Raw genomic sequence first — 57444 nt, forward strand, 5'->3', positions numbered from 1 at the left:
CGCCGTTGCCTGCTCGGGCTGTGCGTAACCGATATCACGCATCACCAGCGTCTCGGCGCGGAGCACACTGTGCGTATGTAAATTGAGTTTAAAGCGCAGGGAGATCAGGAAGCCGCAGGCCAGCACCACTAAAGTACCGACGCTAAGGATCAACAGAATGGTGTGACTAACGCCTTCCGGCTGAATTTTTTGCCCGGAAACAAAGCCCGATAATTGCATGATGATACCAACCAGCATCACCGCCCCCGCCTGGGATGCTTTGCGGGTCAGCGTCATAATACCGGCGAAAATGCCCTCCCGACGCTGGCCGGTAATGACTTCGTCGACGTCGGCAATATAGGTGTAGGTATTCCACGGCACGTAATTAATGCCGCCGCGCCCCAGGCCCGCGATCGCGGAAATGAGCAGTAATAATGAATAGACGTCGCTCAGCCCCGCGTAATAGAGCACGGCATAAGAGAGAGAGCTCAAACCAAACAGCACCACTACCATGCGGTATGAAGGCGCCGGGCCAAAGCGGATGCAGAGCGGGATCATGGCGATAACCGCGATGAACTGGAAGATAGCCATCGTGCCGAGCAGGTTAGAGGCGACAGAGGCGTCCTGCATCAGCACAAAGACCACGTAATAGGTAAACACGGCGTTGAACACGTCCTGCGCGATATAGCCGCCCAGATACATACCAAGATGCTGGCGGAAGATTTTAATGCGCAGCGTAGAGCTGAGTTCAATAAACAGGCGATTAAGACTCTGCGCGAGGGTTAAGTTGCGCTTTTCTTCTTCCGCGCGTAGCGCCGCTTCAGACCACGCTTCCCGCGGGCGTTCCCAGGTGAAAAACCAGACGAAGGTCAGCATTAGCGCGCACAGCACCGAAAAGACCAGGCTTGCGTAAAAAAATGAGCTGGCGTTATCTTTACCCAGTTGGGTGAGCAGGATCCCCGGTAAAAACGAGGCTAATATCGCCGACATTTGCGCCATGGAAATACGCGCGCCGGAAAATTTGGTCTTCTGTTTGAAATCATCGGTCATCTCCGGCACCAGCGTCTCGTAAGGCACCAGAATCATGGTATAGACAATATCAAACAGCAGATAAGTTGCGAGGTAGTACCAGAATCCCATATCGCCTACCCACATCATTGAGTAGCTAAAAACGCAGGGAATCCCGAGCAAAATAAAAAATTTGCGTCTGCCGAACCGCTTACCCAGCCAGGTAGAGCCAAAGTTATCGGTTAAGAAGCCCATCAGCGGGCTGACGACCGCGTCGAGCACGCGCGCGGTGGCGAAAATGAGCGTCGCCTCAATGGGCGATAGCCCGCAGAAGGTGGTGTAAAAATAGAGTAGCCATGCTGCGGTTAGCGCGGTGGTTCCCGCGCCGAGAAAATCGCCGGAACCATAGGCGAGATAATTAGCCAAACCGATTTTTCGTGTTTTCATCGCCGTAAATCCTGTCTCTTTTTTATTAGATAACTTCGGTCTTACCACGGGCTATACCGAAGTTTTGCGGATACATGGCTACAGTAAGATCATGAAAACCGGCTTACCTTTGCATTTTTGCCAGTACCAATCATTCAGTGGCAAAAAAACAAAGGGCCGGGCAACATGCGTCACCGATTTATAAAACAGCGTTTCTTTTAAAGCAAAAGAGGGAATCATTTTTGCGAGTCAGCTGCCAGAATCTGATACCACACGTTCGCAGAAAGGCGTTTTCAACCGCGCGAATACCCCTTGTGGAAAAATGGAATTAGGAGTAAAGAAAGTAGAAAGGTCCCGTTGCGTATCTCAAGGAGGCTAGATGCCCTACTCTCATCTGTTAGTCGCCGTCGCCCCAACGCCGGAAAGCCGCATGTTGGTCAATAAAGCGGTGTCTATAGCACGTCCGTTCAATGCGCAGGTCAGCCTGATCACGCTGGCTACAGATCCGGAGATGTATAATCAGTTCGCCGCGCCGATGATGGAGAATTTGCGTGAGATTATGCAGGAGGAGACACGTAGCTTTCTTAATGAACTCGCCGCCCAGGCGGAGTATCCCATCAGCAAAATGACTATCGCCAGCGGCGAGCTTTGTCATCACGTGAAGGATTTTTGTCGTCAGCATCACGTCGACCTGGTGATCTGCGGCAACCATAACCAGAGCCTGTTTTCCCGCGCGACCTGTTCAGCGAAGAATATCGTCGGCAGCAGCGGCGTTGATGTGCTGTTGGTTTCCCTGGAATAAGCTGATGCCGAAGCATCAGCCGTTTTGACTACGCGGAGGGAGTAACTACGGTTGGCTGCTGGCAGCTATCTTCATGCGACTTTACCCGCTTTAGATCGGCAACAAACTGCGCCTGCCAGTTATCAATATCATTACTCTCGATCGCCTTGAGCATTTTGCCATGGCGAATAATTCGCTCGGCAAGCGGCATCGTAAGTGCGCGATCCAGCGCCGCCGCCACTTCATCGCGATCGTAGGGGTTGACGATGAGCGCGGAAGTCAGTTCATTAGCCGCGCCAGCGAACTGCGATAACACCAGCACCCCTGGGTTTGCGGGATCCTGTGCGGCGACAAACTCCTTGGCTACGAGGTTCATGCCGTCGCGCAGCGGCGTGACAAGCCCCACGTCGGAATAACGAAATACCTTCATGAGCAGTTTGCGATCGAAATGCTGATTCAGATAATACAGCGGCGTCCACCCCAGTTGACCATAGTGGCCGTTGATTCGTCCGGCGGCCGTTTCCAGCTGATGGCGGATATCCTGATACGCCTGAACATCACCCCGCGAAGTGGGCGCTATCTGGGTATAGCGAATTTTCCCACGATGCTGGGGGTAGTTTTCCAATAGCGCCTCGTAAGCCTGAAAACGCTCCGGCAACCCCTTGGAGTAATCCAGCCGCTCAACGGAAAAAATATTCTTAACGCCTTTTAGTTCAGCTTTCAATTGAGCCAACTTCGGCGGCAACGGCCCGCTGGCGCTGCGCGCGACCTCCTGAGGCTCAATGCTTATCGGATAGACGGCAGTACGGAACGTCTTGCCCCAGGCGCGGTATTGCTGATGCCCCACTTCACATAAGGTGGTTTGCTGGGCGACGCAATCAACAAATGCCTGTCGGTCATTTTCGGTCTGAAAGCCGAGCAAATCATAATCACAAAGCTGTTCAAGAAGCTCCGCATGTGGAGGTAAGGCGTTGAATATTTCAGGCGTCGGGAACGGAATATGCAGGAAAAAGCCGATGCGGTTCTTCACACCGTTTTTGCGTAATTCGCTGGCAAATGGCAACAGATGATAATCATGAACCCAAATCATATCGTCGTCGGCTAGCAGCGGCAGCAGCTTTTGCGCCACGGCAGCGTTAACGCGTAAATAGCCATCCCAGGCCGGACGCTGAAAATTGACTAAGTCGAGACGATAGTGAAAAGCGGGCCATAGCACCGCATTGGAAAATTGATTGTAGTAGAGTTCGTGGTCTTCTTCGCTCAGGTTGAATGAGGCCCAGGAAATATCCCCCTTACTCACCTTCTTCAACGGCTGGTTATCATCGCCGATTTCCCCACTCCAACCAAACCACGTGCCGCCGCTCGCCTTCAGCGCACCTAAAATGCCCACCGCCAGGCCGCCTGCGCTGGCCTTTTTATCATTCGGCGTTGCAATACGGTTAGATACTACGACTAAACGACCCATGGTCATCCCTCCCGTTAGTGAATACATCCAGGCATTGCGTATTGTCGACGACATGACGTAACCACTGATGTACGGCGGCAACATTTGCCAGCCGCCAGCGCGCCTGTGTGTCGCCTTGTCCAACTTTTATCGATATTCCGCCTAATTGATTAACCATAGTAAAACCCGCCTCATCAGTCAGGTCATCGCCGATAAATACCGGCGTTCGTCCCGCAAAAGGCGCTTCCCGCATAAACGCGGCAATCGCTTCACCTTTGTTGATGCCACGTGGCTTGATCTCTACGACACACTTCCCTTGCTGAATGGCCAGAATCGGATAACGCTGTACGATTTCCTGCGCCAATGCCAGGATGGCGCTCTGGTGTTGTGGCGCCTGGCGATAGTGCAGCGCAAAAGCGATGCCTTTATCTTCCAGTTCACTGCCAGGCAACGTCTGGAGCGCCGACGTTAATGCTTCGCCGACTTCACGGCTGAGCGCCGGCGGTAGTGATACGTCATGTCTTTTTCCATTGATATCGCGGCGTTCAGCCCCGTGGACGCCGGCAAGCGGTAATCGCCAGTGACGGGTAAGTGCATCGAGCTCTGCGAGTGAGCGCCCTGAAATCAATGCCACAGCGTCATGTTGCTGCTGTGCCAGTAATCGCAACATCTGAAGGACGTCTTCGGGGATAACAACCTGATCGGGATGAGGTTTGATATCGGCAAGCGTGCCGTCAAGATCCAGAAAAAAAGCGTGGTTTCCGGTTAGCTCAGGCGGTACAGATATCTGGTCAGCCACCCTGTGTTCCTCCTTATCATGGCCAGCGTTATGCTGGTTGTTAACTAATTGTTAGCCATGTAAGTATAGACAGTGTGACCAGCCTCGCCATTTTTGATAGTCACCGCCAGCGCAGCGGGCGCCGGCGGGACATTAGGAGTAGACTTAAAAGTTGCGCGCAATTAATGCGAACGTTTCGCTTTTTGCTTGTAACGGTCGAAGATAACCGCTGCCAGCAATATTACCCCACGGACCACATATTGCGAGAATGGCGAGATGTTCAGCAGGTTCATCGCATTCTCCACGGTACCCAAGATCAGGATCCCGGCCACCACATAAGAGATCTTACCGATCCCGCCTTTTAGCGAGACGCCGCCCAGGACACAGGCCGAGATCACAATCAGTTCATAACCAATTGAGGTCATAGGCTGCCCGCTGGTCATGCGCGAAGCCAGGATAATCCCCGCCGCCGCCGATACCAGACCTGAAAGAACAAAGATGATGATCTTGGTACGAACAACAGGCACCCCTGCCAGGCGCGCCGCCTCTTCATTGCCCCCTATGGCCAGCGTGTTGCGGCCAAAGGTGGTTTTATTCAGTAGCAGCCCAAAGACGATCAGGCAGGCAACCGTCAGCCAGATAGGCGCCGGCAGACCAAGCCAGTTGGCATAACCCAGGGTGAAGAAACGTTCATCCTCAATGCCAACCGCTTTACCATCGGAAATAATATAGGCCAGCCCGCGGACGATTTGCATGGTAGCCAGAGTTGTGATTAGCGCGTTGATTTTCAAACGCGCAATAACAAAACCATTCACCAGCCCGCTGACCGCCCCCAATAGTAATCCGGCGGCAATACCAATCCACAGACTTTCGGTGAGATTAATAACGACTGCTGTCGTCACACCGGCACAGGCAATGACCGAAGCGACTGACAGATCGAAATCCCCGGAGGCCAGGCAGAACAACATACCGCAGGCAACCATTCCCGACATGGAAATCGCCAGCCCCAGCCCTTTCATATTGACGAAAGAGGCAAAGTTAGGAACAAAGATCACGCAGCCGATGAACAACACGGCGAAGACCACCAGCATACCAAACTGATCCCAGATTCGGCCGAAGCTGAAAGAGGATCGTGCGGCGCTGGGCGTAGTTACAGATGACATCATTCACTCCTTAATCAGGCTACGGCCTGGCTGACTTTAGGCATCGCAAGGCTCAGCGCCTGCTGTTCATTCGCGTCTTCATGCAGCAATTCACCGGCCACTTCACCTTCGCGCATGACGACGATGCGGTCAGCGACGCCGAGCACCTCTGGCAGGTCGCTGGAGGCAAAAACGACCGCCACGCCAGAAGCCGCCAGCGCATAGATAACGTTGTAGATTTCATGCTTTGCGCCAACATCGATGCCGCGGGTCGGTTCATCAAGCAGGATGACCTTCATCTCTTCCGACAACCAGCGACCAAGAATAGCCTTCTGCTGATTACCACCGGAGAGATTCATAATTAACTGTTCAGCTCCTGGGGTTTTGATATTGAGCGATTTGATATGCTGTTCGGCATTACTCGCTTCCCAGGCGTTGTTAATCAGGCAGCCGGCATGAATATGCTTACGTCGCGCGCTGATATTGATGTTGTCGCGCACCGAATGTACCGGAATGATGCCCTCGGCTTTGCGATCCTCCGGACACAGCATCATTCCCGCCTGAATCGCCTGCGCGGGTTTGCGAATGTTTATCGCCTGACCGTCGATATAGACCTGACCGCCGGTAATTCTGCTGCCGCCAAACAGCCCTTTCATTAATTCACTGCGTCCGGCCCCGACCAGACCGAACAAGCCGACGATTTCGCCGCTGCGTACCGATAAACTGATCGGCATTCTGACGCCTGGCGCTTTAACCTGATCCAGTCGTAACCGCTCGCTGCCATATTCACGCGCTTTCCAGCCGTAGATATCGCCAAGATTACGCCCTACCATCGCTTGCACGAGGGCATCGTGATCCACCAGCCGCATGTCATCGAAGGTGCGCACGTAGCGGCCATCTTTAAACACGGTAATGGCATCGCTGAGGGCGAAAATTTCCTCCATACGGTGCGAGACGTAAATAATCACCCGCCCTTCTTCACGCAGTTCGCGGATGACGCGAAACAAATTGTCGATTTCGCGTGCAGAGAGTGAGCTGGTAGGTTCATCGAAAGCGATGATCTTCGCGTTACGCGCCAGCGCCTTGGCGATCTCTACCATCTGCCACTGGCCGATCGACAAATACTTCAGCGGCATTTCCGGGTCGATATCCAGCCCCAGATGCTCCAGCTGCAGCCGCGCTTCATAGTTCAGCAATGACCGGTTCACAATGCCGCCTTTATGCGGCAACTGGCCCAGATAGATATTCTCCGCCACGGTCATTTCCGGGATCAGATGAAGTTCCTGATAAATAATCGCTACGCCAGCATTCAGCGCAGCGGTAGTATTCGTGAATGCCATTTGCTGGCCATCAATTTGCAAATGCCCGGCGGTTGGAATGTAATTACCGCTGAGAATTTTTAAGAGAGTGGACTTCCCGGCGCCGTTTTCACCCATCAACGCATGGATCTGCCCGCGATAGCAGTCAAAGCTAATGTCAGACAGTGCTTTAACGCCCGGGAACGTCATGGTGATACCGCGAAATGAGAGATAAGGGGTAGATTGTTGCATAACGACTCCGCTCAACTACGCATAACCTCCCGCCAGTGCGGGAGGCAGAATGAACCCGGCCTTACAGCCCTTTCTTAGCCAACTCTTGCTTAAAGTTGTCGCGGGTAATCAGCACCACGTCCGTCACGGCGGTAAATTTCGGCGGCTCGGTACCTTTGGTCACCCAGTTGTAGAGCATCTCACTAGTTTTATAGCCATGGATATCCGGGCTTGGCAGCAGAGATCCATAGAACCCTGTCGGCTGGGCTTTCGAAAGCTCGTTCACCGCGTCGACGCCGTTAATACCGATGCCGATAACATCCGGCGCTTTAAAGCCCTGGCCTTCAGTTGCCCGTACGCCGCCCAGCACGGTGTTATCGTTCATACCAACAATTAACCAGTGTTTCACCTGCGGATGCTGAACCAGCATGGAGTTGCCAGCATCGAAGGCCCCTGGGATATCATTGGATTTGGTTGGCACGCGATAGATCTGTTTTTCCGGGAACCCCGCTGCTTTCAGTGCGTCAATCGAGCCAGTGGTGCGGCGGCGGGCAGTATCCAGTTCATCGGCGGTAATCGCCATCACGCCGGTATCTTTCACGTCCCAGCCGCGTTTTTGCATCTCTTTATACAATTCCTGCCCCTGACGAGCGCCGATTTCGCTGGCGGCCATCATAACCAGCGGCACGCTCTCCATCGGCTTACCTTTGGCATTAACAAACTGATCGTCGACGGTGATAACTTTCATGTCATAGCCGCGAGCCTTGGCAACAATCGCCGACCCCAGTTTTGGGTCCGGGGTGCAGATGACAAATCCCTTCGCGCCGCTGGCGGCGAGGCTGTCGATTGCATTAAGCGTTTTTTCACCATCTGGCACCGCGATTTTAATCACCTCAAAGCCCAAATCCTTGCCGGCTTTATCAGCAAATTTCCACTCGGTCTGGAACCAGGGCTCCTCTGGCTGCTTCACCAGGAAACCGAGCTTGAGGGTTTCAGCCATAGCTGATTGTGACATAACCGCCGCGAGACCAATGGCCGCCAGCGCTTTAGTAAATTTGTGCATGGTAAACTCCAGCTTTAATTCGCTTTTCTGTAGGGAAAAATCGGACTTAAATTTTTTATCAGTCTTAAAACAAGGCATTAGAAAAAACGCAATCAACATTGCCGTTGTTAAAATAGTTTTAACTGGAAATTATTTATCCATACGAGAGCGTCATCACACCGCAGAATTACAGTAATTGCGTACATAAATTCAGCAAAAAATGACATAAAAAAAACGCTAATTGTCAGACAATTAGCGTTATGTGTGGCACAATAGTCCATATCACCAGCAGACTTATCCTTGTGGGTTCGCTAACGCCATCCCGGGCTACTCTATCCTTCGATTCTCCGTCAGCTTATACGTTATTCTTCCACTTCTAACAAAAAATGATCTATCACAAGTTCATTATCATCTCGCTATTTCCGAATAATGAATAAGCTATGATCGATATATGAATTTACCGTTAAATCACCTTCATTAATACAAATTAACTAGCTCTACGAACTATTAAATATAACCATTTAAATTCAATGTGTTACGATTTAAAAACCACAAAAAAGACAATAAAAACAAGCAGTAAAACTGATGTTGTAACAAATCGTAAATAACGCATGTTGAGAGTTTTCTTATTCGACATCTAAGGGTATTCTTGATGTATCGGCAGATATAAATAAATAGTCACGTGCAAATGGAATGCACCGTTTTTATTTCCTGCCTATTGCGTTGCGCTTGCAAAACTCGCCTGTGAGGCGATGGTAGCGCGTCATACTTCCCATGCGGATAAATAAGGATATTGTTATGGCAGTTCCAGGAATGGTTCAGAAATTAAATACCCAGATTAATCTCGAGTTTCACGCATCAAATGTTTATCTACATTTAGGCGAATGGTGCGCGCAGCAGCGTCTCAACGGCACCGCTACCTTCTTGCGTACCCGAGCTCAATCAAGCGTGACGTTAATGATGCAGGTTTTTGACTATATGAAAAAGGCCGGCGCCTGGCCAATTGTCAAAGCCGATGAAAGCTATCCCCCGCAATGCACAACGCTTGAAGAAGTGTTTGCCAAAACCCTTGAAGAGTATCAGCAACGTAGCAGCATGCTGTCCGGTCTGGCGCAGGAAGCCAAAGCGCAGCGCGATGACACGACGTGGCGTTTTTTGACGCTGCTGGAGAAAGAGCAGCAGCAAGATGGGCTGTTACTACAAACCGTTCTTGAAGAAATACGGACTGCTGATAAAGCCGGGCTCGGTATGGAGCAAACGGACCGCCGACTTCTCAATCTCATCTCGCCTCAACAGCACTAATTGAATCTGGCCGTTTCAGACTGGAACGGCCAGGCAATCAACTTCTCAGAGATAATCTAGTGCGCTTCACCCTGCGGGGTAAACTTCAGCTCAATCAGCGCAATTGCTTTTTGCACTGCGCGCAGCGTCACCGGATCCGCCGAAGCAGGGTTACTCGCAAAATCAATCGCTTTTAACTGCGTCGCCATTTTTTCGCGCACCTCGACCGGGGCGATAACGTCAATCACATCGAGGATCTGTTTGATGACCAGCTGGCATGCGACGACATCGGATACCAACTCATCTTGTTCAGTGAAAGGTTGAGACATTTTTTACTCCTATTTTCAGGAGCGTAATAGTAACCTAAATCGCACCAGATAAAAAAACATGTGCGGGAGCGGCGAAAAGAAAACGTACCGCAAAGATACTTATTCACTTTGCTATGGCAACGAATCAATGGGTACAACAACAATTACGCCGAAAAAAGGCGCTTTTTCCGCCCCGGCATTATTGGTGGCTGGCGCTTTCTTTATGGAGTTTCTCGATGGCACGGTCATCGCTACCGCCCTGCCTGATATGGCGAAGGAGTTTGGCGTAGCGGCGGTCGCGCTCAATATTGGCATCAGCGCCTACCTGATCACCCTCGCGGTGCTGATCCCGGCCAGCGGCTGGATTGCTGACCGCTTCGGCGCGCGGAAAGTGTTTACGCTGGCACTCGCCATTTTTACCCTCGCCTCCGTTTTCTGCGGTTTATCGCGCAACCTCGAAAGCTTTGTGACAATGCGCATTCTACAGGGCGTCGGCGGCGCGCTAATGGTCCCCGTCGGGCGACTGGCGGTGTTGCGCACCACGCCCAAAGATCAGCTCATCAAAGCAATCGCCACGCTAACCTGGCCGGCGTTGGTCGCACCGATAATCGGCCCGCCGCTCGGGGGCTTCATTACCAGTTACGCCAGCTGGCACTGGATCTTTTTTATTAACGTTCCGCTCGGGCTACTGGCGATGGCGCTTTCGCTACGCATCATTCCCAATATCCGTGAAGAAGAACGTCGCCCTTTCGATCTACCCGGTTTTGTGGCGACATCATTGGCAATGATAAGCCTGGTGGCGGCGATGGAACGACTCGGCGACCAACAGCCGCAAAGCTGGCAAACGCTGGCGCTATTGGCGACGGGTATTGGATGTATGGCTTTTGCGCTACGTCATTTCCGCCGCGCCGCCTGGCCAATGGTACGGTTGGACGCTCTGCGGGTTCCTACTTTCCGGGTAACCATGTACGGCGGTTCACTATTTCGCGCCTCGATAAGCGCCGTCCCGTTTCTGCTTCCGCTACTATTCCAGGTAGGGTTCGGTATGGATGCTTTTCATTCCGGGCTACTGGTGCTGGCCGTTTTTGTCGGCAATCTCACTATCAAGCCCGCAACTACGCCGCTCATCCGCTGGTTGGGGTTTCGCCGCTTATTGCTGATTAACGGTGCGCTGAATGTCGCCTCGCTACTTGCCTGCGCGCTGTTAACGCCGCAAACGCCGGTATGGCTGATAATGTTGATCCTCTATCTTGGCGGGGTGTTCCGTTCCATCCAATTTACCGGCGTCAGTACGCTCGCTTTTGCCGACGTTCCTTCCGCCCAGATGAGTTATGCCAATACGCTGTTCAGCACCGCTTCACAGCTGGCGGTTGGGCTCGGAATCACTCTCGGCGCTATCGGCATTCGCATCGGTGAACAGTTGAGCGAGTGGTTTAACCTGACGACGCTACCGGGAATTGATTTCCGTTTGGCGTTTGTCTTTATCGCGCTGATCTGTTTGATAGGGATGATTGATACGCTGCGACTTACGCGAGATGCCGGTAGCACGGTATCCAGTAAAGCACGACCATAACAAACAGGCCCGCATATTGATGCAGGCCTGTTTGAAAAGCCCTATTAGCCTATAATCTGGCGTACGAAAGCTTCGATTTCTTTATCCTGGCAGTTTTCGAAGAAGCATTGCTGGAACCGCGGCCCGGAAACGGCGGTTTTTACCAGTTCCGGATCGATAGCTCGTAAGGTATCAAGATAATTTTCTTTCACCACCGCCGCTTTCACTTTATTCAGAATCCCAGCATTGCGAACCTGCGGCTCTTTACGTTCCGGCGGATAGCCCTCGCCATTACGGCCGGTGAAGGCCTTCTCGAAGATAAAGCGCACGTTAAGCTCCGCCCCCCAGCCAAAGCCTTTAGCAAAAGGCAGCGACAACGCGTTACCGTTGTTGATTTGGGCAAACAGGAAGGCATCCGCCGGGTCAATACAATAACCACAGACTACTCCGGGATGGATGTTCAACGACATCAGCGCCCCCTGCCCGGTTCCACAACCGGTCACCACAAAATCGACCGCTTTGGAATTCAGCAGGATGCTGGCCATGATACCCAGATGGATATAGGTGAGATGATGATCCTGTTCATCGCTCATTCCTACGTTGTAAACCGGGAAGCCTTTTTCATCGGCAACGGCATTAAGCTCGTTGAGAATGATAGCATTTTTGCTGGCCTGGCTGTTTTCCATCATCAGTGCGATTTTCATGCTGAACTCTCCTGAATACTGTCCGGGCGCTGCCCGATATGTGTTAGCGTTATCAGGACTCTACTACTTCATAAATGCTTTTTCAAACTTTATGAAAAGGTGTTTTATAAAAAGCATGACGCTTCACACTTCCAGCCTCACTCGGCCCGACCCTACCGTTCCATGTTCACACCACTTAATATTTGTAGTTTCTCTTTGCGCGATAATTTACGAAATAAATATCAAATTAAAACCATTCTCATTTATTATTATATTGCCAATGCGTTTTATTCCCATTTGCATTTTTACTAATTGATTTTTTTAATTTACTTTTTGCAAATAAATTACTAACAAATTATAGTGATGGCACAATATGATTTAATCTTTATTTCCGGAGTGGACGCCATGCTGAAAGCAGAAATGATCGAAAAACTTAATGAGCAAATGAATCTTGAGCTTTATTCTTCTTTGCTTTATCAGCAGATGAGCGCATGGTGCAGCTACCATAGCTTTGAAGGTGCAGCCGCCTTTCTCCGCCGCCACGCGCAGGAAGAAATGACGCACATGCAGCGCCTGTTCGACTATTTGACCGATACCGGCAGCCTGCCGCGCATTAATGCCATTAGTTCGCCGTTTGCCGAATATGCTTCGCTGGATGAACTGTTCCGCCAGACCTATGAACATGAACAGTTAATTACGCAAAAAATTAATGAACTGGCGCATGCGGCAATGACCAACCAGGATTACCCGACCTTTAATTTCCTGCAATGGTACGTAGCAGAACAGCATGAAGAAGAGAAATTATTCAAATCTGTTATTGATAAACTGACCCTTGCCGGTAAAAGCGGTGAAGGCTTGTACTTTATCGATAAAGAACTGGCAACCCTCGATACGCAAAACTAATTCCCACAGCGGCGGCCTCCCCGGCCGCCGCGCGCTCAATGACGGCAAATTTTACTCTCGCTGGTATTGAAACCCTCTTCAACTGCGATGAATTTTCCTTTCCGCTGCAAAAACGTCACCAGTTGCGCCGCGTCCAGATCCTGCGCCGAACAGGTGTGAAAGCGGGCATCTTCGCCAAATTGTCTCTTAATGGCCGCTTCGAGACTGGCAACGCTGTACGACTCGCCCGATGCGATCATCATCTGCAGTACTTCATGACCATGAATAGATGACATAACTCCTCCTGTAAAGCGTGCAGCATATATCAGCATGCGCCTGGCGGCTTTGCGCCAACGCAGCCTTTTCTGCCCCCATAAATGTAAAGATATAATTACACCACTTGTAACCATCATTTGACGAAATCACTCATTTCACATACTCTGCGCGACATAATTATTCGTTCATTCCTTCATAGATAGAGAAAAGCGTGAAGAACCGCACTCTGGGTAGTATTTTAATCGTTGCCGGTACCACCATTGGCGCCGGTATGTTGGCGATGCCGCTCGCTTCAGCGGGAGTCGGTTTTGGCGTCACCCTGGTATTACTGATCTCGCTGTGGGCGCTGATGTGCTACACCGCCCTGCTGCTGCTGGAGGTTTATCAACATGTCCCTGCGGATATGGGATTAGGCTCACTGGCGGCGCGCTATCTCGGCCGTTACGGTCAATGGATTACCGGTTTCTGTATGCTGTTTCTGATGTATGCGCTAACGGCGGCCTACATCAGCGGCGCTGGAGAGCTGCTGGCCTCCAGTCTTAATCAGTGGCTGAACTGGAGCCTACCGCCTTCTGCTGGCGTATTGCTCTTTACCGGCATTGGCGGCGCGGTGGTGTGCATCGGTACTTCTCTGGTCGATCTGTTTAACCGCTTTTTATTTAGCGCCAAAATTATCTTCCTCGCGGTGATGCTGGTGCTGCTGCTGCCCCATATTCACCAGATAAATCTTCTGACGCTGCCGCTACAGCAGGGCCTGGCGCTATCCGCTATTCCGGTGATTTTCACCTCGTTTGGTTTTCACGGTAGTATTCCCAGCATCGTTAGCTACCTGAATGGCGATATTCGCAAACTGCGCCGCGTGTTTATCATCGGTAGCTTTATTCCGCTGGTAGCCTACATCTTCTGGCAACTCGCCACGCTTGGCAGCATTGACTCTCCGGCCTTTACCGCCGTGCTGGCGAAGAACTCCGGCCTGAACGGCCTGCTGGCAGCGATCCGCGATGTTGTCGCCTCGCCGCATGTAGAGGTGGCGGTACATCTGTTTGCCGATTTCGCCCTGGCGACGTCTTTCCTCGGCGTCGCACTGGGTTTGTTTGATTACCTTGCTGATTTGTTCCAACGTAAAAATACGCCTGCCGGGCGTGTTCAGAGCGGCGTCATCACTTTCCTGCCGCCGCTGGCGTTCGCCCTGTTTTATCCGCAAGGTTTCGTGATGGCGCTGGGGTACGCCGGCGTGGCGCTCGCCGTACTGGCGCTGATGCTGCCATCATTGTTGGTAATGAAGAGCCGAAAACTGCACCCGCAGGCGACATGGCGTGTACCGGGCGGCTCGATTGCGCTATGGCTGGTATTGGGCTGTGGAGTGGCGATTGTGGCCATTCAATTCGGCATTGTGGCGGGATTACTCCCCGCGGTGGGATAACAAAAGGGGCCATTTGGCCCCTTTTTTATTTAGCTAAGCAACACTGCTTATACTTTTTGCCGCTGCCGCAGGGGCAAGGATCATTACGCCCCACCTTGGTCTCATTTCTTACCGGTTGCTGCACGGCCGTCGGCTGAGCATTTTCCATCCAGTAATTATATAAAGCCAGCGCAGCGGGCTTGATGCTATCAACGCTTTCGACAAATTCATCCGCGGTCAGCGTATCGAGCGCTTCGAAACGTTCTTCCGTTCCGTGCAGCGCAATGGCATCGAGCTGTGGCTGCAGTTCTGCAGGTAACGTCGACCAGTCGCACAGCGCAACGCCTCGCATATAGCCAAAGCACCACTCTTCAACGATGGTCAGCTCCTGGCCTTCAAACTCGCGGGTGCCGAACAGGGGGTCAAATTGCTCCGGATAGTCGGCCAGACGTTCGGCGATGTCGCTCATATGCTGCAGCGTCAGGTTGACGAAACGATCGCGTTCACGATCGTTAGCCCAGCGCGGCACGTTATCCGCTCCACCCCAGATAGCCAGCAGCCACTGCGCGGGTTCGATTTCGCTCGGCCCGGATAAGATAGCCGTCAACAGACCGTCAAGTTCGGAGACATCAAGGATGGCGCCCTCGGTGGCATATTTCGACAGGATCTCATCCAGCCACTCAAGTTCACTTTCGTTCAGGGGTCCGGTTTTCATTACAGGCTCATGATGGTAGAAAAATGGCGCTTACAGTAGCGAAAATGGGAGGAGAAAACCACCCGCTCTCGCTCACACAGGTGAATTTATTAACGCCGGCAGACCCGGCGGCGCATCAATTACATATCTTTAATGATATTAGCACGCATCACTTCGTATTCACTTGCGCTTATAACGCCCTCATCGAGCATTTTCTTAGCCTGTGCCAGGCGCTCTCTGACGTCATCCGCGGCAGAATTCTTACCCATCGTGTTACCGCCGCTGTTGCCATCGTTCTGTTCCTCACCAAAGCGATTACTGCCAATGGTGCCACGGGTGAAAATCATCCAAATCGACATCACCAACGCGGCCAGCCCACCCAGCGCGATCACCCATACCCATACTGCGGCTCTGCCCTCTTCGACAGTGGCGGCAATGCCAATCAGGCCAATTAGCATAATGCCGTACGGCGCCAGCAACCACCAGCCGGATTTGTTGAGATCGTGCAAACGACGCACCGCAACCGCGATCCCCGGAATGATAATAATTAACCCGAAGATACCGCCAACGACGGGGATCAATCCCAGGATCGCGGACAATATAAAGTTAGCAATGGTAAAAACCACATATTCCTGGCGCGCGGAGCGGCCGCGGAAAGTGGCGTATTTTCGAAAACAGTTCCCGTAGCTTTCAAGCAACGTGGCCATAAGATCCCTCATATATAATTATCATTGCCATTAAGGCGTCACATACCCAAAGGATATCAATACAGCGTTAACATTAACGTCAGTGATATATTACCTTAAATGGTTTGCAAATTTCCTGATAAAAATAGGTAAGGGAAACGCGGTAGATTTCAGCGTATTCATGACCGTTTTATAGCGCTCAAAGCCTAACTCGGCTGGTGGGAAGGATGTCAAAAAAGGACAATTCAGAAATGAAAAAACCACCCGGAGGTGGTTTCACGACACTGCTTATTGCTTTGATTATTCTACTTTATCCCAATGGTACCCGGAGTGGGACTTGAACCCACACAGCGCGAACGCCGAGGGATTTTAAATCCCTTGTGTCTACCGATTCCACCATCCGGGCTCGGGATATAAAGTGGAGGCGCGTTCCGGAGTCGAACCGGACTAGACGGATTTGCAATCCGCTACATAACCGCTTTGCTAACGCGCCTTTAATATCTAAACACCCGCTACTGCCGATGCTTTCAATTTGGAGCGGGAAACGAGACTCGAACTCGCGACCCCGACCTTGGCAAGGTCGTGCTCTACCAACTGAGCTATTCCCGCATCATCAAGTAGATTAGGTAATCACTTGATTTTGTTATCGTCTGGAAGACTGTGCCGCCGTTCGATGCGTTGCATTCTACTTATCTCACGCGGTGAGTCAACGGTATTTTTCGCAACTTCGTCTCGTTTGCTGAAATTTGCGTCGAAACGATCACTGTTCAAGCAAATCGCCGCGCGCAGCGTTCAAATATTGCAGCATTGACCACAGCGTCAACACCGCAGCAACCATGAACAGAACGATACCTGCCCACTCCACCCACATATTCGGCCGCCACAGCATCCAGACCAGCGCCGCCATCTGAGCTGTCGTTTTCACTTTACCAATCCATGATACGGCTACGCTGCTGCGTTTACCCAGCTCTGCCATCCACTCGCGCAGAGCAGAAATAATAATTTCACGCGCGATCATCGTCGCTGCCGGCAATGTCACCCACCAGGTGTGGTAGTGTTCGGCAACCAGCACCATGGCAATCGCCACCATTACTTTATCCGCGACTGGATCAAGGAAAGCGCCAAAACGCGTGCTTTGGTTCCAGCGACGCGCCAGATAGCCATCGAACCAGTCGGTAACGGCAGCCACAAAGAAAATTAACGCGCAAACGAAAGGTGCCCAGCTGAAAGGCAGATAAAACGCCAGCACGAAAAACGGTATCAGAATAACGCGAAACAGAGTGAGCAACGTCGGAATATTAAATTGCATGGTAACGGGTAACTATATGTTGTAAGTGTAAATTAGCCCTATGGTGCTACAGAGCCCCTAATGTTTCAACGAGTAGAAGATCTTTTCTGCCAGTCCGTGAGATATACCCGGTACTTGCGCAATTTCTTCTACACTGGCCTTCTGCAAACCCTGCAGACCGCCCATATACTTCAACAACATCTGTCGGCGTTTCGGGCCAACGCCTTCAATCGTCTCAAGAGTACTGGTACTTTTCACTTTCGCCCGTTTTTTACGGTGCCCTGAGATAGCATGATCGTGCGATTCATCGCGAATGTGCTGGATAACATGTAAAGCAGGAGAATCCGGCGGCAGACTAAAGCCCTCGCCTTCTGGTTCAAAGAATAAGGTCTCCAACCCGGCTTTACGATCGCTCCCCTTCGCCACCCCCAGTAGCAGAGGATGATTTTTATCCCACGGTACGTCCAGTTCGGCAAAAACGGCTTTGGCCTGGCCAAGCTGGCCTTTACCACCGTCGATCAGGATAACGTCAGGGATTTTGTTCTCTTCTATAGCTTTACCGTAGCGGCGGCGTAACACCTGATTCATTGCCGCGTAATCATCACCAGGGGTAATACCGGTAATATTGTAGCGGCGGTATTCTGCCCGCAGCGGACCATTGCTATCGAACACCACACAGGAAGCGACGGTTTGCTCCCCCATGGTGTGGCTGATATCAAAACACTCCATCCGCTTTACAGCTGGCAGTTTCAGCAACGTTGCCAACGCCTGCAAACGCTGGCTGACCGTTGATTGCTGTGAAAGCCTGGTGGTCAGCGCGACGGCGGCGTTGGTGCGCGCCAGTTTCAAATAGCGCGCGCGATCGCCGCGGGGTTTGGTCTGCACATTCACCCGACGACCGGCCAGTTCGGAAAGCGAATCGGCAAGCAGGGTTTTATCGCCCAGGTTGAAATCGAGTAAAATTTCCCCCGGTAAGGTTCGCATCTGGCTGCCCTGCAGGTAGAACTGCCCCACGAAGGTTTCCACGACCTCACCCAACTCGGTACCACCCGGAACTTTCGGGAAATAACTGCGGCTACCAAGCACCTTGCCCTGGCGAATAAACAGCACATGCACGCAGGCCATTCCGGCATCAAAAGCCACGCCGATAACATCCAGATCGTCGCCGGTATTGGAAACGAACTGTTTCTCAGTCACCCGGCGTACCGCCTGGATCTGATCGCGAATACGGGCGGCTTCTTCAAATTCCAGCGCCTGGCTGGCCTTTTCCATCCGGGAAATCAGTTGCGTCAATACCTGGTCGTCTTTGCCCGCGAGAAACAGCCTTACGTATTCTACCTGCTGCTCATACTCTTCTTCACTCACCAGCCCGGCGACGCACGGCCCTAAACAACGACCGATTTGATATTGCAGACAAGGACGCGAACGGTTGCGATAGACGCTGTTTTCACACTGGCGAATGGGGAAGATTTTTTGCAACAGCGCGAGCGTTTCGCGAACTGCATAACCGTTAGGGAACGGACCAAAATATTCGCCTTTGGCGTGTTTAGCACCGCGGTGCATCGCCAGTCGCGGATGGGTGTCGCCGCTGAGAAAAATAAAAGGATAAGATTTGTCGTCGCGCAGCAGCACGTTGTAACGTGGTTGATATAGCTTGATGTAGTTATGCTCAAGCAATAACGCTTCCGTTTCGGTATGGGTAACGGTTACGTCAATTTGCGCGATCAGCGCCACCAGAGCCTCGGTTTTACGCGAAGCCAGGTTGCTGCGAAAATAGCTGCTAAGCCGCTTTTTCAGGTCTTTAGCTTTACCAACATAAATGACGGTACCGCCGGCATCATACATACGATAAACGCCCGGTTGGCTGGTAACCGTCTTGAGGAAAGCTTTTGCGTCAAAAACATCACTCACTGACTTGCTAACGACTCCGCATTGCACAGGCCATGGCGAATTGCCAGGTGAGTTAGCTCCACGTCACCATGAATGTTTAGTTTACTGAACATTCGGTAACGATAGCTATTCACCGTCTTGGGACTCAGGTTTAACTGTTCTGAGATCTCATTGACCTTTTGGCCCTTGGTGATCATCAGCATAATCTGCAATTCGCGTTCAGACAAACTGGCAAACGGCGATTCCGTTTTTTCCGGTTCAATTTGACTGAGCGCCATCTGTTGGGCGATGTCGGAAGCGATGTAACGCTGACCCGAAGCAACGCAACGAATCGCATTGACCACTTCCTGCGGGGCTGCGCCTTTACTTAAGTAACCGGCGGCGCCAGCTTGCATGACCTTCGCAGGCAGCGGATTCTCAGTATGTACGGTCAACATGATCACTTTGGTATCGACAATAGCGCGCGCAATTTTACGCGTTGCTTCAAGCCCCCCGATACCCGGCATGTTCATATCCATCAGGACCACGTCCACAGGATTCGCACGGCACCACTTCACGGCATCCTCGCCGCAGCAGGCCTCACCGACAACTTTAATCCCTTTTATATCTTCCAGAATGCGTCGTATCCCTGCGCGCACTAGTTCGTGGTCATCAACAAGAAGTACGTTGATCAAAGGAATAATCTCCAGAATTAGGGATAACGCTACTGATAGTTTATCTCACATATATTACCGGGTTTTATCGTAACTTTAAAAGCCCAAAAAGTGTCCTGGAGAAGATTTCTCTCCCATTTATGGCAATTTGTCTCCACACCAGGTGGAAACCTATACAGAACATATAGTTGGATTATGTTTCTTTTTTAACATTCGCCCTACAGAAGGAGCAAAAAAAGCAACAGAACAGCCCGCAGATAAATACGTTTCGAAGGATGTAACAATAATTAACTTATCCCAAAAACCGCGGCAAAAATTAACGACGACCGTTAAGATGAACAGATATTATTCAGTAAATTTAACCGCTCAGCGCCCGAAGCCAGGAACATAAATCACACGCTCCTTTTTTTTCTACTGCTTGTGGTATACTGCGCCGCCTTAACATTTAGTATTGCGCAACAGCGCCGATAGCAAACGAGGATATCGATGAGCACACCAGATTTTTCCACTGCAGAAAATAATCAGCAACTGGCGCAGGAAGTCTCCTGCCTGAAAGCGCTACTGACGCTAATGCTTCAGGCTATGGGCCAGGCGGACGCAGGCCGCGTGATTATTAAAATGGAAAAACAAATCGCGCAGATGGAAGATGAGGCTCAGGCTGCCGTATTCTCCAGCACCGTTAAGCAAATTAAACAAGCTTACCGTCAGTAAGAAAGGACCGGCTGAAAGTTATCACTGACAGCCGGTTTCACGTCTGACACGCAGAACGAATGATTCGCTCAAATTAATCCTGTTGCGACGGCATAACAGGCGATTTGCGTTTTGTTGGGCGCGTTAAATTTGCGCTGCATATTCTTCTGATGAAAATTGACCGTATTTTCTGAAATAGACAATATCATCGCCACCTCGGCCGAAGTTTTCCCTTCCGCGGTCCATTTGAGAATCTCCAGCTCGCGCCGGCTAAACTTCATCTCCGGCGGCATTACCATCTCATCCTCCAGGCGCAGCAACGCCAGCAGGCTAAGTTCGGTGAGCGTTCTCAGGCGTAATTCTAATTCGTCCTCCTGATAAGGACCCGGTTGCGTATTTTTTGCAGAAACCGATAAGAATCCCAGCGCATGATTTGGTAAGGTAAGACACTGCGTCACACCTTTATTTAAACCATGATCGCGCGCGCCGTTCCATAATTCCGGCGTATCACAAAAGAGCTGGTCATTCCACGGTAAATGCCCACGAAGAAAATTTTCTCTGCGCAATACGGGATCAACAGCAAAATAATTCTCTGCCTGATAATGAGACATCCAGGCCTGAGGATAAGTTGATTGCAGCGTGAGTCTCGGGCGCGTAAAAGGCACCGGATGGCGCACACAGAGTGCGTAGTAGTCGTATTCCAGAGCCTCTGTTTGCTGCTGGAGCAGGTTATAAACCGAATCCCCATCATGAGTTGACTGGAATTGTTGCAGCATTTCCCGCCGCCAGCTGAAAAAATCAATGTCCCTCATAACCTACCAAATAACCCCTGATTGATAATCATTATTATAAATACATAAAACTAACACATAAATCTTATTTATATGTATAAAATAACGTAGCCATCGCATTATTCGATTTTCGATGACGATTATTTATCGAACTCAGGAGGAAAATATGCTCTCGCCGTCCTCGTCTATGCAGCTCTTTTCCCGGATGTGGCAAGACTTTAGCGCAAGCGCTGTCCCGCCAATCGATTTCCGCCGCCCAGGGGCTTTATCTTCTTGCTTTGCAGTCAGTGATTTTGCTGCCGCCTCTATGGGGATCGCCGCCGCTTACCTTGCCCGCTTATGTTCAACATCCGCCACGCCCATAGTGGATCGCCGGCTGGCGTCATATTGGTTTTCAGCCAGCGCCAAGCCGCATAATCGTCCAGCACAGCAGCTTTGGGATCCATTAGCGGGAGATTATCAAACCGAAGATGGATGGATCCGACTGCATACGAATGCCCCCTATCACAGACTCGCCGTGGCGCAGATTCTGGGACAACATGCGACGCGACAAACACTTGCTCAACAAGTTCGTCAATGGCGCTCGCATGCGCTGGAACAAGCGGTGGTGGAAAATGGCGGTTGCGCGGCGGCGATGCGCAGCGCGGAAGAGTGGCGAACACACCCGCAGGGCATCGCCGTCAGTCGGCAACCGCTGCTGATAGAAGCCGATTCACCGCCGGGGCCGTCGGTTGCCTGGTCCCTCCCCCCCTCACGTCCTTTGCTCGGTATCAAGGTACTGGATTTAACCCGGATTATTGCCGGCCCCGTCGCAACTCGTTTTCTCGCAGGGTTAGGCGCTGATGTATTACGTATTGATCCTGTCGACTGGCAAGAATCAACGCTCGAAGAAGAGATTACGCTGGGTAAGCGCTGCGCCCGATTGAATATAAAAACACAAACCGATAAGCAACGTTTAATCACGTTAATCTCGCAAGCCGACGTCATTGTTCACGGTTACCGCGCTGATGCGTTGGATGCGCTAGGTCTTGATTGTCATACCCGAGCCGCACTATCGCCGGGAATTGTTGATGTTTCACTAAATGCCTGGGGATGGGAGGGGCCATGGAGAAACCGACGCGGTTTCGACAGTCTGGTACAAATGGCCTGTGGTATCGCTCATGCCGGTCAACGCTGGCGCGACGCGGATAAACCCATCCCGCTTCCGGTACAGGCGTTAGACCACGCGACGGGCTATCTGATGGCTGCAGCAGTACTAAAAGGGATAGAGCAACGCATAGAGAGCGGCAAAGGTTATCATGCGCGGCTGTCATTGGCTCGCGTCGCCGCCAGCCTGATGGAGTGGCAAGGCGCACGACATGAGATGCCTTTCGCGCCGCTGCAACGTCGTGATTTTCAATCTGCGATGGAGTGGTCGACATTCGGTCTGGCTGAACGGCTAACATTCCCCATCCGCCTGGCAGGTACGCCAATTATCTGGTCACGACCGCCCTGCCGGTTAGGGTCGGCCGCGCCAGAATGGTAAAATTTACTGCATTAAAAATTTCTCAAGGAACTGACGAGTACGCGGCTGCTGCGGGTTAGCAAATAGCTCTCTGGCCTTACCTTGTTCGACGATACGTCCCTGATCCATGAATATGGCGCGGTCGGCGACATCACGAGCGAAACTCATCTCATGGGTAACAATAACCATAGTCCGCTTTTCCTGCGCCAGCTGGCGTATGGTGTTGAGTACTTCACCCACTAACTCAGGATCCAACGCAGAAGTCGGCTCGTCAAAAAGAATAACGTCCGGACGCATTGCTAACGCACGGGCAATTGCCACACGCTGCTGCTGACCGCCAGATAAACGACGCGGATAGCTATTCTCTTTTCCTGATAGTCCCACCTTTGCCAGTAGCTGACGCGCCAAAGAAATGGCCTCGTTCTTATCTTCGCCTTTTACGATAACCGGTCCTTCAATAATATTTTCCAGCACCGTACGGTGTGGAAATAGATTGAAGTTCTGGAACACAAAGCCAACATGCTGACGCAGACGTCGGATTAGCCCTTTTTGCTGGCTAATACTACGCGAAGTATCGATTGTCACATCGCCCACGCGAATGGTACCGCTTTCGGGGTGTTCAAGCAGATTAATGCTGCGCAACAGCGTGGTCTTACCGGATCCGCTCGGACCGATAATCGCCACCACCTCCCCTTCCTGAACCTCGAGATCGATACCGTGGAGCACGGTCTGCCCGTGGAATTTCTTCACCAGTTTTTTGACTTCAATCGCACTCATTTTGGATCACGCTCCTGGCGATTCAGCTGATTTTCAAAATAATTCTGCAACGTCGATAGCACAGTCGCCATCACCCAATAGATAAGCGAGGCGGCCAGATACATCGTAAAGACCTCCAGCGTACGCGAGGTAATTAACTGCGCCTGACGGAACAGTTCCGGTACCTGAATCGTCGCCGCCAGCGAAGTATCTTTGACAAGGCTAATAAAGCTGTTAGAGAGCGGCGGCAGCGCCACGCGGGCAGCCTGCGGTAAAATAGCCCGCCGCAAAGTCTGCCACGGCGTCATGCCAATACTCGCTGCCGCTTCCCACTGCCCTTTATCTATAGAGGCAATTGCCGCTCGCAGCGTTTCCGCCGCATAGGCCGCGGTATTCAACGACAGGCCAATCATCGCCGCCGGGATCGGGTCCAGCTCAATGCCAAACTGCGGTAAGCCGTAATAGATCATAAACAGTTGGGCAATCAGCGGGGTTCCGCGGAAAATAGAGATATACATCCGCGCCAGCCATCTGACCGGCCAGATTGACGACATGCGCATCAATGCGAGGATAAAGCCCAGCAGCAGGCCGAAGAACATGCCGCCGATGCTCAGCTGTAACGTAAAAACCGCGCCCTTTAACAGATAAGGCGCGGAGTCAATGACCAGTTGGATACTTTCTTGCATTCTGTTTTTCTACATTAGACGTGCGGATGATAAGCAAACAGCGCTGGCGCGCCGCCAGTATGGATAAACAGAATCGGCCCCTCATCCTTAAAGCGATTCTGATTAATGCCGTCAATCAGCCCGGCCATGGCCTTTCCGGTGTAAACCGGATCCAGCAGGATACCTTCCAGTTGTGCCAGCAGTTTGACCGCTTCCATGCCTTCTTCATTGGGCGTACCGTAGCCTGGCGCGAAATAATCATCCCACAAAGTAATTTCCGCTTTGGCCTGCAGTTCAAGGCTGTTAGCAACGGCCTGCTGCAGCGCAACCACTTTAGGTAACTGGTCGGCAACGCTGCGTGATACGGTCACCCCAATTAATTCCGCGTTCGGCATCAGCTGTTCCAGGCCTACCGCCAGCCCGGCGTGGGTGCCTGCGCTACCGGAGGCGACCACTACCGACGAGATTTCCACCGCCCCTTCGCATTGCTGGGCGATTTCGAGGGCACTTTCGACATAACCCAGCGCGCCAAGGGCGTTTGAACCGCCGACCGGAATGACATAAGGACGGTATCCCTGCGCTTCAATCCGGGTTGCCAGCTCTTCAAGCTGCGCATTAGGATCGGTCAACGCATCACACATTTCGACTTGGGTATTGAACAAATCCAGCAACAGGCGGTTACCGTTGGTCAGATAATTTTCAGCACGAGTGCCTATCGGATTTTCCAACAGCGCGACGCAGTGCAGGCCCAGTTTCGCGGCGACGGCCGCCGTCTGACGCACATGGTTAGACTGTATGGCTCCTGCGGTAATCAGCGTATCAGCGCCTTCGCGTAGCGCATCAGCGGCGAGAAACTCCAGCTTGCGCAGTTTATTACCGCCCATCGCCATAGGAGTCACATCATCACGTTTAATAAAAATATCCCGCCCGAGATGATCGGACAGGCGCGGTAGATATTCCAGTGGCGTCGGCGCGCCAATAAATTCCAGGCGCGGGAAACGCGTTAAATTTTGTAGTGACATGGCACCTCCAGACTCAGTTATCCTTATTATGCACGCAGTTGCGCGCTAAATAAAAAAAGGCGCCATTATCAGCGCCTTTTTTCATCTGCAGACGTTACTTAGTGACGTCTGCACCAAACCATTTTTCTGAAAGCGCCTTCAGGCTGCCATCTTTCTGCATATCTGCGATGGCCGTGTCCACCGCTTTCAGCAGATCTTCATTACCTTTACGCAGCGCCACGCCGGATTCCTGACGGGAGAATGCTTCACCGGTTACAGCCAGGGTATTGTTGGTTTTCTTCACCAAATCCAACGCTGCCAGGCGGTCGACCAAAATAGCGTCAATACGGCCTACGCGCAGGTCCTGGTATTTTGTCGGGTCATCATCATAGGTACGAATATCAACGCCCTGTACATTCTGGCGCAGCCACTCTTCATAATTGGTGCCCAGGCCAACGCCGACTTTTTTGCCTTTCAGGTCCGCCGCGGTTTTAATTACGCCTTCGTTACCCTTCTTCACCAGCGCCTGAATACCAGAAATAGTATACGGGGTGGAGAAGTCGTATTTTTTCTTACGCTGGTCGGAAATAGTGACCTGGTTAATCACCACATCAATACGTTTAGAATCAAGAGAAGCCAGCATACCGTCCCATTTGGTGGGTTTGAGGTCTGCTTTCACACCGATGTGTTTCGCCAGTTCATTGGCAAACTCAACTTCAAAACCGGTCAATTTTCCATCATCGCCTTGATAACTAAACGGCGGGTATGTGCCTTCCAGGCCAACGCGCAGCGTGCCGCGCTCTTTGACCTGATTAAGCAGATTTTCAGCGGCAAAGGTTTTCACGCTTACACCAGCCATCAATGCTACGGCCATTGCGCCCATCAGCGCCTGGCGACCCAGAAGTGCTAATTTCATAGATACCCCGAATATGATGAGATTTTCCTGTAGTGTAAGGCGTTTAGCAGCAGCCTACCAACATCTATCCGCTACATCTTATGCCAATTTATTATATATGCAGCCATTTAGGGTATAGCGAAAAAGCAACGAAATTATTCATATTTGCCAGTTATCTCCCATACTGCAAAGGTCAGCTTGATGACGCCAGGAGCATGGAAGATGAAAAATCCCACGTTGTTGCAATGTTTTCACTGGTATTACCCGGAAGGTGGCGAGCTATGGCGGGAAGTAGAAGCCCTTGCGCCAAATCTCAATGAAATCGGCATTAATATGATTTGGTTGCCGCCAGCCTATAAGGGCGCTTCCGGCGGTTATTCGGTTGGCTACGATAGTTACGATCTTTTCGACCTTGGTGAATTCGATCAGAAAGGATCGGTTGCCACCAAATATGGCGATAAGGCTCAGTTGTTAGCGGCGATACATGCGCTTAAAGAGCATCAAATTGCCGTCCTACTTGATGTCGTCGTAAACCATAAGATGGGTGCCGATGAGAAAGAGCGCATTCGCGTACAACGCGTTGATGAACAGGATCGAACAAAAATTGCGGAAGAGATCATCGAATGTGAAGCCTGGACTCGCTATACCTTCCCGGCCCGTGGTGGACAATATTCACAATTCATCTGGGACTATAAATGTTTTAGCGGCATCGACCATATTGAAAATCCCGATGAAGATGGTGTATTCAAAGTGGTTAATGACTACACCGGCGACGGCTGGAACGATCAGGTCGACGATGAAATGGGCAACTTCGACTATCTCATGGGCGAAAACATCGATTTCCGGAACCATGCCGTCACCGAGGAGATAAAATACTGGGCCCGCTGGGTCATTGAACAAACTGGCTGCGATGGTTTTCGCCTTGATGCCGTCAAGCATATTCCGGCATGGTTTTATAAAGAGTGGATTGAGCACGTACAGAGCTCCAGCGAAAAACCACTCTTTATTGTTGCCGAATACTGGTCGCACGAAGTGGATAAACTACAGCAGTATATCGACCTTGTTGACGGTAATACCCTGCTGTTCGATGCGCCGCTGCAGATGAAATTCCACGAAGCCTCACGTCAGGGGCGCGATTACGACATGAGTCAAATATTCACCGGCACGCTGGTTGAAGCCGATCCCTTCCATGCGGTTACGTTGGTCACGAATCATGACACCCAACCGCTTCAGGCGCTGGAAGCGCCGGTCGAAGCCTGGTTTAAGCCGCTAGCCTATGCGCTGATTTTACTGCGTGAAAACGGGGTTCCCTCGGTATTTTACGCCGATCTGTTCGGCGCAAGTTATGAAGATACCGGCGGAGATGGCCAGACTTACGCCATCGAAATGCCGGTTATCGAGCAACTTCATGAACTCATCGACGCACGTCAGCGTTTTGCTCACGGCGTACAAACTCTGTGGTTCGATCATCCTAACTGTATTGCCTTCAGCCGCAGCGGTACCGATGAACATCCTGGCTGCGTAGTGGTGCTATCTAACGGCGATGACGGCGAGAAAACGCTCCCGCTTGGCGAAAATTACGCCAATAAACGCTGGACGGATTTTCTTAATAATCGCCAGGAGATAATTGAAACCGATGACGAGGGCAATGCCGTATTTACCTGTAATGCCGGCAGCGTCAGCGTGTGGGTCATTGAAGAGGTACTGTAAAGCAAACGGGCCGGCTTTCGCCGGCCCGTCAAAATAGATTACTGTGCGGTTTTACTCGCCGCCTGATTCTTTTTCCAGGCCTGTTCGCACTCCGGCGTTAAGCGTTCGACGCGGGTCAACGTCATTCGATCGTATTCCAGCGTGTTTCCATTACGTTCAATAGGATAAATATCAAGGCTGCTGGTCACATTATAAACCTGATCGTCGCGGTTCATTAATTTTCCCGGTTCAGCAATCACCCGTTGCCACTGACGGCAATCGAGGGTATCCCCGTCTTTGGTGACGATCAACGTCGCTATCGCCTCAGGGCTAACCATCGCGCTTTGCGGGCCCTTCGATTGCCAGAACCCTTCCAATCCTGCAGGCGCTGGCGCTTTAACCACTGCCTGATAGGAATCAACCTGTGCGCATCCGGACAAAGCAAGCAACGCGCCAGCCATAACAATCTTTTTCATCATCCATCCCACAAACCGATAAAAAAGTATTGTGGCATTAAAGCGTTAAGGCCGCCACCCCTACGCGATACCCAGGTTGCTTAGGCTCGCCGCTAATCTCAGCATTTACGCTTATCGATTATTATTAGCCGTATTAAACATGAATGAAAAATACATTTTTTGAATAAAATACAGACAGCACCAATTTAATTGGCGGTCGCCCCATAAGGATAATCCGAAAATAAATTGAAATCGTGGCGACGCCATGGCCCAGCGCCGGGCATTATTACTGTCAGGAACTGTTTATTCTTTTTTCATGGCTTTACTTTAAGAATATTCCTGGCAAATTATGAGTATTATTAGCGAATAGTTTAGTCTGGCTAATGCTTTCCGCATAAAGTCAGGCGTTATAAAAATGGACTTCATCACACGGCCAGGCGCCAGATGAATTATCGTTACGTGTTGATTGAGGATGGGTCATGTCAACGATTATCATGGATTTGTGCAGCTATACCCGGCTAGGTTTAACCGGATATCTGGCAAGCCGGGGAATAAAGAAGCGCGATATCATTGAGGTGCGTAGCGCACTTAGTTTGAAGGAGCGCTGCGAATCACTGCGTCCGGCGGTTGTGTTTCTCAACGAGGACTGTTTTATACATCACGATGAGAGCAATCAACTTATCCGCGACATCATTACCACCAACCCTGATACCTTATTTGTTATTTTTATGTCTTTGGCAAACATCCATTTTGACCACTACTTACTTGTGCGCAAGAATCTACTTATCAGTTCAAAATCGCTAACACCGAAAGACCTTGATAACATTCTGGGTAATTGTCTGCAAACCGATACCGCCAATCATCTAAACCAGTTACGCACCCGCATTCCTACTTTATCGCTCAGTCAGGCAGAATCGAATATGCTGCAGATGTGGATGGCCGGACACGCGACCTCACATATTTCAAGACAGATGAATATCAAAGCAAAAACCGTGTCGTCACATAAAGGTAATATTAAGAAAAAAATCCAGACGCATAATAAACAGGTGATTTACCATATTGTTCGGTTGGCTGAAAACATTACTTCCGGGATTTACGTCAATATGCGCTGATAGCAAACTGGCGGCGATACCCGCCAGTTTCTGCCTGTGGACCTACTCAGCTTTCTCAACAAAAATGCCGTCCGGGTGCCCCACTTCGTTGAAAAACCAGATCCCAAGCGGATAGTCTTCAAGCGCAACAAGATACATGGTTCCTTCACTAAACGACTCAATTGCCAGTACTACCCCCGAACGACGTGGGCCACCGTCGGTCTTTACCGTGACACGATCGTTTACCTGCATAACTCGCCTCCTCTCGTTTTGAGCCAGTGTAGAACAAAACCCGTCATCACGCAGCGTTCAGCCAGCGTGACTGCCGTTTTTATAGACCGTCTATACTTAAAGAGGCCCTATCAGAGCCGAGCGAGGTAGTGATGATGAAATCCGCTAAAGACCGCGGTGTGACGAATACAGACGGGATTGACGTTAATGTCGATGCCCTACTGGCGGCGATCAATGAGATAAGCGAAAGCGAAGTGCATCGTAGCGAAGATGATCCGCACCATGTCAGTATCGATGGTCGTAACGAACACACCTGGCGCGAGCTGGCTGAAGCTTTTGAGCTTGATATTCATGACTTTAGCGTTACTGAAGCCAATCGCTAAGCATAGGTGAAAAAAATCCCGACTCGCAGGAGTCGGGATCAAACTTGCTAATGCAAGAAGCACTTGAAAATTCGTTACACCGGGAAATCCGATGCATGGAAGACATTATCCTCAATTATTTTGCATGACAAGAAGTATTGATGATGAGAATTATTGAGAAATGCGGCTTATATGTACAACCAATTTAATAGCCCAGGCGTGACAAGGCCTCCCCCTTATCGTTCTGTTACGAACGGTGCGGCGAAGCGGTGCATTTTTTAAGAATTTTCCTATACCGAAGAACATCAACGCCGTAGACAAGGTGAGCGTTCTCACCTTACCAAAGTCTATCCGACCGAACATACCCGGTTGCGTCCATTCTGCTTTGCCAGATACAAACGATGATCGGCAATCGACTGCAGCTCCTCAAAGTTAAACTCATCTGATGTCTCACTACTACTGACCCCCAATGAGGCGCTGATCCGTAAACTAACGCTGTTGTGCAGCAATATCTCCCGGCTATGGATACGCAGACGAATACGCTCAGCAATCGCGCGCGCTTGCGACAGTTGCGTATTGGGTAAAACGATACAGAACTCTTCCCCGCCAACGCGTCCGGCAATATCCTCCTCGCGAATCTGCCCCATAATGGTGCTTCCCACCAGGGTCAGAACACGGTCCCCGGCCTGGTGTCCGTGTTTATCATTAATACCTTTAAAATAATCCAGATCCAGCTGAATGACGGATATGGGTTGATTATTCCGCCAGCAGCTTCGTGCCGCCGCAATCGCTCGCTCAAACAGGGCACCGCGATTTAACAGCCGTGTTAATGCATCATGCCAGGCCTGCCATTCAAGCGACGCCTGCAACACGCTCATATTGATGACCATGCGGCGGATAACCAGCCAGGACACGATCAGCATGAGGGTAAACATTAACCACATCAGGGTCAGGGCGATGGAAATGGTCCCGAAATCACCACGCACCCCCTCCTTAAGGGTATGAATATGCAAAAGTACGCCGTCAAAGTTACGGATCTTTTCCCAACTGATATAGCGAGTTAACTGGCGTATGCCGCCATGGTTATCATTGGCCAACGCATAGCGAAGTTTTTCTTGTTCCGTGGGCGAGAGCGGCGTCAGCACATCATCCGGCGCCGAAGAGGCCAGCAAATTGAGCTGCTTGTCATACAGCTGATACTCGCCCATTTGCCCTCCTTTTACCGCACTGACGAGAAAACTCTGCAGGTCGCGGATGGAAAAATCCATCGCCAGCACGCCCAGCCAGTAGTGCTCATAGTCCAGGGGAATCGAGGCCGTAACCACCTGCGGTTGCGTATATCCGTCTTCCTGTTGAGTGGTTTGCCAAAGGATCCCTCGCCCCGGATTATCACGCTGGGTTTGCCGCATAAACCATGCTGAACCCGTATCTCGCGAAAACTGCGCCAGCACCTGGCTGGAGCTGCGCGGAGCATCGGTGGTGGTGTAGAAACCGCTACGAGAAACGTAGGACATGCGCTCGCTGAAGATTCGGTTATTGTTGGTCAATCGCAGAAGATAGCCAAGCTCAAGGGTAGCCATCAATTCATTGCTGGCCTGCGGATTGTTACGCGACAACAGGTCATCAGCGTCGACAAAAGAATCGGAGACTCCGTATACCGTCAGAGTACGCCGGTTGTTTAGCTCGACTGACCAGATGGGATCGTGCCGTTTACTGATGTACTCCTGCTCGGCCCGGCGCAGAATGGCGAAATCCAGCGGATTCTCCAGCGCCGATTGCATACTGTTGCGAAAAAAGAGCAGCCGGTTGAGATTAAATTGCAACAGCCCATCCATTTCATGGGCCACGTTCTCAAGATTATTACGTTGGTTGGCGACGTACGCTTCTTCCAGTACCCGGATCTCTCGCCAGATGAGTAACGTTGAAAAGAACAGCACCACGATGAAACAGATATTGACCACACGCCCCGGATTGAAGAGGCGACGGAACTTTTTTAGCCACAGCGGCTTATCCATTATTCACTCGCAGTACGGTCAAAGAAACCAACAACATCAACGCTCCTTGTCCGAACGTAATCAATATTAAAAGCGCCCGCACCAGCGGGCGCTGCACATCTAATTATGCTGCGAACGTTGCCCTTCGCCGCGGACCAACTCATCTTCACGGAAGGCTTCACGCTGTACGACGTGACCGTCATACCACCGGCACTCGACCATGTCGCCGGCAATGCCGGTGACGACCATTCGCGGCCCGCCGCTTTTCCGTCTGACTTCATCACTGACCAACAAGACCATTTTTGCCTCCGGTATCAGGAAGAAACAGTTTCACCTTAGACGACGCCGGCCCATCTTGCGTAACCGACGCAGGGATTTATTTCGCGTTACCGCGTAATGCGGCTATAGCTTTAACAACGCCAAAAACGATAGCGCCAATAATAAATCCTAGCACCAGATTAGCGACCACAGGCAATGTGGATGCCAACATTCCACTCAGTCCATGGGCAAGATTTTCGATGAAATGATGCAGCGGCGCTACGCCGTGAACCGCAATACCGCCGCCAACCAAAAACATCGCCAGGGTACCGACGAAAGTCAGAATTTTCATCAACCGCGGCGCGATGGCCAGGAGGGCTTTTCCTACCCCCTGCGCCAGTACGCTTTTTTTCTCTACCAGCCAATAGCCCATGTCATCCAGCTTGACAATGACGCCTACCAGACCGTAAACCCCAACGGTCACAAGAATGGCGATACCGGATAAAATCAGGATCTGATTAAGCAAGGGCGCATCAGCTACAATACCCAAGGTTATCGCGACGATTTCAGCTGATAAGATAAAATCGGTACGGATCGCCCCTTTTACTTTATCGCGTTCAAAGGCCAGCGGGTCCTGGGCGGCGAGCGTTTCCAGGCGCTGCTGGCGCAGTTTCGGGTCTTCCTTATTCTTGCGCGCATGCAGGTTATGCAGCACTTTTTCAAAGCCTTCAAAGCAGAGAAAAGCGCCGCCCAGCATCAATAGCGGCGTAATAGCCCAGGGAATAAATGCGCTGATAAGTAACGCCAGCGGCACCAGAATCACTTTATTCAGAAACGAGCCTTTTGCTACCCCCCACACCACCGGGAGCTCGCGGTTAGCCCTTACGCCAGTAGCCTGCTGCGCGTTGAGAGAAAGATCATCGCCCAGTACGCCCGCCGTTTTCTTAGCCGCTAGTTTTCCCATGACGGAGATATCATCCAGCAGCGTGGCAATATCGTCCAATAAGGTTAAAAGACTACTTCCCGCCAAAATGTGCTTCCTTCAATTTCTGTTTATGAAACATAGAGTATGAGGCAAAAGCGCCCTCTCGCCCAGAGATGTCATTAGTCAACAAAAATATAACAAAAAAATCACATTGAAAGCGCTCGCCAGCACGTTAGTTTTCACGTTAACTATATGTTCCCTTTCTATCTCTTTTCGTCGCGAGGAAGTATGTCTACCCGTCAGCTGTTACCCCTTATCGGCGCGCTGTTTGCGCTGTATATCATTTGGGGGTCAACCTATTTTGCTATCGCTATTGGCGTCGCCAGCTGGCCGCCGTTGATGATGGCCGGGATCCGCTTTCTCTCTGCCGGCGGCGTGTTGCTTATCTATTTACTGGCCACCGGTCATAAACTCCCGGCCCGGCGACCGCTACTTAATGCGGCGCTGATAGGCATCCTGTTGCTTGCCGTCGGCAATGGCTTCGTTACTCTTGCAGAACATCAGCATGTACCATCAGGTATCGCCGCGGTGATGGTCGCCACCGTCCCGCTATTTACGCTCTGCTTCAGCCGTTTTTTTGGCATTGTCACGCGCAAGCTGGAATGGTTCGGTATCGCGATTGGCCTGGCGGGAATTGTGATGCTCAATAGCGGCGGCAATCTCAGCGGCAACCCCTGGGGAGCATTGCTGATTCTGATTGGTTCCCTGAGCTGGGCGTTTGGCTCGGTTTACGGCTCGCGTATTGAATTACCAACCGGGATGATGGCTGGCGCGATTGAAATGCTGGCGGCAGGGATTGTGCTTTCCGCGGCATCATGGTTCTCAGGGGAGAAGCTCACTCAAATGCCGTCCTGGTCCGGTATTTTGGCCGTTGCTTATCTGGCCATTTTTGGCTCGCTTATCGCCATTAACGCCTATATGTATCTGATACGTAACGTGACGCCGGCGGTTGCTACCAGCTATGCCTATGTCAACCCGGTGGTCGCCGTGCTATTGGGGACCGGGTTTGGCGGTGAAAGCCTCTCCATGATCGAGTGGCTGGCGCTGGCGGTGATTATTTTCGCCGTCGTATTAGTGACGCTAGGTAAATATCTCTTCCCTGCCCGCTCAACCGTTACTCCTTGTCAATCGGATCGATAAAACCGATGCCCTGAGTGTCGATCTGCGCGCAATTTCCACCGCCGCAGATCCACTCCTCCAGACGATCGCGTAAGGCCTCATCGCTTAATTTCTGCCGCCCGCGGAGCGCGCACTCCCAGACAATAAGCACCCGCCAGCCTTGTTCTATCAACATCGCCAGGTCGCGGCGATCGCGCCGCACGTTAGCGCCAATCTTTTTCAGCCAGAAATCGGTACGGGTCGCCGGTACTTTGAACAGATAACAGTGATGATGGTGCCAAAAGCAGCCATGGGTAAAGATAACGCAGCGGTAGTCAGGCAGCAGAAAATCAGGCCGCCCGGGTAGCGATGCTTCCTGAACGCGAAAAGTGAATCCAGCCTGCGTTAGCAGCGCCGCCAACCGCTTCTCAATTGCCGTATCGCGGGTTGCGATAGCGCGCATATTTTTACTACGAGTGGCCTTATCGTGAACGTCCGCCATCGCTGTCTCCGGCAACGCGCAGTTTTACCGCTTCGGCAATCCGCGGCGCCAGCAGTTTTGCTACCGCGGCAAACACCGGGACTACCACCGAATTACCGAATTGGCGATAGGCCTGAGTATCGGAAACAGGAATACGAAAACGGTGTTCTCCCGGTGCTTCGAAGCCCATCAATCTTGCGCACTCGCGCGGTGTTAAACGCCGCGGGCGGCGTAGTTGATTTTGTGGATCGTCAAAATGCTTTTCGCCCAATGGTTTATCCCAACCGCGATCGACCAGGATCTCAGCGCCATCTTTGTAGTAGCGCGCAGATAGCGTTCGCGCGACGCTGCCTGGATTGGTCGGGTCGACCAGACCGTAACCGAAACCGTTGCCACGCGCCTGATGTTTACGCGCGTAACGATAGAGATACTTCCACAGAACCGGCGTCAGAATGAATTTAGCATCGACGGTGGGATCCAATAACTCGCCGAAGGTTGGCCGCTGCGGCGGATACAAACTGGTGATATCGCGCAGCGTAAATCCTTCATGCAATTGTAAATCGCGACGAAAACCCACCAGCACAATACGCTCACGGTGCTGGGGTAAGAAATGACGCCCATCGATAACCTTGGGGTCATCGGCGCCTACATGATTGGCATCCGCCACCTCATAACCAAGCTCATCCAGCGTCTGCATGATAATGCGAAAGGTTCTGCCTTTATCGTGGCTCTTCAGATTCTTGACGTTTTCCAGCACGAAGATCGGCGGACGACGGGCGGCAATAATTCTGACAACATCAAAAAAAAGTGTTCCCTGAGTTTCACAGGCAAAACCATGGGCGCGCCCCATGGCATTCTTCTTTGATACCCCGGCCAGGGAAAAGGGCTGGCAGGGGAAGCCCGCGAGCAGTACATCATGTTGCGGGATCGCCTCGCGGATAGACTTCGCCGCCTCTTCATCACTGATATCGGTGCGCTGGCTGAGGGTAATTTCTCGGATATCGGCGTTAAAGCTGTGCTGCAGCGGATCGCAATACCAGTTAGCTTTATAGGTACGTACAGCGTGTTTATTCCACTCGCTGGTAAATACGCACTGCCCGCCAATAGCTTCAAAGCCGTGGCGAATACCGCCAATGCCGGCGAAGAGATCGATAAAACGAAACGTATAGTCTGGATGATGGCGCGGCGGAGACGGTAACAGGCTCGCCAGAGAAGCGCACTCCGCGTTCGTTAACCTGCTTGCCGCATGACTCACCGTCGCCACCCGTTTGAGTATCGCCGGGCTCCAGTGCTGATCGCCAACCGCTAGCAGCTGCGCGACCAGGGTTTTGACATCATAGATCGTCATCAGCTGGCGCAATAACGCCTGCGCGTGTTCCCCTGACGGCTCAGACAGGAGATTTTCTTTGGATAATTTTTGCGGCATAACCTCAACCAGCACGGACAATTTTTGCAGAGAGTACCACAAATAGTCGCAACGGATTTAAACCGCAGGCGCAAAGCGGCGCAAAACCGCTTCATCCAATGACAACGGGTCGCCACGCAGTTCGGCGCCCAGCTTGGCCATAAATTGCACCAGAAATTGGGCATTATGCACCGCCAGCGCTCTCCCCTGCTCCGTTTGCATGGTCTCAGGCAGGCGTAGCAATTTACACTGAAAATGGTCGAGGGCAAATTTCTTGTCATCAAGATCGCGCTGGTCAGCAAAGGGATCGTCAGCATCAAACAAGATAGTGTTTAGCGCGCCGGAAACGGCAAAAACACGAGCCAGACCAATCGCCCCCAGCGCTTCCAGTCGGTCCGCATCCTGGACAATTTTCGCCTCTACGCTTTGCGGTAATATAGCCGCACTAAAGCTATGCGCTTCAATAGCATGCATAACTGCAGGATAACGGTCGGCGGGAAAGTCGGGGAAAGCGCTTTGCAGGATAGACCGCGTTTTCTCTGCCGCCATCCGCGAAGAGTTATGACGCTGAGGATGGTTTTTAGCCAGGCTGACAATATCGTGAAAGTAGCAGGCCGTCAGGATAACCAACTCGTCAGCGCCGCTATCGCCGACCAGCTGCTGCGCGGTACTCCAGACGCGGCGAAAGTGCGAAATGTCATGAGCCGCATCCTCCTGCGCATGATGCGTATTTAACCAGTTTTCAAATCGTTGTTGCCATTCAGCTAATAACATGAGCGTTTCCTGATGCCTGGACTAGCCTCGAGCATAGCAACTTTAATCGCGCTGTTCATGTACCTGAATAGGGGGACGCGTATACCAGGCTATCGCCCCAAGGATTGCCCCCACTCCTCCCAGCACCAAAAAACCCAGCAGCGCGCCAATCCATTTGCCCGCCGTTGACCCCAATTCGCCATCAATGCTGACGCCGGGGACGCTTTGAATGCGCCCCACTATCCACCAGTACCGTACCATCGCCCACACAAAGTAACCGCAAAAGGCGTAAAAAGCCCATAACGCCAGCTTTCCACCGGGGCCCCGTTTCGCTTTAGCGTCCATTAAATCCTTCTCCCTATATCAACCACAGCGCATCATCGCCAACCACACATCTGTGACGTACATCACATTATACAATTATCGTGCTTATCTGGAAGCATGAGTATGGTGCCGGGCGTGTTTTGCCATCCACGAATGTTGGTTAGGGTCAGCACCTTTATATACTACGGATATCGCCATGCTTTTAAATAAGACGATTTGATGAAATCCAACGATATTCATTATCAAACAAATTATTTAATAATATAACTTATCACATTATAAGCGATGATATTGTTATGTCATTTACAGCGTAGATAACATTATTGCCGGGAATTAAAAACCGACTGACATTAAAAATCAAAATAAAACATCGATAAACCACGGGAATATACATTACCCAAAGAATAGAAAATACATATATTGAATATAAAATAAATATTTTGAAATATTTTAATATACTTTTATTACATTTTTTATTTAATTAAAAATGAACTTAAGCGGCTAGTATCAATTCGTCATTCCACAGGGAATTAGACAATTCATATTAATTATGATTAAAGGGAATACATAATGAAAAGAAAAGTATTGGCTATTATGCTGCCAGCGTTATTAGCAGCAGGCGCGGCGCACTCTGCGGAAATTTATAACAAAAACGGCAACAAGCTTGACCTCTACGGAAAAGTTGACGGTCTGCACTATTTCTCCGACGACGCTTCTGAAGATGGCGACCAAACCTACGCGCGTTTAGGCGTGAAAGGCGAAACGCAGATCAACGATCAGCTGACCGGCTACGGCCAGTGGGAATACAACATTCAGGCTAACACCACTGAAGGTGAAGGCGCTAACTCCTGGACCCGTCTGGGCTTCGCGGGTCTGAAATTTGCTGACTACGGTTCTCTGGACTACGGCCGTAACTACGGCGTTATCTATGATGTCGAAGCGTGGACCGACGTACTGCCGGAATTCGGCGGCGACAGCTACACCCAAACTGACGTCTTCATGCTTGGCCGTACCAACGGCGTGGCGACCTATCGTAACAGCGATTTCTTCGGCCTGGTTGATGGCCTGAGCTTTGCCCTGCAGTATCAGGGTAATAACGAAAACGCTGGCTCCGGCGAAGGCACCAATAACGGCGGTGGTCGTAAACTGGCGCGTGAAAATGGCGACGGTTTCGGTATCTCCTCTTCCTACGATCTCGGCATGGGCATCAGCTTCGGCGCGGCATATGCTTCTTCAGACCGTACCAACAATCAGGTGGCCGCAGCGGCCAACAGCGCTTACGCCGGCGGCGATAAAGCCGATGCCTGGACCGTGGGCGCGAAATACGATGCTAACAACATCTACCTGGCCGCAATGTACGCGGAAACCCGCAACATGACTTCCTTCGGTAAATCCACCAGCTATCTTGGCGGCGGTATTGCCAACAAGACTCAGAACTTCGAAGTTGTTGCCCAGTATCAGTTCGACGATTTCGATTTACCGCTGCGTCCATCTGTCGCTTATCTGCAGTCTAAAGGTAAAGACCTGTACAACAGCGGCGACAAAGACCTGGTTAAATACGTTGATGTGGGTATGACTTACTACTTCAACAAAAACATGTCTACCTACGTTGATTACAAAATCAACCTGCTGGACGAAGACGACTACTTCTACCGCGCCAACGGCATTGCGACAGATGACGTAGTCGCGCTGGGCCTGGTCTACCAGTTCTAATATCCCCTCATTATCAAAGCCTGCCACGTGCAGGCTTTTTTCGTTTTAACGATCGGCTTTTCGCGGCGTCGGCATATATCAATCCACTGAAGTAATTCAAACTTTTGTCATGGGAATGGCTCAATAATACTCTGGCACAGAAGGCAGGATATTTGCCCTCCGGTTGCCGGGTGACCCTCTCTCTTACACTCCCTACATCTCCCCCCCACTCCAGTACCAGAACGGAATACCCTTACAAAAACGATCGTTTTAACCGATCGATTTAACAAAATCGATCTGTCATAACAATTATCCACATGAAAAATACGCCTTTAAAATATCCCCTTCACAGGGAAGGACATTTTGTGACTCTTAAACAGGTAATAACCGAGCTAGCTTATAGCGTGAGGAGCTTTGTCGTGTCGCTTCACAACACGTAAAAACCCTTATGAGAGCATGACTACAGCAGGTTTAGCTGTCTGAAATGCATTGATTGAAAAAACAACAAATTGGTATAGTTACACAGTGAAATTATTTAAATGTAAATACTGCATGCGCTGCGGTAAGAAGCTTAGGTTTTTCGAAAGGTTAATGGCTGAGAAGGATCGTCTCTGTGATGATTGTTGTTCTAAAGTTAGCAAATACATGTATGACAAGAGACATTAAATTTCAGCCGCGATGCAGGAAAACGTCTCAAACTAACATGGATAAGGGCTATGCCATGTAAAATCCCATGGCAAGCGAAGAAAGTTATGGGATTCGTTTTCTCTTAAAATTGCGATATCACTAGCGACTAATACGGATGGTCAATAATATTGTTCAGGTATGCCATTTGGTTGCGATAGCCACGGGCAGCTTTGCCAATAATAATCTCGGTTAGTTGTCAACCATCCTATTAAATTTCACCAGGCATTAAATAATAAAAAGAGGAATAATGGAAACAGCAAAATGCTTACAGCGGTTGGTTATGCCAAACGCCAGGTTTGGTGCATCTGAAAGCATGTACATCAGAGGGAGCCTTTTTTCATTTTCGGAAAATATTATTACCGTATTTCCCGGAGGGAAAATTTCTTTTGATACCTATTACAATGGTTTTTCCACTATTCTCTGGAAAGAAAAATGCGGAATACACGATCTTGCATTCAATGCATCAGGCACTGGCTTAGCAAAAATCAGCGCCTTGCTTATTACAGAAGAAATGTCAAGATATGAACTGGCATCAGCAACCGTGTCGCTGAATAGCCTGTCTCAAGAAATATTCACTCTGGATTTGGCTGACACTCTCAATCGCGGCATTATATATATAGAAATAACTCCGATAAATGGGATTGTCTCCCTTAATAGCGGCGAATGGTTTACCAATCAATCTCCCCGCAGAAAAGTAAAGCTCGGAATATCAATAACACATTTTGACAGAAAAAAATATGTCATCCCCTCAATGATGAGAATAAAGCGAGAAATACTAGAAAATGATGACTATCGCGGACTCATTGACTTTACCGTTATTGATAACTCAAAGAATATAACGGCTCGCGAGGCTAATGGGATTAGGGTTATTCCCAATAAGAATACTGGTGGTGCGGGTGGATTTATGAGAGGTCTACTTCATTACATTGATGAAGGTGATTTCACCCACACATTATTCATGGATGATGATGCAAGTTGCGAAGCCGAATGCATCAAAAAGACATACTCTGTACTGAGTTATGCATTAAACGACAACGCTGCGGTTTCTGGTTCATTATTTACCGGTGTGCGCCCCGATGCTTTAGTTGAAAAAGGTGCATTTTTTGATAGGGTATGTCATCCAATTTACTCAGGGTGGCGGTTAAATGATGTGGAACCCTTGGTAAAAACAGAAACCCTCATGCAATTTCCTAACTATGGCGCGTGGTGGTTCTTTGCATTCCCGATAAATCACGTCAAGAGTTTTGCATTTCCTTTTTTTGTTCGCGGTGATGATATCTTATTCGGCATGATGAACGACTTTGATATATTAACAACAAATGGCATTGCTTGTTATGCGGAGGAAGATTTCTCTTCTAAGACCTCACCGTTGACGGCCTACCTTGATACGCGCAATCATCTTGTAAATATGTTATTTTTTGGCCGACCAGTTAAAGACATAATTGGCACATATATTTCCTTTCATCTGAAAAGCCTGCTTGCTCATCAATATGGTAGTGCAGCCGCCATCAATTTAGCTTTCAAACATGTCTATGGCGATCCTGACTTTTGGAAAAATAATGCAGACATGAAGGATGTTCGTGAAGCATTAAATGCTATAACTTTTAATGAAAAAATGAAACCGATATCTCCTCCAGATAACAGCGTAGAGTTTAAGTGTAATTTCGAAACAAAATCACGGCGACTTTTCAGAATTATTACGTTAAATGGATTTCTGGCGCCTTCAAAAAACAAAATCATTTATCAGGAAAAGACATCAGGCGTGTCACTGAGACAGATTTTCAGGTACAAAAAGGTTTTTTATTACGACCGCGGCAATAAAACAGGCTATATTGCTGAGGCATCAAAAAAACAGCAGGCATCAGGTTTTATTGAGATATTGTTTAATACCTTAAAGATAATCCTTGCATCGAGAACACAGAGAAAAAAATACTCAGAAGTGACTAACAAGCTCACAACAGAAGAATTCTGGAGGAGTATACTTATTCGTCAATAAATTTTCTTACTGGCTATCGATACATCAGGTAATTTTGTAGTTGCAGGGATTGAAGCTTCGATAACCTGCAACTTTTTATGTTAGTCCATTCATTCCGTCACACTGACTTATCAAGATCGTCTATTTACGACAGTAAATTCCGTGAATAACTTTTTGCAGAACTATTATCACCGTACCACTCCAGATGGAGCTTTGCTACTGTAAACTGCCTCTCAAGGCGATTCGGGACGAAATGTGTTCATCATCACCACCTCTATACCGGTAGGTGGGCTACTGACCACACTCTTTCATGTGCCTGCCGGCAAACCTGCTCCCCATACTGAAGCCTCTTAGGGTTGCCGTGAAAAGGATCACGGAGGTGCTATTGAATGGTTAGGGCGTAAACTCAAAATAACCTTGAAAGCGAAAGGCATTTCATAACAGGAAAGTTCGAGCAAAGATAGGCAACGTTTCGCCCACACCCGGTGTAGCAATTATCGAGGATTCAGAAGATGATTATTGATAAAAATATAGCAACGGAATATACCAACAGTATACCAAGTGTGATGGATGTCGTTGAAGGGAATTGGCGTAAGTGATTGAATAGTGGCGGAGAGAGGGGGATTTGAACCCCCGGTAGAGTTGCCCCTACTCCGGTTTTCGAGACCGGTCCGTTCAGCCGCTCCGGCATCTCTCCGCTGTTGAGGTTGCTATAATGCCAGGTTCTTTGGCATTTTAATAGCTCCAGTCCCTTAAATTGAGTTCAAGTGACGACTTTGCGAGCGATATGATGTTTAAATGGCCGTGGAAAGCAGAAGAACAGACAGGTAATGGCGAAATCCCGTGGCAACAAGCGGTTGCCATTCCGGTTTTAGCAAACCTCACTCAACAGGAACAGCAGCAGCTGTGCCAAATGGCAGCTCGTTTTTTACAACAAAAACGTCTGGTGCCGTTACAGGGATTTGAGTTAACCCCACTACACAGCGCGCGTATCGCACTACTCTTTTGCCTGCCGGTACTTGAGCTCGGCCTTGAATGGTTAGATGGCTTCCATGAAGTCTTGATCTACCCTGCCCCCTTTGTCGTTGATGACGAATGGGAAGATGACATCGGCCTGGTGCATAATCAACGCGTTGTCCAGTCCGGCCAAAGCTGGCAGCAAGGTCCCATTATCCTTAACTGGTTAGATATCCAGGACTCTTTCGATGCCTCCGGTTTTAACCTGATCGTGCATGAGGTCGCGCACAAGCTGGATTCGCGTAACGGCGATCGCGCCAGCGGGGTTCCTTTCATTCCCTTGCGTGAAGTCGCTGGTTGGGAGCACGATCTACATGCGGCGATGAACAACATTCAGGATGAGATCGATTTGGTCGGCGAAAGCGCCGCCAGCATTGATGCCTATGCGGCAACCGACCCGGCAGAGTGCTTTGCGGTGCTATCTGAATATTTCTTTAGCGCCCCAGAGCTATTCGCCCCCCGTTTCCCGGCGCTATGGCAGCGGTTCTGCCAGTTCTATCGTCAGGATCCGCTACAACGTTTACGGCAAAACGATCTGCTGGATGAAGACGACGTGCGGGTTGTTCATTAAAAACACGCTTTGAACTAAATTTCGCCAATTGAATCAGCTGGTTAAATTTAGTGTTGACACCAAAATGCGAGGCCAGTAGTATGCGCCTCGTTCACACGATTCCTCTGTAGTTCAGTCGGTAGAACGGCGGACTGTTAATCCGTATGTCACTGGTTCGAGTCCAGTCAGAGGAGCCAAATTTAAAAAGCCTGCTTTTAAGCAGGCTTTTTGCTTTTTAGCCTTCATGCCGTTAAAAACTGGCTTCCACCGCTGAGCTACTAATATTCACCGGCATCCCGGAACGTCTCTGTAACGCTGAATCCGCTCGCCCGACGTTCACGCCAGCTCCCTGCACAAACTCGCGTATTGCCGGGGTATACGGCAGCGGCACTTTGCGGTCTGACTCAAATTCCGAACGATTACGCGACAACGGTTCATGCACTTCCAGCCAGCGGCTGCCGTCCGGCTCGGTGGTGTACTTCACCGGCTGATCGATAATCTGTACTCGCGTGCCGACCGGTACATTATCGAACAAGTATTTAATGTCATCGTTGCGCAGGCGAATACAGCCCTGGCTCACCCGCAGGCCAATGCCAAAATTGGCATTAGTTCCATGAATGGCATACAGCCTGCCGATGTAGATAGCATACAGCCCCATTGGATTATCTGGCCCGGCGGGTACCATCGCCGGCAGGGTTTTACCTTCTTTAGCGTACTCACGACGGGTATTCGCCGTCGGTACCCAGGTAGGCCCTTCCTGCTTACGTTCCACGGTCGTTACCCAGTTACGCGGCGTCTCGCGCCCCGCCTGGCCAATACCGATCGGTAGCACCTCAACGGTATTGCCCTCAGGCGGATAATAATAAAGCCGCATCTCGGCGACGTTTATCACGATACCGCTACGCACGGTAGCAGGCAGGATCAATTGCTGCGGAATAATCAACGAAGTTCCGGATTTGGGTAAATAGACATCGACGCCGGGGTTAGCCTCCAGCATGTTGCTCAGCCCCTGCCCGTACTGCGCGGCAAAGGTTTCCAACGGCTGGGTATTACGCTCGGGCACGCTGATTTTAATCGGACTGCCAACCAGACGACTCCCTTCCGGCGGCAATGGATAACTTACCGCCAATGCGCTGTAGCTGGCCAACATCATCACCAGAGAGCAAAGCAACTTCATACGCCGCACCATCATTTTCCCTTCCTCAGTCGCGACTCACGTGAATGAATTATAGCTGCTTTGACGCCTCCCGCTTGCCTGCTGCCCGCACTCAGATTTGATAATCGATAGCCACTTCCTCCGGCTCCATCGCCTGGCGCTTAATCTCATCCAATGACAACCCGGCATTGCACAGTTCAATGAAACGCCAGACGTAGTTACGCTGTAACTGACCGCGTTTTAACCCCAACCAAACGGTATTGGCATCAAAAAGATGGCGTGTTTCCAGCCGGGTAAAAGTATCCGCTTCGCGAGCATCGCCGGATTGCTCCGCCACCAGCCCCACCCCTAACCCCAGCTCCACGTATGTTTTAATGACATCGGAATCCTGGGCGCTGAGAACGATATCCGGCATCAGTCCTTTACGGGTGAAGGCTTCGTCAATACGCGAACGCCCGGTAATGCCCTGGCGGTAGGTAATTAACGGCCAGCGCGCAATCGCCTCGAGAGTCAGCGGCGTAACCTCAATCAGCGGATGATCTTTCGGTACTAATAAACTGTGGTGCCAGCGGAACCAGGGGAATGCCACCAGCGTCGGGTCGTTACTTAAGCGCTCGCTGGCGATACCAATATCCGCCCCGCCATTGTGCAGTAGCGCTTCGATCTCCTGCGGCGTCCCTTGCACTAACTCCAGCCGCACATCGGGGAAAAGTTCGCGAAAAGCTTTAATCACCGGTGGCAGGCTATAACGTGCCTGAGTATGCGTGGTGGCAATGGTTAATACGCCTGAAGCGTCGTTGGTAAAAAGATCGGCAAGCCGGCGGACATTGCTGGCCTCGTTGAGGATCCTTTCGGCAATAGAGAGCAGCGCTTTACCGGGCTCGGTCATCCCCAGCAAGCGTTTACCGCGGCGGATAAAGATTTCTATCCCCAGCTCTTCTTCCAGCTCACGAATATGGCGGCTGACGCCAGATTGCGAGGTGTACAGCATGTTAGCGACTTCCGTCAGGTTGTAATCCCGACGGGCCGCCTCGCGAATAATTTTAAGTTGCTGGAAATTCACCTTTTCCCCCAGGTCTTCAGACATAACATAATGTCTATTGTTAAAGTCTGTTTACCCGGCAAACAAATAATAAAAACCAGCAACTTATTCCTTAAAAGAATATAACCTAACTGACCAGCTGTAATTCACGATTCTCCAGAGACGGACGACTGACCAGCGACAGCAGGATATCTTTGACCGCCTGCGCTTGAGGAGATAAGCCGCCGCGCGCCGAAGTATTCAGCGATAGCGACAGGCTCATCGACGGCGTGCTGATGCGCGCCATCCAGCCATTAGCCGTCCCACACAGCGCGCGCGCCGCCGATTCCGGCAGTACGGTGACGCCCATACCGCTGGCGATTGCCGCAGTTAACGTGGTGATGGATTCGATCTCGCCAATCACTTTAGCCGACAGGCGGCGTAAGGTGAAAGCCTCCGTAACTCGTGCGCAAACGGCGCTATAGTCGCGGGGTAAGAACAGGCTCATTTCCGCAACGGCTGAAAGATCAACGCTTTGTCCCGGACAGTTTTGCGTGCCGACCAGATACAAATCCTCTTTCAGCAGCGGCTGGCTGACCACGCCCGCCACCGGCGAACGTTCATACAGCACCGCCATGTCCAGTTGGCCGCCAAGCAGCTTGTCATTCAATACGCTGCCGCTGCACTCCTGCAGATATACGTTCACCTCGGGCAGTTCATTACGCACCGTTTGCAACAGCGGCATGGTGATCGCCGAAGCCGCCGTTCCCGGCGCAAGGCCAATTGCCACCTGCCCGCTCAGCGTCTGGCCAACGTTATGTACTGCCAGATGCGCCTGCTCACACTGGCGTAAAATGGTCCGCGCGTGGGTATAGAGAATCTTCCCCGCTTCGGTTGGTGTAACGCCGCGTTTGGTGCGGATCAGCAGTTTCTGCTCCAGTTCACCTTCCAGGGTCGCTACCTGCTGGCTCAGCGCCGGTTGTGCGATATGCAAGACTTCAGCGGCCTGGGTCAGACTGCCGATATCGACGATTTTCACAAAATACTTCAGTCGTCTTAAGTTCATTTTGCCTCCTGTAAGGGAATGCCACTACTGGCCATTAAGTTACAGGGATTTTGCAAGATGCTTGCCAGTTTTTACGTCGTTGGGCCATTGCCCTTCCGGTGCGGCAAAATAAGGGTTTGTGATAATACTGGTGGCTTCCATGAGCGCATGATATGCCCCATTAGGGGTATAAATGCACCATCGTGGTGCATTTCCAGCGAGCTTTGCCATAAAAGGCTTTTGATTGTTGAAATTGTCAGCAGTCGAACGTTTTATGGCGAATCAGCCTTTGACAACACCGCAAGTCATCGATAATATGCGCCCCGTTCACACGATTCCTCTGTAGTTCAGTCGGTAGAACGGCGGACTGTTAATCCGTATGTCACTGGTTCGAGTCCAGTCAGAGGAGCCAAATTTAAAAAGCCTGCTTTCGAGCAGGCTTTTTGCTTTATATTTCACATAACTCTTCTGCTTCGTTCATCACCTGCGATATGGTAGCGCCATACTTGTTTTGCCTGATGAGCCTGCATGTTTATCGTTACCGATATCTTTCACGATCAACCCTTTATTCAGCATGCCGAGTGCGGCTATCTTCGCGCTGACCCGGCGTTAAAATTTTGTCGGGTACGTTTCGCCAGGTCGCAACTACAGGACGCTCTTTTTAGCCAGTACGCCATCCCGCTCCCGCCTTCTCTTACTGGCGCCGTCGCCAAACGTAAAGCCGAATATCTGGCCGGGCGCTATTGCGCGCACTATTTGCTGCGACAATCCGGCTGCTTAGAGCCGGTGTTAATCGCCGCGGACCGCGCGCCAATTTGGCCGGCAGGCTGGCGAGGAAGCGTCTCACATAGCGAAGATATCGCCATCGCGGTGGTTAGCGCCGAGGACGACGGCCTGCATCCAGGGGTCGATATCGAGCATCTGCAACCGGGGGTCATGTTGGAAAGCGCCGATATGTTTGTCTCGAAAACGGAACAGACGCTGCTTTCCTGTTGTGGGCTGGATATGGAGTGGGCACTGCTGCTGGCTTTCTCAGCCAAAGAAAGCCTGTTCAAAGCGCTTTATCCGCGCGTGCAGCAGATGTTTGATTTCGATGCCGCCGCCATGGTCGCTCTCGACCCGGCAAATCAGCGTTTCACGTTGCGCCTTAATAAAACCCTCAGCGACGCCTTCCCCGCAGGTAGCCAGTTCAGCGGCGAGTATTACTTCAGTGAAGGCACTGTTCTTACCTGTCTGCGCTAGCTGTTCATTTCGCCACTTCGGGATTATGATGACGCTAACTATTTGACCTGCATACAGTGATAGATAAATGGATGTCATCGGCATCATTATGTCAGCGGGAAAATCCTCCGTCGACGTAGCGCTTTATACCTTGTTACCCATTATGGTCGTCATGCTGATCATAATGAAATATCTCGAAGTCCGCGGAATTCTCGACATCATCGTGCGCTGGCTGGCGCCGCTGCTGAAGCCCTTTGGGCTGACCGGTATGAGCGCCTTCGCGCTGATTCAGATAAATTTCGTCAGCTTTGCGGCCCCACTTGCCACACTGGCAATTATGGATAAACGCGGCGTCTCTGACCGACAAATGGCCGCCACCCTGGCGATGGTCTTCGCCATGGGTCAGGGCAACGTTTTCTATCCCTTAACGCCGTTCGGCCTGCACTGGCTGGCCGCGATCGCCATTTCTATTATCGGTGGGCTCTGCGCCGCAGCGGTCTGCTGGTACGCCACCGGGCGTAAGTTATCCATTGTCGAGAGCAGCCGGGCAGAAGCGCTCCCGGAAAGCGAACAAAATAATCACGGGCTGATTGCGGTGATCAATAGCGCCGGCGCCGACGCTATCCGTCTGGCGCTTGGCGCCGTGCCGATGCTGATTTTATCGTTGACCATCGTCGGCCTGATGCAGGCGGCCGGCGTCATCGAGATGCTGCAGCGCGTACTGATGCCGCTGCTGCTATGGCTACATATCCCCGAAAACTTCGTCCTGCCCGCGCTGGTGAAATGTGTGGCGGGCGGCACCGCCTATTTCGGGGTTATCTCCGAGCTGGCGCAGCAGGGTAAAGTGACGCTCAGTCAGATTAACGCCTCCGCAGGGCTGCTCATCCAGACCTTCGACCTACCAGGCATCGGCATTTTCCTTGGCGTCAGCTCAAGATTTGTGCGTCTTTTCCGCTTCGTCGCCCCTGCCGCCCTCATCGGTATTGCGCTGCGCACGGTACTGCACACCCTGTGTTTCTGAGAACGACGGCAGACGCTGATTAACCCGCTGCAGCAGGTAGGGGAAAAATGGGTTAGAGGTGGCGCGCATTAACGTATCAAGGCCGACGCTCAGCGTCGCGGTCTCGCCGCGTAGCGAAATGGTGCCAAGGCTAATACCGCTAAGGTTTTTCTCCGTCGGCTCGCGGCCATACAGCGAATCGGTGATGGGGAACGGCACCGCGACATGCGAAAGCGAGTACATATCCTGCGGCCAGGCCAGATGCAGCGCCTGCGTTCTCTCGGCAGTGTGCCCCGCCAGCGTCAGGCGCGCGACGGTATCGAGGGTGTGCGGAGTCGCATTCGTCACGATCGTCGTGGAGTACGGACGCGGCGCCGGAGGTAACAAGGTATTCACCGCCGAATAAGTCGCCGGGCGAAACAGCGCCCGCAGGTTCGCCGCCTGATTAATATCGAAAATCACCAGTTCGCTGCCGTTGTCCGGCAAATAGCGGTATAACGAATCAACCACCGCCCGGGTACTGACTGTAGAATCAATCACCGACTGAAAAGTTAACACCGGCGCGATAGAGGCTAAGCGCTGGCTCTGCGCCGCCTGGATAATCTGTTTTTGCAAGGCCTGGGTCAGCAGCCACGACTGGCGCGCTGCCTTTACCGGAAAGGAATTGTATTTATAGGGATTAAACTCCGGAACGACGTTTAGCCACGCCGCGCGCGCAAAGGCGGGAAATATCGAAGGCAGTCCAGCCAGTCCGGCGAACCGGGCAAAAGCGGTTACGCCAATCATCGGCGATAACAGTATTATCTGCTGCGGCCTGACCAGCGATTTATCGGTCAATTCATCGAGCGCATACTTCAGCGCCAGCGCGCCGCCGTTAGAATATCCCACCAGATGCAGCGGCACATCCCCACCGGCACGTCGCATCGCTTCCCGAACCGCCAGGCGGGTTGTCGCCAGCCATTGCTGCCAATCAACGCGGGTTAATGCGCCCGGCGCGGTACCGTGGCCGGGTAAGCGCGGCGCCACCGCGACAAAACCTTGCCGTTGATACTCTTCCGCCAGATAGCGCACGCTGTAGGGGGAGTCGGTTAATCCATGCAGCAACACCACCGCACCACGCGGTTTGCCGGATGGCAGTAATATAAAGGAGCGATTCCAGTCTGGCGTAAAACGTTGCGGATAGACCAGGCTGTCGCGATAAAAGCGATTTATCGGCGTTTTGTCAGCGGCAGGCAGTTGGTCGCTGACCTCACGCCGCAAATCGGCAAATATCTTATCTTCCCGTTTGAGATAGCTGGCAAAACTGGCGCGGTCGATTTCATCAGCGGTCATCTCATCCCCAGACCAGGTATGCCAGCGCTGCAATGCAGGGCCACGTTCCGATTCATATATTCGTCCGATGAAAAATACCACCGCTACAATAACCGCCGCTGCCAGCGCTTTTTTCGCCAGCGAGACTATCCTTAATCCAGATTGATTCAGAAGCTTGTTAAATCGCATCAAAGCCATAGGTGGTATTTGCCTGTCCCGCTGCATCGCAGAGTTAAGATTTAACAACTTCAGCTAAACGTAAATTAAACCAATGGGTAGTTTCAGTTGTCTTTAAAGCACTAACGCGTCAATCATCATTCTGAGTGTAACAAGCCTGGGTGAAAACATGGAGTGGTGGGTCAAGAAAGTACGGAAAAATGCCTCTACAGCAACAACTTGCGTGGTTCTACAGAGTGGCCAGATCGTGGTAATTGCTGAAATCGAAAGCCGATGCAGACTACAGGAAGGTGATAAGCTAACGCCTGGTCCTAATGCACTTTATTACATCAACAATAACGACGCGGCGACATTAAGAGTGGTAAGCGCAAGTAATTTTAGCGCCGAACGCTGGGCACAGACTGCCTGACCCTGCGCGGCTAAGCTTTTATTATCAACGAGTTTGACTATTTACCCGGGCCTGTAATTTTCCTTCGCCATTTTCACGCTGTAGCATACTATCAACAGTATCAGCAGACCTGAAACAAGGAGCGAATGATGAACCAGAAGGCCGTCAGTCTGACCCCGGAGCAGGCGCTTTCCCAGTTGGAAGCGCAGTATGAAAGAGCGGTTAACGCGTTGCGTAAGGCCATTGGCGAGTACATTCACCACAATATCCTTCCTGATGAAATAGCCCGTGCTGAAGGCTTATTCGTCTATCCTCAATTGTCTGTCTCGTGGGATGGCGCCGAGCACAAAGCCTTAAAAACCCGAGCCTGGGGGCGATTCACCCATGCAGGCTGCTACACCACCACCATTACCAATCCAAAACTCTTTCGCGCTTATCTGCTGGAACAATTAACTCTGCTATATCAGGATTACGGCGCGCATATTAGCGTCGGCAATTCGCAGCACGAAATTCCCTTCCCTTACGTGATTGATGGCTCTGCGCTGACGCTGGATCGCTCGATGAGCGCCGGATTAACGCGTTATTTTCCGACCACCGAACTGTCGCAGATTGGCGATGAAACCGCCGATGGCCTGTTCCACGCCACCGAGTATTATCCGCTGTCGCATTTTGACGCCCGCCGCGTCGATTTTTCACTTGCGCGCCTGAAGCACTACACCGGCACGCCGGTTGAGCACTTCCAGCCGTATGTCTTGTTTACCAACTACACGCGTTACGTCGATGAGTTCGTCAGCTGGGGCTGTAGCCAGATCCTCGATCCGGATAGCCCGTACATTGCCCTCTCCTGTGCAGGCGGGATTTGGATCACCGCCGACACTGAGGCCCCGGAAGAGGCGATTTCCGATCTGGCGTGGAAAAAGCACCAGATGCCGGCCTGGCACCTGATCACTAACGACGGTCAGGGTATTACGTTGATCAACATCGGCGTCGGCCCGGCCAATGCCAAAAATATTTGCGATCACCTCGCGGTGCTGCGCCCTGACGTCTGGCTGATGATTGGCCACTGTGGCGGCCTGCGTGAAAGCCAGTCGATAGGCGACTATGTACTGGCGCATGCCTATTTACGTGACGACCACGTGCTGGATGCGGTGCTACCGCCGGATATTCCCATCCCGAGTATCGCCGAAGTGCAGCGTGCGCTGTATGACGCCACTAAACAGGTTAGCGGCATGCCGGGCGAAGAGGTCAAACAGCGTCTGCGTACCGGTACGGTGGTGACCACCGATGACCGCAACTGGGAATTGCGTTATTCCGCCTCGGCGTTGCGCTTTAACCTAAGCCGTGCGGTGGCCATCGATATGGAAAGCGCCACTATTGCCGCACAGGGCTATCGTTTCCGCGTACCTTACGGCACGCTGCTGTGCGTCTCCGATAAACCGCTACACGGTGAAATCAAGCTGCCGGGACAAGCGAACCGCTTCTATGAAGGGGCGATTTCCGAGCATCTGCAGATAGGGATCCGCGCCATCGATCTGCTGCGCGCCGAGGGTGACCACATGCACTCCCGCAAGCTGCGTACCTTCAACGAACCACCGTTCCGTTAATCCCGGTCAAGCCCTGCGCGCTATTTGCCTAGGGCAAAATTGTACGGATACAGAAAAGCAAAAAGCCTGCTCGAAAGCCGGCTTTTTAAATTTGGCTCCTCTGACTGGACTCGAACCAGTGACATACGGATTAACAGTCCGCCGTTCTACCGACTGAACTACAGAGGAATCGTGTGAACGGGGCGAATACTAACGACCACGCTCAGCCATGTCAAAGATGTTTTTAATAATAGCGACCGTTTGCCGATTTATTCTTCACTTCGACTAAAAAGTAACACTTTTTTAGGATATTCATGACTTTTCTTCCAGCCGAGCCTTTAATCGCGGGTACTTCCTCAGCCAACGCCCGGTGATCATCCGGCGATAGAACAACAGGCCGCGCACCGCCCAGTCAAGCACCATACCCAGCCAGACACCGATGACGCCCATGCCCAGCATGATCCCCAGCGTATAGCCAGCAACCACCCGGCATCCCCACATACCCAGCATCGAAACCCACATGGTGTAACGCACGTCGCGTGCGCCTTTAAAGGCACAGGGCAAGGTCCAGGAAAGCGACCAAATTGGCATAAACAGGGCATTGAGCCACAATAACTCTTTAACCACCACTTTTACGTCTTCTTCGCTGGTGTAGAACGAAGCGATCAAGCCGGCGAACGGTGCGGTGCCCCAGGCAATAAGCGTCAGGATAATAGTCGACAACCAGAACACGAACCAGGCCTGACGTTCCGCCTGGCCGACCTGCCCTTTCCCCAGTCGTTTTCCGGTAATAATAGTTGAGGCCGAACCCAACGCGTTACCCGGCAGGTTAATTAACGAAGCCACCGAGAAGGCAATAAAGTTCCCGGCGATGACGTTGGTCCCCATCCCGGCAACAAACATCTGCGTCAGCAGCTTGCCGCCATTAAACAGTACCGATTCGATGCTCGCCGGGATGCCAATGCCCATCACCTCCCAGATAATGGCAAAGTTAAACGGCTTAAAGTAGCTCTTCAGCGAAATGCGCAGCGCCGGGTTAAAACCTGTCATCAGAACCCAGATGGTTGCCAATGCGCCAATATAGCGGGCAATAGTCAGCCCCAGCCCGGCGCCGACAAAGCCAAGCCCCGGCCAGGAGAAGAGGCCGTAAATCAGGATACTGCTGATAATAATATTGAGAATATTCATCCCACCGTTAATTAACAGCGGGATTTTGGTGGTCCCCGCGCCGCGAAGCGCGCCGCTACCAATTAAGGCAATCGCCGCCGCCGGATAGCTCAGCACTGTCAGCTCAAGATAGGTTAGGGCCAGTGCCTTAACCTGAACCGTGGCGTCGCCGGCAACGATATCGATAATCTGCTCACCAAAGGCGTGAATAATCGCCGCCAGCACGATCGAGAACAAGGTCATGATCGCCAGCGATTGACGCGCGGCCGCCCTCGCCCGCTTTCTATCGCGCTTACCGAGGCTGAAGGCCACCACCACGGTGGTGCCCAGGTCAATCGCGGCAAAAAACGACATAATGACCATATTAAAGCTATCGGCTAAGCCCACCCCGGCCATCGCTTCTTTACCGAGCCAGCTAACAAGGAAAGTACTCAGAACCCCCATCAACAACACGCAGGCATTTTCCAACAGGATCGGTACGGCAAGGGGACTAATTTCACGCCAGTAGAGCACCCGATAGCTCTTGCGTTTTTTAAACCAGGACGTGCGCGCTACGGCCTGGCGTACTGCTGAAGTGACGTTCAAGGGAGACCTTAGTGAGAAGAGTTGAAACAACATTTCAAATGATGATTGAGAACTGCTAATCCTGCAAAGTATTTTTCCTGGTAATTTGTTGGCAATTACGACAAATTGTCGATAGATGCAGCAAGCGGCTCGCCACAACTGAATTGATATTTGACAAAAATTTTTTCGCCGCTAAGATACCATTCCACACGATTCCTCTGTAGTTCAGTCGGTAGAACGGCGGACTGTTAATCCGTATGTCACTGGTTCGAGTCCAGTCAGAGGAGCCAATTTTAAGAAAAGCAGACGTTCAGCGACGTCTGCTTTTTTGCTTTCTACCCTCTTCTGTTCGTTCGCGTCATCCACAGACATCAAACATAACGACAAAATCGGCTGAGCAAAGTCGAAATGAATATCGCCTGGTGCGTTTACGCGCCAACAGGAATAGCAAGGTTTACTGTCTTCGTGGTAGCATAGAATCAAGTTAGTCTGAAATATTTAGATGCTTTGAGAAAATATTGTTAACACATACCAGGATTAAATACATGGATAGATCATTATTATTTTTTTATTGCCTGGCTGGATTTTTCCTGACTTATTTCTTATTCAAATTAGCAAAAGACAAATATAGATTACAAAGCTTAATGTTTATCGTTTCGCTCATAATAAGTTTAGTTATCGCATCTTCCTTTTCGGCTTTATCAACAGGACTATGGTTTTTAGTAGTAATAGCATCGACATTTACCCTTTTATTTTTATCCGGGATGTTCATGGCGCTACTAAAACAGTTTGTAATGCGCCGATACATTCTGCGTTGTGTTGATAATTTGAAACGGCTATCTCCTACCGAAATAGTTGAATCTTTAATTAACAACCATAACAAAACACAGTGGTACGTTTTATATTTCCCTGTAGACGGCGCCATGGAAATTGGCGTTAATTTATTCGGCGATAATCCTATTATTGGCAAAAGATTATACATTAGAACCATGACAAACCGCCAAATGTACTTTATTCCTGAAGATATCTCCGGCACTATAGATTTACAATCTAATATAGCTTGTACGTTATATGAATTTTATACCCTCACCCCGCAAACCAAGAGTTTAATTGAAGATTATTTGACCAGAATTAAAAATGGTCATTTGCAGCCCTGGCTGCTAAATGCAGAACCCGATGAAAAATAATCCATTCACTTCTAAAGTTACACCTGCGTTGTAAACAGGTGTAACCGGATGACGATTGTACATTCACCGTTCAAATGACTCTTTGCAGCAAGCACTGAAGGCAGAGTTTTTCGGATCTGCTAGTGCTCCCCTCACCTTTTTATTGCTTAAATTTTCGCTTCAGTGCTGAAAAAACCTCTACTACTGATGATTTTACCAGCGAACAATCGCAAATGGCGCAATCACCTTTGACATCCCGTTACTCACTCGCTAACATGCGCCCCGTTCACACGATTCCTCTGTAGTTCAGTCGGTAGAACGGCGGACTGTTAATCCGTATGTCACTGGTTCGAGTCCAGTCAGAGGAGCCAGATTTAGAAAAGCCTGCTTTCGAGCAGGCTTTTTGCTTTTCTATTATGACAAGCCGGGTACCGGCGTCGCTCTAAACGCATTGACCGCTTTATCAAGCACAACCTGAGCGTCGCTTCCGGCATCAAGTATGATATTACGTTGAGATGCTGCGTCGACCTGTACGGTCGTCACGTCGAGAACTTCCAACCCCTCTAATGCCAGCAGCGCTCTAACTTGTGCAGAGAAACAAGATTCTGCATGACCTTTTAACAATGATGTATCGGTGGTAGCAACAATATGATTGTCAGAAATATAGTTACTATCTCCTGATGCCAACCGTATTATGACAGGTGTCGCGCCAGCAGGAACGATATACTGTTTATCAATCGATTCAGAAATATGGTTAGCAATAATCGAATTATTCTCACCTTCTATATATAGCAACCCATACAAGTCATCTAAACCATTACTATACGCCTGCATAGGTTCCCAAGGTTCATGTTCACGGAAAAAGTGGTTTGCCGTCACCAGGTTTTCTGAACAGCTATTCTCAAAAACCAGCATCCCTGGATAGAATGAATGAAATCTGTTGCTGCTAACTGCAGAACGGAGGACACCAGAAAAGTGAATACTGCTTTTACCGCGGGGAAAAATGTTGTTTGCTGTAACCAGAAGGCCACCAAAGTTCTCTGCATAAATGGAATATCCTCTATAACCGGCACCTATCAAATTATCGGTTATTTTTGAAGCCTGTCCCGACCCACGGAGTTCTATACAATTACCGCACTCAGCAATAAAGTTATTATGTATCGCCAATGCATCGGCATTATATATAGTGATGCCGTGTTCAAGATATACGAATCCCATTCCACTAATGCGGAATGAGTCCTGCGCACTGGCAATATAAATACCCGTTTTACCATTGAGATAGGTGTTTTCAGGGTCGTTACTTCCCGAACCGTCATCCACAAAATGTAACCCATCAATGCAAAAATCCGCGAACTCAACTGAGCTTATTCTTGGGTCACCGCTACGCTCAATATAAAAAGCCGCCCCTTCCGCTTCCGGAGTCGTAGATGATGGTGTTATATCAACAAGTATACGACTACCGCCTGGCCACAATTCATGCCAGCTTGCCCACTCACTTTCCGGAGTATTAAAACGGATACTTGAAGAGGTAAACCCATGTCCGTCTCCTTTAACTTTCAAGTAACTGATGTCTATTACTACCTGAGTGAGCAAATGATAGTCTCCAGGCGGGATATAGATAACAGCCCCCGGTTTTCCACCATCATTGACATCTGTGTCTGTTTGCCGATTTTTAATATCGGCAATAATACTATTAATCACTAAACCGATATCTTCAAAAGGATTACCTTCACTCCACTCTGTTACATCATAATAATTTTCACTCGACATGCGTTATTTTCCTCTACATTATTAGGATAGGTAGATATTACGGTTCTATTGACCTCTGAATATTATAATAATTAATAATACCCCTAATTTCTTTCAGGGGAATTTTAACTAATGATTAACCACTGCGGTCCTATCTCGCTCGATGTCATGATGCGGTGAAGAACCGTTATTGAGTTCACGCTTAGCGAGTTCCACTTTAATTTGTTCAAGAAAGTGGTTATTCAATTTAAAGTATCTAACTACGAATGCGCTAATAAAATAGGTAATCATTGGCAGTAAAGAAAACATAATAATGATACCTTCGATAGTCTCTGTGTTTTGTTGAGGTTTATTAGCGATGTAACCCGTCAATGATAATATCCACGCAACAATCGCACCAGCAACTGCCAAACCCATTTTTAACATAAACAAATTACCAGCAAATGAAATACCGGTAAGGCGTTTACCGTATTTCCAGTCTCCGTAGTCATCAACGTCGGACATCATGGCCCATAATATTGGCCCTGATTGAATCAAATGCAGGATGTTAATGATGATAAATAGTGTAAGTAGTGGTAGCAAAGACCTGGGATCGACAAACCATAGAGCTAAAGAAAGGAAGCCAAGAACGATATTAATCGAACGGAACAGCTTAATTTTATCAAAACGATCGGTGAGTGGTTTCGCTATAACACTACCTAGCATGTTACATGCAACGCCAAGAGCCAAAAAAAACGTAGTAAATCCGACGGAGGCTTGCATAACATAGGTAGCATAATAAATAGTCACTGCACCACGAATAAATGCCGGAAAAACATTAAGG

55 protein-coding genes and 9 tRNA genes (2 of these 64 cut by a window edge) are annotated in these 57444 nt (G+C 50.6%); 23 read left to right on the forward strand and 41 right to left on the reverse strand.

All coding sequences use genetic code 11. The features are described from left to right. Positions 1-1434 carry the 5' portion of an MFS transporter gene (locus PGR79_RS03830; protein ID WP_430921089.1) on the reverse strand. The gene continues 150 nt to the left of window position 1, outside the view, so 1434 of the gene's 1584 nt are visible here — the first part of the coding sequence; the start codon lies at positions 1432-1434; the stop codon falls past the left edge of the window. A gap of 358 nt (positions 1435-1792) precedes the next feature. On the opposite strand from PGR79_RS03830, the gene uspC reads away from it, so the two are divergent. Continuing rightward, positions 1793-2215 (forward strand): universal stress protein UspC, encoded by a 423-nt coding sequence (uspC, locus tag PGR79_RS03835; RefSeq protein WP_113373562.1) that lies wholly within the window; start codon positions 1793-1795, stop codon positions 2213-2215. A gap of 28 nt (positions 2216-2243) precedes the next feature. On the opposite strand, the gene otsA is transcribed toward uspC, so the two are convergent. The 5 genes from otsA to PGR79_RS03860 all read right to left on the reverse strand — a co-directional run bounded on the left by otsA (position 2244) and on the right by PGR79_RS03860 (position 8150). Next, positions 2244-3659: an alpha,alpha-trehalose-phosphate synthase gene (otsA, locus tag PGR79_RS03840; protein WP_113373561.1), complete on the reverse strand. Its 1416-nt coding sequence runs from the start codon at positions 3657-3659 to the stop codon at positions 2244-2246. Continuing rightward, positions 3634-4437: a trehalose-phosphatase gene (gene otsB, locus PGR79_RS03845; protein ID WP_113373560.1), complete on the reverse strand. Its 804-nt coding sequence runs from the start codon at positions 4435-4437 to the stop codon at positions 3634-3636. The genes otsA and otsB overlap by 26 nt, the downstream gene beginning before the upstream one ends. 161 nt (positions 4438-4598) lie before the next feature. Beyond that, a complete protein-coding gene (araH, locus tag PGR79_RS03850) occupies positions 4599-5579 on the reverse strand; it encodes an L-arabinose ABC transporter permease AraH (protein WP_045390289.1) in 981 nt (326 codons plus the stop codon). A 14-nt stretch (positions 5580-5593) separates the two neighbouring features. Next, positions 5594-7108: an L-arabinose ABC transporter ATP-binding protein AraG gene (gene araG, locus PGR79_RS03855; protein WP_113373559.1), complete on the reverse strand. Its 1515-nt coding sequence runs from the start codon at positions 7106-7108 to the stop codon at positions 5594-5596. 61 nt (positions 7109-7169) lie between these two features. Then, positions 7170-8150 (reverse strand): arabinose ABC transporter substrate-binding protein, encoded by a 981-nt coding sequence (locus PGR79_RS03860; RefSeq protein ID WP_045376344.1) that lies wholly within the window; start codon positions 8148-8150, stop codon positions 7170-7172. Positions 8151-8927: 777 nt separating this feature from the next. On the opposite strand from PGR79_RS03860, the gene PGR79_RS03865 reads away from it, so the two are divergent. Then, complete coding sequence (locus tag PGR79_RS03865; protein WP_032711938.1) at positions 8928-9431, forward strand: non-heme ferritin-like protein; 504 nt, start codon at positions 8928-8930, stop codon at positions 9429-9431. A gap of 56 nt (positions 9432-9487) precedes the next feature. Here PGR79_RS03865 and PGR79_RS03870 read toward each other — a convergent pair whose 3' ends face one another. Continuing rightward, positions 9488-9739: a DUF2766 family protein gene (locus tag PGR79_RS03870; RefSeq protein ID WP_015365964.1), complete on the reverse strand. Its 252-nt coding sequence runs from the start codon at positions 9737-9739 to the stop codon at positions 9488-9490. A gap of 127 nt (positions 9740-9866) precedes the next feature. Between PGR79_RS03870 and PGR79_RS03875 the strand changes: the two genes are divergently transcribed. Further along, the gene (locus PGR79_RS03875) at positions 9867-11291 is read left to right on the forward strand and encodes an MFS transporter (protein ID WP_087860663.1); all 1425 of its coding nucleotides are present in this window, start codon (positions 9867-9869) and stop codon (positions 11289-11291) included. A gap of 44 nt (positions 11292-11335) precedes the next feature. Here the strand turns inward: PGR79_RS03875 and PGR79_RS03880 are convergent, their stop codons facing one another. Beyond that, positions 11336-11974: an RpiB/LacA/LacB family sugar-phosphate isomerase gene (locus tag PGR79_RS03880; protein ID WP_113373558.1), complete on the reverse strand. Its 639-nt coding sequence runs from the start codon at positions 11972-11974 to the stop codon at positions 11336-11338. A 384-nt stretch (positions 11975-12358) separates the two neighbouring features. Here PGR79_RS03880 and ftnA point away from each other — a divergent pair, with 384 nt between their 5' ends. After that, on the forward strand, positions 12359-12856 hold the full coding sequence (gene ftnA / locus PGR79_RS03885; RefSeq protein WP_015365960.1) for a non-heme ferritin: 498 nt from the start codon (positions 12359-12361) through the stop codon (positions 12854-12856). A gap of 35 nt (positions 12857-12891) precedes the next feature. Here ftnA and PGR79_RS03890 read toward each other — a convergent pair whose 3' ends face one another. After that, a complete protein-coding gene (locus PGR79_RS03890) occupies positions 12892-13131 on the reverse strand; it encodes a YecH family metal-binding protein (protein ID WP_047037243.1) in 240 nt (79 codons plus the stop codon). A gap of 191 nt (positions 13132-13322) precedes the next feature. Between PGR79_RS03890 and tyrP the strand changes: the two genes are divergently transcribed. After that, on the forward strand, positions 13323-14534 hold the full coding sequence (gene tyrP, locus PGR79_RS03895; RefSeq protein ID WP_113373557.1) for a tyrosine transporter TyrP: 1212 nt from the start codon (positions 13323-13325) through the stop codon (positions 14532-14534). A gap of 25 nt (positions 14535-14559) precedes the next feature. Here tyrP and PGR79_RS03900 read toward each other — a convergent pair whose 3' ends face one another. The 8 genes from PGR79_RS03900 to uvrY form a co-directional block, all read right to left on the reverse strand. Next, positions 14560-15228 (reverse strand): YecA family protein, encoded by a 669-nt coding sequence (locus PGR79_RS03900; protein WP_015705973.1) that lies wholly within the window; start codon positions 15226-15228, stop codon positions 14560-14562. Between the two features lie 119 nt (positions 15229-15347). After that, on the reverse strand, positions 15348-15914 hold the full coding sequence (locus tag PGR79_RS03905; protein ID WP_113373556.1) for a DUF805 domain-containing protein: 567 nt from the start codon (positions 15912-15914) through the stop codon (positions 15348-15350). 298 nt (positions 15915-16212) lie between these two features. Then, a tRNA-Leu gene (locus tag PGR79_RS03910) sits at positions 16213-16299 on the reverse strand. A 13-nt stretch (positions 16300-16312) separates the two neighbouring features. After that, positions 16313-16386, reverse strand: a tRNA-Cys gene (locus PGR79_RS03915). Between the two features lie 40 nt (positions 16387-16426). Beyond that, positions 16427-16502, reverse strand: a tRNA-Gly gene (locus PGR79_RS03920). A gap of 151 nt (positions 16503-16653) precedes the next feature. Then, positions 16654-17202 carry a CDP-diacylglycerol--glycerol-3-phosphate 3-phosphatidyltransferase gene (gene pgsA, locus PGR79_RS03925; protein WP_045390257.1) on the reverse strand — a complete coding sequence of 183 codons (549 nt, stop codon included), beginning with the start codon at positions 17200-17202 and terminating at the stop codon, positions 16654-16656. 57 nt (positions 17203-17259) lie between these two features. Then, the gene (gene uvrC, locus PGR79_RS03930; RefSeq protein ID WP_087860522.1) at positions 17260-19092 is read right to left on the reverse strand and encodes an excinuclease ABC subunit UvrC; all 1833 of its coding nucleotides are present in this window, start codon (positions 19090-19092) and stop codon (positions 17260-17262) included. Continuing rightward, complete coding sequence (gene uvrY / locus PGR79_RS03935; protein ID WP_087860521.1) at positions 19089-19745, reverse strand: UvrY/SirA/GacA family response regulator transcription factor; 657 nt, start codon at positions 19743-19745, stop codon at positions 19089-19091. The genes uvrC and uvrY overlap by 4 nt, the downstream gene beginning before the upstream one ends. Positions 19746-20210: 465 nt before the next feature. Between uvrY and PGR79_RS03940 the strand changes: the two genes are divergently transcribed. Further along, positions 20211-20435, forward strand: a complete 225-nt coding sequence (locus PGR79_RS03940) for a DUF2594 family protein (protein ID WP_015365908.1) — start codon at positions 20211-20213, stop codon at positions 20433-20435. A gap of 68 nt (positions 20436-20503) precedes the next feature. Here the strand turns inward: PGR79_RS03940 and sdiA are convergent, their stop codons facing one another. Continuing rightward, positions 20504-21226: a transcriptional regulator SdiA gene (gene sdiA / locus PGR79_RS03945; protein ID WP_087860520.1), complete on the reverse strand. Its 723-nt coding sequence runs from the start codon at positions 21224-21226 to the stop codon at positions 20504-20506. A gap of 145 nt (positions 21227-21371) precedes the next feature. On the opposite strand from sdiA, the gene PGR79_RS03950 reads away from it, so the two are divergent. Beyond that, entirely contained in the window at positions 21372-22730 is a 1359-nt protein-coding gene (locus PGR79_RS03950) for a CoA transferase (protein WP_113373555.1), read from the forward strand. A 3-nt stretch (positions 22731-22733) separates the two neighbouring features. Here PGR79_RS03950 and tcyN read toward each other — a convergent pair whose 3' ends face one another. The 4 genes from tcyN to tcyJ all read right to left on the reverse strand — a co-directional run bounded on the left by tcyN (position 22734) and on the right by tcyJ (position 26047). Next, the gene (gene tcyN / locus PGR79_RS03955; RefSeq protein WP_113373554.1) at positions 22734-23486 is read right to left on the reverse strand and encodes an L-cystine ABC transporter ATP-binding protein TcyN; all 753 of its coding nucleotides are present in this window, start codon (positions 23484-23486) and stop codon (positions 22734-22736) included. Then, entirely contained in the window at positions 23483-24151 is a 669-nt protein-coding gene (gene tcyL / locus PGR79_RS03960; RefSeq protein ID WP_015705981.1) for a cystine ABC transporter permease, read from the reverse strand. Before tcyL ends, tcyN begins: the two co-directional genes overlap by 4 nt. A gap of 14 nt (positions 24152-24165) precedes the next feature. Next, the gene (gene dcyD / locus PGR79_RS03965) at positions 24166-25152 is read right to left on the reverse strand and encodes a D-cysteine desulfhydrase (RefSeq protein ID WP_087860518.1); all 987 of its coding nucleotides are present in this window, start codon (positions 25150-25152) and stop codon (positions 24166-24168) included. Between the two features lie 94 nt (positions 25153-25246). Further along, positions 25247-26047 (reverse strand): cystine ABC transporter substrate-binding protein, encoded by an 801-nt coding sequence (gene tcyJ, locus PGR79_RS03970; RefSeq protein ID WP_045376245.1) that lies wholly within the window; start codon positions 26045-26047, stop codon positions 25247-25249. 201 nt (positions 26048-26248) lie between these two features. On the opposite strand from tcyJ, the gene amyA reads away from it, so the two are divergent. Continuing rightward, a complete protein-coding gene (gene amyA, locus PGR79_RS03975) occupies positions 26249-27736 on the forward strand; it encodes an alpha-amylase (RefSeq protein WP_087860517.1) in 1488 nt (495 codons plus the stop codon). A gap of 38 nt (positions 27737-27774) precedes the next feature. On the opposite strand, the gene yedD is transcribed toward amyA, so the two are convergent. Continuing rightward, complete coding sequence (gene yedD / locus PGR79_RS03980) at positions 27775-28194, reverse strand: lipoprotein YedD (protein ID WP_162750162.1); 420 nt, start codon at positions 28192-28194, stop codon at positions 27775-27777. Between the two features lie 455 nt (positions 28195-28649). Between yedD and rcsA the strand changes: the two genes are divergently transcribed. After that, positions 28650-29282 carry a transcriptional regulator RcsA gene (gene rcsA / locus PGR79_RS03985; RefSeq protein ID WP_087860515.1) on the forward strand — a complete coding sequence of 211 codons (633 nt, stop codon included), beginning with the start codon at positions 28650-28652 and terminating at the stop codon, positions 29280-29282. A gap of 42 nt (positions 29283-29324) precedes the next feature. On the opposite strand, the gene dsrB is transcribed toward rcsA, so the two are convergent. Beyond that, the gene (gene dsrB, locus PGR79_RS03990; RefSeq protein ID WP_015365898.1) at positions 29325-29513 is read right to left on the reverse strand and encodes a protein DsrB; all 189 of its coding nucleotides are present in this window, start codon (positions 29511-29513) and stop codon (positions 29325-29327) included. Between the two features lie 134 nt (positions 29514-29647). Here dsrB and yodD point away from each other — a divergent pair, with 134 nt between their 5' ends. After that, a complete protein-coding gene (gene yodD / locus PGR79_RS03995; protein ID WP_045390235.1) occupies positions 29648-29875 on the forward strand; it encodes a YodD family peroxide/acid resistance protein in 228 nt (75 codons plus the stop codon). Positions 29876-30201: 326 nt separating this feature from the next. Here yodD and dgcQ read toward each other — a convergent pair whose 3' ends face one another. From dgcQ to PGR79_RS04010, 3 genes are all read right to left on the reverse strand, one after another. Next, positions 30202-31869 carry a cellulose biosynthesis regulator diguanylate cyclase DgcQ gene (gene dgcQ / locus PGR79_RS04000; RefSeq protein ID WP_430921092.1) on the reverse strand — a complete coding sequence of 556 codons (1668 nt, stop codon included), beginning with the start codon at positions 31867-31869 and terminating at the stop codon, positions 30202-30204. A 99-nt stretch (positions 31870-31968) separates the two neighbouring features. Beyond that, a complete protein-coding gene (locus PGR79_RS04005) occupies positions 31969-32148 on the reverse strand; it encodes a YodC family protein (RefSeq protein ID WP_045390229.1) in 180 nt (59 codons plus the stop codon). Between the two features lie 76 nt (positions 32149-32224). Beyond that, positions 32225-33136 carry a DUF808 domain-containing protein gene (locus PGR79_RS04010; protein ID WP_430921094.1) on the reverse strand — a complete coding sequence of 304 codons (912 nt, stop codon included), beginning with the start codon at positions 33134-33136 and terminating at the stop codon, positions 32225-32227. Positions 33137-33319: 183 nt separating this feature from the next. Here PGR79_RS04010 and yedA point away from each other — a divergent pair, with 183 nt between their 5' ends. Further along, complete coding sequence (yedA, locus tag PGR79_RS04015; protein WP_113373549.1) at positions 33320-34231, forward strand: drug/metabolite exporter YedA; 912 nt, start codon at positions 33320-33322, stop codon at positions 34229-34231. On the opposite strand, the gene PGR79_RS04020 is transcribed toward yedA, so the two are convergent. From PGR79_RS04020 to drpB, 4 genes are read right to left on the reverse strand one after another with little or no spacing between them, the layout of a single operon-like run. After that, positions 34206-34691, reverse strand: a complete 486-nt coding sequence (locus PGR79_RS04020; RefSeq protein ID WP_087860510.1) for a very short patch repair endonuclease — start codon at positions 34689-34691, stop codon at positions 34206-34208. The two genes, yedA and PGR79_RS04020, sit on opposite strands and share 26 nt — an antisense overlap. Continuing rightward, positions 34672-36096 (reverse strand): DNA cytosine methyltransferase, encoded by a 1425-nt coding sequence (locus PGR79_RS04025; RefSeq protein WP_430921096.1) that lies wholly within the window; start codon positions 36094-36096, stop codon positions 34672-34674. Before PGR79_RS04025 ends, PGR79_RS04020 begins: the two co-directional genes overlap by 20 nt. Before the next feature lie 57 nt (positions 36097-36153). Next, positions 36154-36849 (reverse strand): phosphohydrolase, encoded by a 696-nt coding sequence (locus tag PGR79_RS04030; protein WP_087860508.1) that lies wholly within the window; start codon positions 36847-36849, stop codon positions 36154-36156. Between the two features lie 42 nt (positions 36850-36891). Further along, positions 36892-37173: a cell division protein DrpB gene (drpB, locus tag PGR79_RS04035; protein ID WP_213316858.1), complete on the reverse strand. Its 282-nt coding sequence runs from the start codon at positions 37171-37173 to the stop codon at positions 36892-36894. Positions 37174-37722: 549 nt separating this feature from the next. On the opposite strand from drpB, the gene ompC reads away from it, so the two are divergent. Next, the gene (ompC, locus tag PGR79_RS04040) at positions 37723-38865 is read left to right on the forward strand and encodes a porin OmpC (RefSeq protein ID WP_213794517.1); all 1143 of its coding nucleotides are present in this window, start codon (positions 37723-37725) and stop codon (positions 38863-38865) included. Between the two features lie 913 nt (positions 38866-39778). Beyond that, positions 39779-41527: a hypothetical protein gene (locus PGR79_RS04045; protein WP_430921098.1), complete on the forward strand. Its 1749-nt coding sequence runs from the start codon at positions 39779-39781 to the stop codon at positions 41525-41527. A gap of 586 nt (positions 41528-42113) precedes the next feature. Here the strand turns inward: PGR79_RS04045 and PGR79_RS04050 are convergent. Then, positions 42114-42203: transfer RNA gene (locus PGR79_RS04050), tRNA-Ser, on the reverse strand. Between the two features lie 90 nt (positions 42204-42293). Between PGR79_RS04050 and mtfA the strand changes: the two genes are divergently transcribed. Together mtfA and PGR79_RS04060 are read left to right on the forward strand one after the other, a co-directional pair. Continuing rightward, positions 42294-43094, forward strand: a complete 801-nt coding sequence (gene mtfA, locus PGR79_RS04055; protein ID WP_183269054.1) for a DgsA anti-repressor MtfA — start codon at positions 42294-42296, stop codon at positions 43092-43094. A 100-nt stretch (positions 43095-43194) separates the two neighbouring features. After that, a tRNA-Asn gene (locus PGR79_RS04060) sits at positions 43195-43270 on the forward strand. Positions 43271-43323: 53 nt separating this feature from the next. On the opposite strand, the gene ldtA is transcribed toward PGR79_RS04060, so the two are convergent. The 3 genes from ldtA to nac form a co-directional block, all read right to left on the reverse strand. Further along, positions 43324-44265, reverse strand: coding sequence for a L,D-transpeptidase (gene ldtA / locus PGR79_RS04065; RefSeq protein ID WP_113373545.1), 942 nt, complete (start codon positions 44263-44265; stop codon positions 43324-43326). A gap of 76 nt (positions 44266-44341) precedes the next feature. Beyond that, positions 44342-45292, reverse strand: a complete 951-nt coding sequence (cbl, locus tag PGR79_RS04070) for an HTH-type transcriptional regulator Cbl (protein WP_045390486.1) — start codon at positions 45290-45292, stop codon at positions 44342-44344. 106 nt (positions 45293-45398) lie between these two features. Further along, the gene (gene nac, locus PGR79_RS04075) at positions 45399-46316 is read right to left on the reverse strand and encodes a nitrogen assimilation transcriptional regulator NAC (protein ID WP_087860503.1); all 918 of its coding nucleotides are present in this window, start codon (positions 46314-46316) and stop codon (positions 45399-45401) included. Between the two features lie 315 nt (positions 46317-46631). On the opposite strand from nac, the gene PGR79_RS04080 reads away from it, so the two are divergent. The 3 genes from PGR79_RS04080 to PGR79_RS04090 all read left to right on the forward strand — a co-directional run bounded on the left by PGR79_RS04080 (position 46632) and on the right by PGR79_RS04090 (position 48537). Further along, positions 46632-46707, forward strand: a tRNA-Asn gene (locus tag PGR79_RS04080). A 116-nt stretch (positions 46708-46823) separates the two neighbouring features. Then, positions 46824-47537, forward strand: coding sequence for a 4'-phosphopantetheinyl transferase family protein (locus PGR79_RS04085; protein WP_113373544.1), 714 nt, complete (start codon positions 46824-46826; stop codon positions 47535-47537). A gap of 67 nt (positions 47538-47604) precedes the next feature. Beyond that, positions 47605-48537: a nucleoside recognition domain-containing protein gene (locus tag PGR79_RS04090; RefSeq protein ID WP_316424181.1), complete on the forward strand. Its 933-nt coding sequence runs from the start codon at positions 47605-47607 to the stop codon at positions 48535-48537. On the opposite strand, the gene PGR79_RS04095 is transcribed toward PGR79_RS04090, so the two are convergent. After that, positions 48448-50025, reverse strand: a complete 1578-nt coding sequence (locus PGR79_RS04095) for an alpha/beta hydrolase (RefSeq protein WP_410477022.1) — start codon at positions 50023-50025, stop codon at positions 48448-48450. The genes PGR79_RS04090 and PGR79_RS04095 overlap by 90 nt on opposite strands. 148 nt (positions 50026-50173) lie before the next feature. On the opposite strand from PGR79_RS04095, the gene PGR79_RS04100 reads away from it, so the two are divergent. Together PGR79_RS04100 and PGR79_RS04105 are read left to right on the forward strand one after the other, a co-directional pair. After that, positions 50174-50413: a histidine kinase gene (locus tag PGR79_RS04100; protein ID WP_087860499.1), complete on the forward strand. Its 240-nt coding sequence runs from the start codon at positions 50174-50176 to the stop codon at positions 50411-50413. A 128-nt stretch (positions 50414-50541) separates the two neighbouring features. Further along, complete coding sequence (locus PGR79_RS04105; protein WP_015365878.1) at positions 50542-51996, forward strand: AMP nucleosidase; 1455 nt, start codon at positions 50542-50544, stop codon at positions 51994-51996. 92 nt (positions 51997-52088) lie between these two features. Here the strand turns inward: PGR79_RS04105 and PGR79_RS04110 are convergent. The 3 genes from PGR79_RS04110 to PGR79_RS04120 form a co-directional block, all read right to left on the reverse strand. Further along, positions 52089-52164 (reverse strand) — tRNA-Asn (locus PGR79_RS04110). Between the two features lie 123 nt (positions 52165-52287). Then, on the reverse strand, positions 52288-53727 hold the full coding sequence (locus PGR79_RS04115; protein ID WP_316424182.1) for an EmmdR/YeeO family multidrug/toxin efflux MATE transporter: 1440 nt from the start codon (positions 53725-53727) through the stop codon (positions 52288-52290). A 95-nt stretch (positions 53728-53822) separates the two neighbouring features. Continuing rightward, the gene (locus PGR79_RS04120; RefSeq protein WP_373431808.1) at positions 53823-53915 is read right to left on the reverse strand and encodes a DUF5951 family protein; all 93 of its coding nucleotides are present in this window, start codon (positions 53913-53915) and stop codon (positions 53823-53825) included. Positions 53916-53920: 5 nt separating this feature from the next. On the opposite strand from PGR79_RS04120, the gene PGR79_RS04125 reads away from it, so the two are divergent. From PGR79_RS04125 to PGR79_RS04135, 3 genes are all read left to right on the forward strand, one after another. Beyond that, positions 53921-53996, forward strand: a tRNA-Asn gene (locus tag PGR79_RS04125). 255 nt (positions 53997-54251) lie between these two features. After that, positions 54252-54893 (forward strand): hypothetical protein, encoded by a 642-nt coding sequence (locus PGR79_RS04130; protein WP_113373541.1) that lies wholly within the window; start codon positions 54252-54254, stop codon positions 54891-54893. Positions 54894-55167: 274 nt separating this feature from the next. Further along, a tRNA-Asn gene (locus PGR79_RS04135) sits at positions 55168-55243 on the forward strand. A 43-nt stretch (positions 55244-55286) separates the two neighbouring features. On the opposite strand, the gene PGR79_RS04140 is transcribed toward PGR79_RS04135, so the two are convergent. Next, on the reverse strand, positions 55287-56642 hold the full coding sequence (locus PGR79_RS04140; protein ID WP_430921104.1) for a right-handed parallel beta-helix repeat-containing protein: 1356 nt from the start codon (positions 56640-56642) through the stop codon (positions 55287-55289). Between the two features lie 108 nt (positions 56643-56750). Then, positions 56751-57444, reverse strand: the 3' portion of a protein-coding gene (locus PGR79_RS04145; protein ID WP_113373529.1) for a glycoside-pentoside-hexuronide (GPH):cation symporter. Its footprint extends 740 nt past the window's final position; 694 of the gene's 1434 nt are visible here — the last part of the coding sequence; its start codon lies off the right edge, out of view — the gene reads right to left on this strand; the stop codon is at positions 56751-56753.

The organism is Klebsiella sp. 141161 (genome assembly GCF_050600815.1).
Lineage (GTDB): Bacteria > Pseudomonadota > Gammaproteobacteria > Enterobacterales > Enterobacteriaceae > Klebsiella > Klebsiella aerogenes.

Excerpts from the sequence above, each read along its gene's own strand:
- uspC (WP_113373562.1), top strand. The coding sequence starts at position 1,793 with ATGCCCTACTCTCATCTGTTAGTCGCCGTCGCCCCAACGCCGGAAAGC.
- otsA (WP_113373561.1), bottom strand. The coding sequence starts at position 3,659 with ATGGGTCGTTTAGTCGTAGTATCTAACCGTATTGCAACGCCGAATGAT.
- araH (WP_045390289.1), bottom strand. The coding sequence starts at position 5,579 with ATGTCATCTGTAACTACGCCCAGCGCCGCACGATCCTCTTTCAGCTTC.
- araG (WP_113373559.1), bottom strand. The coding sequence starts at position 7,108 with ATGCAACAATCTACCCCTTATCTCTCATTTCGCGGTATCACCATGACG.
- PGR79_RS03860 (WP_045376344.1), bottom strand. The coding sequence starts at position 8,150 with ATGCACAAATTTACTAAAGCGCTGGCGGCCATTGGTCTCGCGGCGGTT.
- PGR79_RS03865 (WP_032711938.1), top strand. The coding sequence starts at position 8,928 with ATGGCAGTTCCAGGAATGGTTCAGAAATTAAATACCCAGATTAATCTC.
- PGR79_RS03870 (WP_015365964.1), bottom strand. The coding sequence starts at position 9,739 with ATGTCTCAACCTTTCACTGAACAAGATGAGTTGGTATCCGATGTCGTC.
- PGR79_RS03875 (WP_087860663.1), top strand. The coding sequence starts at position 9,867 with ATGGGTACAACAACAATTACGCCGAAAAAAGGCGCTTTTTCCGCCCCG.
- PGR79_RS03880 (WP_113373558.1), bottom strand. The coding sequence starts at position 11,974 with ATGAAAATCGCACTGATGATGGAAAACAGCCAGGCCAGCAAAAATGCT.
- ftnA (WP_015365960.1), top strand. The coding sequence starts at position 12,359 with ATGCTGAAAGCAGAAATGATCGAAAAACTTAATGAGCAAATGAATCTT.
- PGR79_RS03890 (WP_047037243.1), bottom strand. The coding sequence starts at position 13,131 with ATGTCATCTATTCATGGTCATGAAGTACTGCAGATGATGATCGCATCG.
- PGR79_RS03900 (WP_015705973.1), bottom strand. The coding sequence starts at position 15,228 with ATGAAAACCGGACCCCTGAACGAAAGTGAACTTGAGTGGCTGGATGAG.
- PGR79_RS03905 (WP_113373556.1), bottom strand. The coding sequence starts at position 15,914 with ATGGCCACGTTGCTTGAAAGCTACGGGAACTGTTTTCGAAAATACGCC.
- pgsA (WP_045390257.1), bottom strand. The coding sequence starts at position 17,202 with ATGCAATTTAATATTCCGACGTTGCTCACTCTGTTTCGCGTTATTCTG.
- PGR79_RS03940 (WP_015365908.1), top strand. The coding sequence starts at position 20,211 with ATGAGCACACCAGATTTTTCCACTGCAGAAAATAATCAGCAACTGGCG.
- sdiA (WP_087860520.1), bottom strand. The coding sequence starts at position 21,226 with ATGAGGGACATTGATTTTTTCAGCTGGCGGCGGGAAATGCTGCAACAA.
- PGR79_RS03950 (WP_113373555.1), top strand. The coding sequence starts at position 21,372 with ATGCTCTCGCCGTCCTCGTCTATGCAGCTCTTTTCCCGGATGTGGCAA.
- tcyN (WP_113373554.1), bottom strand. The coding sequence starts at position 23,486 with ATGAGTGCGATTGAAGTCAAAAAACTGGTGAAGAAATTCCACGGGCAG.
- tcyL (WP_015705981.1), bottom strand. The coding sequence starts at position 24,151 with ATGCAAGAAAGTATCCAACTGGTCATTGACTCCGCGCCTTATCTGTTA.
- dcyD (WP_087860518.1), bottom strand. The coding sequence starts at position 25,152 with ATGTCACTACAAAATTTAACGCGTTTCCCGCGCCTGGAATTTATTGGC.
- tcyJ (WP_045376245.1), bottom strand. The coding sequence starts at position 26,047 with ATGAAATTAGCACTTCTGGGTCGCCAGGCGCTGATGGGCGCAATGGCC.
- amyA (WP_087860517.1), top strand. The coding sequence starts at position 26,249 with ATGAAAAATCCCACGTTGTTGCAATGTTTTCACTGGTATTACCCGGAA.
- yedD (WP_162750162.1), bottom strand. The coding sequence starts at position 28,194 with ATGATGAAAAAGATTGTTATGGCTGGCGCGTTGCTTGCTTTGTCCGGA.
- rcsA (WP_087860515.1), top strand. The coding sequence starts at position 28,650 with ATGTCAACGATTATCATGGATTTGTGCAGCTATACCCGGCTAGGTTTA.
- dsrB (WP_015365898.1), bottom strand. The coding sequence starts at position 29,513 with ATGCAGGTAAACGATCGTGTCACGGTAAAGACCGACGGTGGCCCACGT.
- yodD (WP_045390235.1), top strand. The coding sequence starts at position 29,648 with ATGAAATCCGCTAAAGACCGCGGTGTGACGAATACAGACGGGATTGAC.
- dgcQ (WP_430921092.1), bottom strand. The coding sequence starts at position 31,869 with ATGGATAAGCCGCTGTGGCTAAAAAAGTTCCGTCGCCTCTTCAATCCG.
- PGR79_RS04005 (WP_045390229.1), bottom strand. The coding sequence starts at position 32,148 with ATGGTCTTGTTGGTCAGTGATGAAGTCAGACGGAAAAGCGGCGGGCCG.
- yedA (WP_113373549.1), top strand. The coding sequence starts at position 33,320 with ATGTCTACCCGTCAGCTGTTACCCCTTATCGGCGCGCTGTTTGCGCTG.
- PGR79_RS04020 (WP_087860510.1), bottom strand. The coding sequence starts at position 34,691 with ATGGCGGACGTTCACGATAAGGCCACTCGTAGTAAAAATATGCGCGCT.
- PGR79_RS04025 (WP_430921096.1), bottom strand. The coding sequence starts at position 36,096 with ATGCCGCAAAAATTATCCAAAGAAAATCTCCTGTCTGAGCCGTCAGGG.
- PGR79_RS04030 (WP_087860508.1), bottom strand. The coding sequence starts at position 36,849 with ATGTTATTAGCTGAATGGCAACAACGATTTGAAAACTGGTTAAATACG.
- drpB (WP_213316858.1), bottom strand. The coding sequence starts at position 37,173 with ATGGACGCTAAAGCGAAACGGGGCCCCGGTGGAAAGCTGGCGTTATGG.
- ompC (WP_213794517.1), top strand. The coding sequence starts at position 37,723 with ATGAAAAGAAAAGTATTGGCTATTATGCTGCCAGCGTTATTAGCAGCA.
- PGR79_RS04045 (WP_430921098.1), top strand. The coding sequence starts at position 39,779 with ATGGAAACAGCAAAATGCTTACAGCGGTTGGTTATGCCAAACGCCAGG.
- mtfA (WP_183269054.1), top strand. The coding sequence starts at position 42,294 with ATGATGTTTAAATGGCCGTGGAAAGCAGAAGAACAGACAGGTAATGGC.
- ldtA (WP_113373545.1), bottom strand. The coding sequence starts at position 44,265 with ATGATGGTGCGGCGTATGAAGTTGCTTTGCTCTCTGGTGATGATGTTG.
- nac (WP_087860503.1), bottom strand. The coding sequence starts at position 46,316 with ATGAACTTAAGACGACTGAAGTATTTTGTGAAAATCGTCGATATCGGC.
- PGR79_RS04085 (WP_113373544.1), top strand. The coding sequence starts at position 46,824 with ATGTTTATCGTTACCGATATCTTTCACGATCAACCCTTTATTCAGCAT.
- PGR79_RS04090 (WP_316424181.1), top strand. The coding sequence starts at position 47,605 with ATGGATGTCATCGGCATCATTATGTCAGCGGGAAAATCCTCCGTCGAC.
- PGR79_RS04095 (WP_410477022.1), bottom strand. The coding sequence starts at position 50,025 with ATGGCTTTGATGCGATTTAACAAGCTTCTGAATCAATCTGGATTAAGG.
- PGR79_RS04100 (WP_087860499.1), top strand. The coding sequence starts at position 50,174 with ATGGAGTGGTGGGTCAAGAAAGTACGGAAAAATGCCTCTACAGCAACA.
- PGR79_RS04105 (WP_015365878.1), top strand. The coding sequence starts at position 50,542 with ATGAACCAGAAGGCCGTCAGTCTGACCCCGGAGCAGGCGCTTTCCCAG.
- PGR79_RS04130 (WP_113373541.1), top strand. The coding sequence starts at position 54,252 with ATGGATAGATCATTATTATTTTTTTATTGCCTGGCTGGATTTTTCCTG.
- PGR79_RS04140 (WP_430921104.1), bottom strand. The coding sequence starts at position 56,642 with ATGTCGAGTGAAAATTATTATGATGTAACAGAGTGGAGTGAAGGTAAT.